General features: G+C 55.6%; 37 protein-coding genes and 2 pseudogenes (1 of these 39 cut by a window edge). 30 read left to right on the top strand and 9 right to left on the bottom strand.

Features of this window, described 5'->3' with window-relative positions:
• From C162_RS03115 to C162_RS03050, 14 genes and pseudogenes are all read left to right on the top strand, one after another.
• Positions 1-255: pseudogene (locus C162_RS03115) on the top strand (amidase family protein); the annotation flags it as partial.
• A gap of 517 nt (positions 256-772) precedes the next feature.
• Positions 773-2347, top strand: coding sequence for a PucR family transcriptional regulator (locus tag C162_RS03110; protein WP_036691139.1), 1575 nt, complete (start codon positions 773-775; stop codon positions 2345-2347).
• A gap of 43 nt (positions 2348-2390) precedes the next feature.
• Positions 2391-3020, top strand: a complete 630-nt coding sequence (locus C162_RS03105; RefSeq protein ID WP_036691137.1) for an NTP transferase domain-containing protein — start codon at positions 2391-2393, stop codon at positions 3018-3020.
• Between the two features lie 213 nt (positions 3021-3233).
• Entirely contained in the window at positions 3234-4409 is a 1176-nt protein-coding gene (locus C162_RS03100; protein ID WP_036691135.1) for a BMP family ABC transporter substrate-binding protein, read from the top strand.
• A gap of 110 nt (positions 4410-4519) precedes the next feature.
• Entirely contained in the window at positions 4520-6052 is a 1533-nt protein-coding gene (locus tag C162_RS03095; protein ID WP_036691133.1) for an ABC transporter ATP-binding protein, read from the top strand.
• Positions 6049-7164: an ABC transporter permease gene (locus C162_RS03090; RefSeq protein ID WP_036691132.1), complete on the top strand. Its 1116-nt coding sequence runs from the start codon at positions 6049-6051 to the stop codon at positions 7162-7164. Before C162_RS03095 ends, C162_RS03090 begins: the two co-directional genes overlap by 4 nt.
• Positions 7165-7194: 30 nt before the next feature.
• Positions 7195-8124: an ABC transporter permease gene (locus C162_RS03085; RefSeq protein ID WP_036691130.1), complete on the top strand. Its 930-nt coding sequence runs from the start codon at positions 7195-7197 to the stop codon at positions 8122-8124.
• 52 nt (positions 8125-8176) lie between these two features.
• Complete coding sequence (gene uraD, locus C162_RS03080) at positions 8177-8695, top strand: 2-oxo-4-hydroxy-4-carboxy-5-ureidoimidazoline decarboxylase (RefSeq protein WP_200869168.1); 519 nt, start codon at positions 8177-8179, stop codon at positions 8693-8695.
• 48 nt (positions 8696-8743) lie between these two features.
• Positions 8744-9130, top strand: coding sequence for a hydroxyisourate hydrolase (gene uraH / locus C162_RS03075; protein WP_200869170.1), 387 nt, complete (start codon positions 8744-8746; stop codon positions 9128-9130).
• A gap of 62 nt (positions 9131-9192) precedes the next feature.
• The gene (gene allB / locus C162_RS03070) at positions 9193-10590 is read left to right on the top strand and encodes an allantoinase AllB (protein WP_036691126.1); all 1398 of its coding nucleotides are present in this window, start codon (positions 9193-9195) and stop codon (positions 10588-10590) included.
• Complete coding sequence (locus tag C162_RS03065) at positions 10554-11933, top strand: Zn-dependent hydrolase (protein ID WP_235218336.1); 1380 nt, start codon at positions 10554-10556, stop codon at positions 11931-11933. Before allB ends, C162_RS03065 begins: the two co-directional genes overlap by 37 nt.
• Before the next feature lie 85 nt (positions 11934-12018).
• Entirely contained in the window at positions 12019-13242 is a 1224-nt protein-coding gene (locus C162_RS03060; RefSeq protein WP_036691124.1) for a pyridoxal-phosphate-dependent aminotransferase family protein, read from the top strand.
• Between the two features lie 106 nt (positions 13243-13348).
• Positions 13349-15157, top strand: a complete 1809-nt coding sequence (locus C162_RS03055) for an adenine deaminase (protein ID WP_036691181.1) — start codon at positions 13349-13351, stop codon at positions 15155-15157.
• Positions 15158-15758: 601 nt separating this feature from the next.
• Positions 15759-16214, top strand: coding sequence for an IDEAL domain-containing protein (locus tag C162_RS03050; protein ID WP_036691179.1), 456 nt, complete (start codon positions 15759-15761; stop codon positions 16212-16214).
• Between the two features lie 70 nt (positions 16215-16284).
• Here C162_RS03050 and hemH read toward each other — a convergent pair whose 3' ends face one another.
• Positions 16285-17310: a ferrochelatase gene (gene hemH, locus C162_RS03045; RefSeq protein ID WP_036691123.1), complete on the bottom strand. Its 1026-nt coding sequence runs from the start codon at positions 17308-17310 to the stop codon at positions 16285-16287.
• Positions 17311-17792: 482 nt separating this feature from the next.
• Here hemH and C162_RS03040 point away from each other — a divergent pair, with 482 nt between their 5' ends.
• Positions 17793-20072: an FMN-binding protein gene (locus tag C162_RS03040; protein ID WP_036691121.1), complete on the top strand. Its 2280-nt coding sequence runs from the start codon at positions 17793-17795 to the stop codon at positions 20070-20072.
• A gap of 195 nt (positions 20073-20267) precedes the next feature.
• Positions 20268-21224, top strand: coding sequence for a 3'-5' exoribonuclease YhaM family protein (locus C162_RS03035; RefSeq protein ID WP_036691120.1), 957 nt, complete (start codon positions 20268-20270; stop codon positions 21222-21224).
• Positions 21225-21296: 72 nt separating this feature from the next.
• Here the strand turns inward: C162_RS03035 and C162_RS36315 are convergent, their stop codons facing one another.
• Positions 21297-22673 (bottom strand): TerD family protein, encoded by a 1377-nt coding sequence (locus C162_RS36315; RefSeq protein WP_162174435.1) that lies wholly within the window; start codon positions 22671-22673, stop codon positions 21297-21299.
• A gap of 143 nt (positions 22674-22816) precedes the next feature.
• On the opposite strand from C162_RS36315, the pseudogene C162_RS36820 reads away from it, so the two are divergent.
• Positions 22817-23338 (top strand): annotated as a pseudogene (locus tag C162_RS36820) (TerD family protein); the annotation flags it as partial.
• Positions 23339-23545: 207 nt separating this feature from the next.
• A complete protein-coding gene (locus C162_RS36815; RefSeq protein WP_036691177.1) occupies positions 23546-24211 on the top strand; it encodes a vWA domain-containing protein in 666 nt (221 codons plus the stop codon).
• A gap of 402 nt (positions 24212-24613) precedes the next feature.
• Here the strand turns inward: C162_RS36815 and C162_RS03020 are convergent, their stop codons facing one another.
• Positions 24614-25180: a GNAT family N-acetyltransferase gene (locus C162_RS03020; RefSeq protein ID WP_051493179.1), complete on the bottom strand. Its 567-nt coding sequence runs from the start codon at positions 25178-25180 to the stop codon at positions 24614-24616.
• Between the two features lie 239 nt (positions 25181-25419).
• On the opposite strand from C162_RS03020, the gene C162_RS03015 reads away from it, so the two are divergent.
• The 10 genes from C162_RS03015 (at position 25420) to C162_RS02970 (ending at position 34891) form a co-directional block, all read left to right on the top strand.
• Entirely contained in the window at positions 25420-26307 is an 888-nt protein-coding gene (locus tag C162_RS03015) for a LysR family transcriptional regulator (RefSeq protein WP_036691118.1), read from the top strand.
• Positions 26308-26429: 122 nt separating this feature from the next.
• Positions 26430-27302 carry a transporter substrate-binding domain-containing protein gene (locus C162_RS03010; protein ID WP_036691117.1) on the top strand — a complete coding sequence of 291 codons (873 nt, stop codon included), beginning with the start codon at positions 26430-26432 and terminating at the stop codon, positions 27300-27302.
• Positions 27303-27339: 37 nt separating this feature from the next.
• Positions 27340-28125, top strand: coding sequence for an amino acid ABC transporter permease (locus C162_RS03005; RefSeq protein ID WP_036691115.1), 786 nt, complete (start codon positions 27340-27342; stop codon positions 28123-28125).
• Positions 28122-28832, top strand: a complete 711-nt coding sequence (locus C162_RS03000; RefSeq protein ID WP_036691113.1) for an amino acid ABC transporter permease — start codon at positions 28122-28124, stop codon at positions 28830-28832. Before C162_RS03005 ends, C162_RS03000 begins: the two co-directional genes overlap by 4 nt.
• Positions 28829-29581, top strand: coding sequence for an amino acid ABC transporter ATP-binding protein (locus C162_RS02995; RefSeq protein ID WP_036691112.1), 753 nt, complete (start codon positions 28829-28831; stop codon positions 29579-29581). Before C162_RS03000 ends, C162_RS02995 begins: the two co-directional genes overlap by 4 nt.
• An 11-nt stretch (positions 29582-29592) precedes the next feature.
• Complete coding sequence (locus tag C162_RS02990; RefSeq protein ID WP_036691110.1) at positions 29593-30615, top strand: LLM class flavin-dependent oxidoreductase; 1023 nt, start codon at positions 29593-29595, stop codon at positions 30613-30615.
• Positions 30612-31820, top strand: a complete 1209-nt coding sequence (locus tag C162_RS02985; protein ID WP_051493178.1) for an amidohydrolase — start codon at positions 30612-30614, stop codon at positions 31818-31820. Before C162_RS02990 ends, C162_RS02985 begins: the two co-directional genes overlap by 4 nt.
• Positions 31804-32982 (top strand): N-methyl-L-tryptophan oxidase, encoded by a 1179-nt coding sequence (gene solA, locus C162_RS02980; RefSeq protein WP_036691173.1) that lies wholly within the window; start codon positions 31804-31806, stop codon positions 32980-32982. Before C162_RS02985 ends, solA begins: the two co-directional genes overlap by 17 nt.
• Complete coding sequence (locus tag C162_RS02975) at positions 32983-33498, top strand: DinB family protein (RefSeq protein WP_051493177.1); 516 nt, start codon at positions 32983-32985, stop codon at positions 33496-33498.
• Positions 33499-33553: 55 nt separating this feature from the next.
• Entirely contained in the window at positions 33554-34891 is a 1338-nt protein-coding gene (locus C162_RS02970; protein WP_036691109.1) for an LLM class flavin-dependent oxidoreductase, read from the top strand.
• Positions 34892-35010: 119 nt separating this feature from the next.
• Here C162_RS02970 and C162_RS02965 read toward each other — a convergent pair whose 3' ends face one another.
• Both C162_RS02965 and C162_RS02960 read right to left on the bottom strand, forming a co-directional pair.
• The gene (locus tag C162_RS02965) at positions 35011-35676 is read right to left on the bottom strand and encodes a PspA/IM30 family protein (protein ID WP_051493176.1); all 666 of its coding nucleotides are present in this window, start codon (positions 35674-35676) and stop codon (positions 35011-35013) included.
• 67 nt (positions 35677-35743) lie between these two features.
• Positions 35744-35965, bottom strand: a complete 222-nt coding sequence (locus C162_RS02960) for a PspC domain-containing protein (RefSeq protein WP_036691106.1) — start codon at positions 35963-35965, stop codon at positions 35744-35746.
• 298 nt (positions 35966-36263) lie between these two features.
• Here C162_RS02960 and C162_RS02955 point away from each other — a divergent pair, with 298 nt between their 5' ends.
• Positions 36264-36893, top strand: coding sequence for a YfbR-like 5'-deoxynucleotidase (locus C162_RS02955; protein WP_036691104.1), 630 nt, complete (start codon positions 36264-36266; stop codon positions 36891-36893).
• Here C162_RS02955 and C162_RS02950 read toward each other — a convergent pair.
• Positions 36868-37512 (bottom strand): CPBP family intramembrane glutamic endopeptidase, encoded by a 645-nt coding sequence (locus C162_RS02950; RefSeq protein WP_051493175.1) that lies wholly within the window; start codon positions 37510-37512, stop codon positions 36868-36870. The genes C162_RS02955 and C162_RS02950 overlap by 26 nt on opposite strands.
• Before the next feature lie 67 nt (positions 37513-37579).
• Between C162_RS02950 and C162_RS02945 the strand changes: the two genes are divergently transcribed.
• Positions 37580-38146: a hypothetical protein gene (locus C162_RS02945; RefSeq protein ID WP_036691102.1), complete on the top strand. Its 567-nt coding sequence runs from the start codon at positions 37580-37582 to the stop codon at positions 38144-38146.
• A gap of 35 nt (positions 38147-38181) precedes the next feature.
• Here C162_RS02945 and C162_RS02940 read toward each other — a convergent pair whose 3' ends face one another.
• The 3 genes from C162_RS02940 to C162_RS02930 all read right to left on the bottom strand — a co-directional run.
• Positions 38182-38874, bottom strand: a complete 693-nt coding sequence (locus tag C162_RS02940) for a response regulator transcription factor (protein ID WP_036691100.1) — start codon at positions 38872-38874, stop codon at positions 38182-38184.
• A gap of 2 nt (positions 38875-38876) precedes the next feature.
• A complete protein-coding gene (locus C162_RS02935; protein WP_036691098.1) occupies positions 38877-40313 on the bottom strand; it encodes a sensor histidine kinase in 1437 nt (478 codons plus the stop codon).
• 70 nt (positions 40314-40383) lie between these two features.
• Positions 40384-40698, bottom strand: the final stretch of a protein-coding gene (locus C162_RS02930) for an ABC transporter permease (protein ID WP_036691096.1). 858 nt of this gene lie beyond the right edge of the window; 315 of the gene's 1173 nt are visible here — the last part of the coding sequence; its start codon lies off the right edge, out of view; its stop codon occupies positions 40384-40386.

Genomic DNA, 40698 nt, shown 5'->3' with positions numbered 1-40698 from the left:
CTGCTCGGGAAGGACGGCTGTCTCGTCCTTCCGACCGTGCCGGGTCCGGCCCCGCTGCGCGGCGCCGGACCCGGGCAGCTGGAGCGGAGCCGCAGCAGCGCCATGATGCTCAGCTGCCTGGCCGGACTGGCCGGGCTGCCGCAGGTTACGCTGCCGGTGCCCGGCCCCGGCGGAATGCCGCTGGGACTGTCCGTCATCGGCGGGCACGGACAAGATCTCCGGCTCCTGTCCTGGATACAGGAGGTATGGAAGTAGGAAGTCATAGCCCTGGTTCTCTGAATGAAGAGAACCAGGGCTTTTTGCTGATTGCCCAATGTATGCGGAAAACAGTATCCAATTGTAATCGGAAAACCGATTACATCGGGCGGTGCGAGGGCTGACGGAGCGATTGTAATCGGAAAACCGATTACTTTGGGTGGCACGAGGGCTACCGGGTTGATTGCAATGGGGCGGTGCGGGGGTGAGTGATCCGGATGTGTGCGAAAAACAGCATACAATGGCAGGTGGCGGGTGAGCGTGCCGAATGAGCGCACCGAATGTATGCGAAAAACAGCATACATTCGGTGCGGAGATGAGCAGGCCGTATGCAGGTTCAAGGGACCGAATGAGGGGCGATGCTGCCATTTGTTACTTATGCGTAATATTATATAACACAAAATAACCCGATTTTAACTTTTCTCTTTCCAACAGCGGTCATTTTATCTATAATGTTACATAAAGTAACATATGAATCGAATTAACCTATTATGAAGGTAGAGAAGGAGGGGTGGCTATGCATCTTACAGTGGAAGAAGCGTTGTCCATTTATCCTTTATCCGAAGCGAAGCTGATTGCCGGGTCCAAGGGGAAGCACAGGATTGTGAAATCGATCAATGTCATGGATGCTCCCGATATCTCGGACTGGATCAAGGAAGGGGAAATGCTGCTGACCACAGCCTATCTGATCAAGGACAGCCCGGAGGAAGCTTCGGCATTGCTGCAGATGCTGAACCGGCGCGGGTCAGCGGGGCTGGGCATTAAGCTGGGCCGGTTCTGGGAGACTGTGCCGCCGCCCTTGATTGCGGAAGCAGAGCAGCTGAATTTCCCGCTGATTGAGCTGCCGTTCCAGTTCACCTTCTCCGACCAGATGAACGGCTTGTTCCGCGCAGAGCTGTCGCGCAGTGTGGGCACCCTGCAGAGCATGATGGAGAAGCAGCGGCTGCTGATGCGTCTTGCCTTGCGTTCCGGTCGCAGCCGTCCGCTGCTGGACACCGTCTCGGAGATCATCGGTTCCCCGCTGGCTGTAATCAGCAACCGGGGAACGGTAGTATTTAACAACTCGGGGTACACCGAAAGTGAGCAACTGGAAGGTTGGCCCTGGCCGCCACGCAATCAGCGCTTCCGTCTCGGCGAAGGCACCGGCTACCGGCTTCCGCTGCTGCAAGCCGGGAAATGCCTAGGTTACCTTCATTATTGCGATATTGATCCCTTGCTGCTGCCCGTGGAGGAAAGTCTGTTCGTCCAGGGGGCGGAGTTGATTTCTTATCATATGCATACCGGGCTGGAGGATTATTTCGAGCAGGCCGGACACCGTGAATTCAGCGGGCTGCTGCGGCGGTTCCTGAATGACGGGCTGAAATACGCTGAGCTGGCACAGGCAGCGCTCCGGCTGGAGATTACGCTGCTTGAGGCCCCGTTTCAACTGCTGCTTACCGATGTGGCTGCTGCGGGAGAAGCCCGGCAGGGAGAGCTGCTGCGGTTGAAGGAGGAGTATTCGGAGCATCCGGTGCTGCATGGCCTGCAGGCGGTCCACTTCCTGGTGGAAGAGGGAGTGGTGTCGCTGTATCCGGCCGGGCCGCATCAGCCCGAGGAGTTCCGGGCACTGATTCAGGAATGCTTCGACAACCTGAAGTTCGATAAAGGTTATTATCCGCAGTCCGCTGTCAGCAGTGTGAAGCAGAAGCCGGAGGGGCTGAAGGAAGCTTTTGCCGAGATTAAGGAATGTATGGGCATGGCCCGGCAATGGGGCGCACACGGAAATGTGGTGCATTACCGCCAGCTGGAGCTTGATCTGCTGCTGAGCAAGATTCCGGCAGAGACCATGGAGCGTTATTACAGCGGAAGCCTGCGGGGGCTACTTAGCCGGGAACCAGAATATGTTAAGGAGATGCTCCATACGCTGGAGGTCTACCTGGAGAATGACGGCCATGTGAACGAGACGGCCAAGAAGCTGTTCATTCACCGCAATACGGCCACTTACCGGATTGAGAAGCTCAGTGAGTTGCTGGATGTCGATTTCAAAAAAATCAATGATCTCATGAAGCTGAAGCTGGTCTTCCTGTTCCGCAGAATGCTGGAGCGCGAATAACAGCCGTCCATGAGCAGATTGCCAAAAAAAGGAGTGGAGAACAATGAAGGTGGCCGGAATCTTTTTGGCGGCAGGCCGCAGGAATGGAGCAGGGGCCTCAGAAGGTTCTCTGAACAGGGCGGGCGCGGGTTCAGCAGGTGCGGCGATGCTCAGTGAGCTGGAGAACTGCGGGCTTGCGCCGCTGGTTGTGGTGGTTCGTGCGGATGATCCTTTGGGCTGGCTGCCTCCTGCCGGGAAGGCGGAGAATATGCGGCGGATTGAGACTTGCCTGACGGCCCATTTGGGCCTGTCCTTCTCACTGCGCTGCGGCTTGAATGCTGTAGCTTCGCTTCAGCCGGATGCAGTGGTCATTGCGGCGGCGGATCAGCCGTTTGTGGCAGCCGCTCAGATCCGCCGGTTCATCCAAGCGTATGAGCAGCACCCGGAGCTTGATTATGTCACGAGTGCACAAGAAGGATTGCTGATGCCGCCTACCCTGTTCTCAAGCGCGCTGTTCCGCGGACTTCAGGAGCTGGACGATGAAGAGGGCATAGCTGCCATTATGCGGACCAAGGAGTATAAGGGGCTCATCCTGCCTCAAGAGTCTGTTCAGGCGTTCGCAGAGCCCGGGCTGCCGGAGAGCTTCGGAGGGTACCGCAGAGAATGGAGCGTGCGGAGCGGCAACAGACAGTAAATTCGATATTTTCTAAATTGATGTAAGCTAATATCACATAATTTAAGTTAAATTTTGAGATGTCTTCGTGCATGAAGCACAAAAGCGACCCCTCTTCTTATCCACCCACACAAAGCTATGTTATATAAATTTACGTAAGTGCTGCTCCTCAGTATAGTAGAGATACATTAATGGCTATAGCCATTAGGAGAGATATCCTGGAGGAGGAGAATTATGAAACAAAGGGGTCAGGCATTCAAATTCAGCATCATCACGATGTTCCTGCTGGCGGTGGTTCTGACGGGGTGCGCGAAGAATAATACGGCGTCTAATACAGATGCAACTGCAACGGCGGCGCCTCCGGCGGCAAGTACACCGGCAGGCGGTGAGGCAGCGGCAACAACAGAGCCGGCAGCGGAGAAGCCGACGGTTGCTTTTGTCTATATCGGGCCTCCGGGTGACGGCGGGTATACGTATCAGCATGATCAGGGCCGGCTATATATGGAGAAGGAGCTTGGGATCAAGGCGGATTTCGTGGAAAATGTACCGGAAAGCGCCGATGCCGAGCGGATCATCACAGAGCTTGCGCAGAACCATGACATCGTGTTCACCACAAGCTTCGGCTATATGGATTTCACCTTGAACGTGGCAGGGAAATTCCCTAACGTGAAGTTCATGCATGCCTCCGGCTACAAGACAGCCGAGAACATGGGAACCTACTTCGGCAAAAACTATCAGGCCAGTTATCTGTCCGGGATCGCGGCAGGTAAAATGACAAAGAAAAATCATCTCGGCTATGTGGGAGCCTTCCCGATCAGCGAGGTGATCTATAATCTGAACGCCTTCACGCTGGGCGCGCAGAGTGTCAACCCGGCGGTGAAGGTGGATGTGGTGTGGACGAATACCTGGTATGACCCTGCGACGGAACGTCAGGCGGCAATCAGCCTGCTCGACAAAGGGGCGGATGTCCTGCTGGCGTATCAGGATTCACCGGCTACCCTTCAGGCTGCGGCGGAACGGGGAGCTTTTGCCGGGGGGAATGACTCGGATATGAGCAAGTATGCACCGGACAACTACTTAACCAACCCTGTATGGAACTGGGGGCCTTATTATGTAAAAGCTGTTCAATCCGTGATGGACGGAACTTGGAAAAGTGAGCAGTATTCCGGCGATATGGCTGACGGCATGGTGGAGCTGGCGCCATTCGGCAACAAGGTTCCCGAGGATGTGAAGAAGCTGGTGGAGGACGCCAAGGCCAAGATCATCAGCGGCGAGCTGGAGGTATTCACCGGACCGATCTCGGACAACAAGGGCAATGTAACTGTTAAGGACGGCCAGAAGCTGACCCTTGAAGAGGTGCTTGGCATGAACTGGCTGGTCAAAGGTGTCGAGGGCACGATTCCGCAGTAACAGCTGCTGCAACACATCTTCATACAGCACAGCCTTACGGGTGGGGCGGGGTCCGGATACCGGAGCCTTCCCCACCTGTACTATAACTACCCGGAAAGGAGCGTAGCACTATGCAGGACCCTTCGGTTGAAATGCGCGGGATAGTGAAGACATTCGGTGCTGTAACGGCCAGCGATCAAGTTGATTTTTCGGCAAATGCGGGAGAGATTCACGCGCTGCTCGGGGAGAACGGGGCGGGGAAAAGCACAGTCATGAGCATGCTGTCAGGGGTGTACCGGGCGGACGCCGGAGAGATTCTCATTCATGGCAAACCGGCCAGAATCCGTTCCCCGAAGGATGCGGCAATGCTTGGTGTAGGCATGGTCTTTCAGAACTTCAGACTGGTGCAAAGCCTTACAGCGGCGGAGAATATCGTGCTTGGCGAAAAGTCGTCTTTCTGGCGCGGCAGCAGATGGATCAAACGTAAGCATGAAGAGATAGAGGGGCTTGGAGAAAGGTTTGGCCTGAAATTTCCCGTCGACCGGCCAATCTGGCAGCTGTCTGTCGGCGAGCAGCAGCGTGTTGAGATTGTCAAAACGCTATACCGCGGGGCAGACATCATCATCCTGGATGAGCCGACTTCGGTGCTGACACCGGGAGAGGCGGAGCAGCTGTTCGGGACCCTTCAGGTGATGAAGCAGGCGGGAAAGACGGTGATCATGACCACGCATAAAATGAAGGAGGTCATGACCTCCTCAGACCGGATCTCCGTGATGCGCAAGGGGAAAATGATTGCTTCGCTGATGACAGGCGAGACGGATGAGCTGGAGCTGGCCCGGCTTATGGTGGGCCGGGAGGTTGCGATCAGCCGTCAGGAGCGCGAGGCAACGGCCGGAGAGCCGCTGCTGATTGTCCGCGATCTGGAGGTCGCAGCAGATCATGGCCGCAAGGCGCTGGATGCCCTGTCGCTTACGGTTCATGAAGGCGAAATTGTGGGCGTGGCCGGCGTTGCGGGCAACGGGCAGAAGGAGCTGGCTGAGGTATTGACGGGACTTAGAGCTTGGAGGAAGGGCGAGATCCGATTTGACGGCAGTCCTGTGAAAACAGCTTCGGTAAGAGGGGCGATCGATTCGGGCATCTCGCATGTGCCGGAGAACCGGATGAAGAGCGGTCTGGCCGGACGGCTGGGGTCAGTTGACAACCTGCTGTTCAAGTCTTACCGCAGCGGGGAGCATTCCCGGTTCGGCTTCCTGAAGGCGGCCAGGAACCGCTCCTGGTCGCAGGAGCTGGTCCGCCGCTTCAATGTGAAGACGCCTGAGCTGGATACTCCTGTGCAGCAATTGTCCGGCGGGAATCAGCAGAAGCTGCTGTTCGCCCGCGAGGTCAGCCACCGTCCGAAGCTGATGGTGGCCGTGCATCCGACGCAAGGGTTGGATGTCGGCGCGGCGGCAGGGGTACATGAGCTGCTGATGGAGCTGCGCAGCTCCGGGAGCGGGGTGCTGCTGATCTCCGAGGATCTGGATGAACTGCTGCAGTTATCCGACCGTATTCTGGTGATCTACGGAGGTTCAATTGTAGGCGAGAGCGACCATGAGCAGGCGGACCGGGAACAAATCGGCCTGATGATGGCCGGTATCCGGAGCAGGGAGGGAAGTGCGGTATGAGTCCGAAGCCTGGAAATGAATCTGCAACGCTTCCGCCGCTGGCGGGGCGCAGCGGGAGGTGGTACTCCCTCAGGCTGGAATATGATTCAAGCCGTACCCGTTCACCGTGGTGGACGCCTATTCTGTCGGTTGTTCTGGCGCTCCTGCTCTGTGCGGTGTTCATCGCCGCTAATGGAATGAGCCCGCTGGTTGTCTACGAGAAAATGTTCCGGGGAGCCTTCGGCACCTCCTACGGCTTCACTGAAACCATGGTCAAGGCTATTCCGCTGCTGCTCTGCGGGCTAGGCATTGCTGTAGCTTACCGGATCTCCGTGTGGAATATCGGGGCGGAGGGACAATTGACGGTAGGTGCTATGGCGGCTACTGCGGTAACGATCTACTTCCCCAGCCTTTCTTCCTTCTGGTCCATTACGCTGATGCTGGTTTTCGGTACAGCGGCCGGAGCCTTGTGGGGTCTGATGACGGCGGTGCCGCGAACCCATTTCGGTGTCAATGAGCTGATTACCTCGCTGATGCTGAACTACGTGGCCTTGCTGGCTCTGGATTATGTAGTATTCGGCCCCTGGAAGGACCCGAAGGGGTTCAACTTCCCGGGTTCGCCGATGTTCACCGCTGCCCAGTCGCTGCCGGTTCTTGGCAGCACCCGGCTGCACATCGGGCTGATCTTCGGCCTCGTGGCCGTGCTGATCTATTATCTGATGATCCGGTTCACCCGCTGGGGCTATGAGCTGCGTCTAATCGGCGCCAATCCAACAGCCGCCCGGTATGCGGGCATCCACATCAAGAAGCATATTATCATCGTCATGCTGATCAGCGGCGGTCTTGCCGGGATTGCCGGCATGGCCGAGGTGTCCGGGGTTACGCATAAGCTGATGCAGGGGATCTCCCCGGGCTATGGCTATACGGCGATCATCGTAGCCTGGCTTGCCAAGCTGAACCCGCTGGGCCTGGTTGTGACTTCGATTCTGTTCGGCGGCCTGATTGTGGGCGGCTATAGTGTTCAGACGATCGGACTGCCTTCGTCCATATCGGAAATGCTGCAGGGCGCGATCCTGTTCTTCCTGATTGCCGGCGACATGATTCACCGGTTCCGCATCCGCCGGAGCGCATAACAGCATTCTCGTACAGGAGGGAGTTCACTCATGGATTTCACTACACAATTATTAATCGCCGCTATCTCCGCCGGAACACCGCTGCTGCTGGCTACGCTGGGAGGCATTCTGACCGAACGGGCCGGCATTATCCAGCTCGGCGCGGAGGGGCTGATGCTGATGGGGGCAGTGACGACTTGTATCGTCTACATCCGCAGCGGGAATCTCATCCTTGCGCTGCTCTCGGCGGTAGCCATTACCGCTCTTCTGGGTATGGTTCATTCGTTCTTATGTGTCACGCTGAGGGCGAATCAGACGATGTCGGGCCTGGCGATGACGCTGTTCGGCAGCGGGCTTAGCGCTTATGTGGGTAAGTCGATCAGCGGCATTCCGCTTCCCGGCAGTTTGCCGAAGCTGGATCTGGCGGCGCTGAAGCCGGTGCCGGTGCTCGGGGAGCTTTTTGGAAGGCTGGATATGCTGACCTGGTTCAGTCTCCTGCTCGTCCTTGTGCTGCATCTGCTGATTCATCATACCTCGTGGGGACTGCATCTTCGGGCAGTCGGCGACAATCCGGCCACTGCGGACGTCATGGGGATTCGTGTGCAGCTGATCCGTTACTGCTATGTTACTGCCGGAGCGGCGCTGATTGGTCTGGCCGGTGCGGATATGGTGCTGGCGTATGCGCCGACCTGGAATGAAGGGCTGACCGCCGGACGGGGCTGGATCGCCGTGGGTCTGGTGATTTTCGCCAGATGGAATCCGCTGCGCGCACTGTTCTGCGCCTACTTCTTCGGAGCGCTCGATTCGCTGGGCTTCCGTATTCAGCTGCTGGGAAGTGCGGTGCCGTCTTATTTTCTGAAAATGATTCCATACGTCGTAACGATTCTCGTATTGATGTATCTGGGATACCGCAACCGCAACAAGCCCTCCGGTACGCCGGAATCGCTGGGAACGCCTTATATCCGCGAACAGCGGTTCTAGGCCGGGAGTGCGCAGGCGGCAATATACAAATTAGAGGGATGGGGGCTGGCTTATGACTATACCGGCGGACCGGTTGACTCTGGAGCAGATTAATTCGATGGCAAAACAGGACTTCGTGGAGCAGCTCGGAGGTATCTTCGAGCATTCCCCTTGGGTATCAGAGGGGGTGTACAGCAGGCGTCCGTTCAATTCGGTGCAGGAGCTGCATGCTGCCATGATGGAGATAGCACGGCAGGCGGAGCCGGACCAAGTGCTGGCGCTGCTGAGAGCTCACCCGGATCTGGCGACAAGACTTGCAGTCAGTCCGCTCTCGGCGGCTGAGCAGCAGGGGGCCGGACTGGACCGGCTGACACCGGAGGAATTCACACAGCTTACCGGACTGAACGCTGCCTATATAGCGAAATTCCGCTTTCCGTTCATCTTCGCTGTACGGGGCAAAACGAAAGAAGACATCCTTAGCGCCATCGGTGAGCGTGTGGACCGTCCGCTTAAGGAGGAGCAGGAGCAGGCGCTGCTGGAGATTGGAACAATCACTCGTTTTCGGCTGGAGGATCTGCTGGGGGCGGAATAGAGGCAGGTCACTGCATATTATAGGAGGAAGGTGACGCAAATGTCTGGAATGAACGGACGGCTGAGCACCCATGTGCTGGATCTTTCACGGGGCAAGCCTGCTGCGGGCCTGTCGCTTCAGCTCTGGCGGCTGGATACCGGAGGCCCTGTGCTGCTGCGTGAGGCGCTAACGAATGAGGACGGCAGGCTGGACGCTCCGCTGCTGGCTGGAGAAGAGATGCTGGCCGGAAGCTATGAGCTGCTATTTATGGCCGGTGATTATTTCCGGGGCACTCAGGCTGGTGCCGGAGAACCGGAGACGGAGGAGGAAGCGGGGGCTGTTGTTCCGTTCCTGGACCAGATTCCGATCCGCTTCAATATGCCGGACCCCTCCGCCCATTACCATGTACCGCTGCTGGTTGCACCTGGAGGATACAGCACTTATCGCGGGAGTTAACACGGCAGTCCAGTGTACCGCTGCATCTAATCTTAAGCCAATAGACCGGAGGTGGGCCTATCATGAAGGAAGAAGGTTATGAGCTTATCATCAGGAACGGACAGGTGGTCCTGCCCGAAGAAGTCCGCAGGCTTGAGATCGGAGTGAAGGATGGCAAAATCGCTGCACTGGGCGAAGACTTACAGGCCTCGTCCGGGACCAGAATTCTGGATGCGGAAGGGCAATACGTGCTGCCCGGTATGATCGACATGCATGTTCACTTCAATGAGCCTGCGCTCGGTCACTGGGAGGGCTTCCGCAGCGGGTCGGCTGCTCTTGCGGCCGGCGGCTGCACCTGTTATGCGGATATGCCGCTGAACGGGAATCCGCCGACGGTGAGTCTGGAAGCGCTCCGGCTGAAGGCGGAGGCCGCAGCCGGGAACTCGGCGGTGGATTATGTGCTGTGGGGCGGCCTTATGCCAGGGAATCTGGAGGAGTTGGAGGGACTGGCGGCAGCGGGCGTTACCGGGTTCAAGGCCTTCATCTCGAATCCCGGCGGTGAAGGCGAAGGGCGGTTCCGTGAGGTGGACGATGATACCCTGTATCAGGGGATGCTTCGGATCGCCGCAACCGGCGGGATTCTCGCCCTGCATGCGGAGAGTGAAGCGATAACCTCGACGCTTGGGGCGGCGGCAATACGCGCCGGGCGCAGCAGCGCGAGGGATTTTGCGGCTTCGCGCCCTCCGCAAGCGGAGCTTGCGGCTGTAGCCAGTGCGCTGCTGTATAGTGAGCGGACCGGCTGTAAGCTGCACTTCGTCCATATCAGCACAGCGGCAGCCCTGGAGCTGATTCATGAGGCCAAGCTGCGCGGCCTGGATGTGACCGCAGAGACCTGTCCCCATTATCTGATTCTGGATGAAGACAGCATGGAGACCCTTGGGCCGCTGGCCAAGTGCGCTCCGCCTCTTCGCAGCAGCGGGGAGCGGGACCGGCTTTGGACGGCGCTGGCTGCGGGGCAGGTGGATCTGGTTGCTTCCGATCATTCCCCCTGTCCGCCCGACTTGAAGCTGGCGCCCGGGCTGTCGTTCATGGAAGCCTGGGGCGGGATCTCAGGAGCCCAGAGCAGTCTGGAATTGATGTTCCATGAAGGCGTTCATGTGCGCGGCTTGCCGGTTACGCAGATCTCGGCGCTGCTCTCCGGGCTTCCTGCCCGGCGGTTCGGGCTGGAGGGGCGCAAGGGCTCCATCGCACCGGGGCTGGATGCAGATCTGGTGCTGCTTGATCCAGATGCAGCCTATACCCTGCGTGCAGAGGATCTGTTGTACCGCCACCGGCATAGCCCCTATGTCGGAATGACGTTATCCTGCAAGGTAACGGCAACGATCTGCCGGGGCAATACAGTCTATACTGCTACGAAAGGCGTTGTTGCTGGCAGTGGAGGAGAATGGCTGCGGATCAGGCACAGCCAGCCCGGGCTATGAAGCCGCCGGTCCCGCATGTCCCGGCCGGGGAGATGCTGAAGCTGTTGGATGAACTCGCAGCCTATAGCGCCCCGGGTCCAGGAGTTACCCGGCTGTTGTATACGCCGGAGTGGCAAGGGGTTCAGCATTTTTTGCAGGAGAGAATGGCTGGACTCGGGCTTGAAGTCCGGATGGATCAGGTGGGGAACATCTATGGCACACTGGCCGGTTCTCAGGTCAGCGATAAGGTTATCCTGACCGGCTCGCATATCGACACGGTAGTCAATGGCGGACGGTATGACGGCGCTTATGGAGTAGCGGCTGCTGTAACTGCGCTGCATTATCTTCTGGAGACCTTCGGTCCGCCGCTGCGGACGCTGGAGGTAGTATCCTTCTGCGAGGAAGAGGGCAGCCGCTTTCCGCTGACGTTTTGGGGCTCGGGGAATGTAACCGGGCTTTATAACGGGAAGGAATGTATAGACTGCGCAGATGCGGATGGAATCACGCTGGCGGCTGCGATGGCGGCCTGCGGCCTTGGGGAGAGTGAAGGGTTGGCTGCTGAAGCTGCGGCGGGTCTGGAGCAGAGTGGCGGAAGCGGGAGTGGGGAACCGGAAGCTGGAGCAACAGCGGGTCTGCAGGAAAGCTTCTGGCACAGTAATAGTCCTGTGCGCAGTGATATTGCCGCGTATGTCGAGCTGCATATTGAACAGGGGATTATTCTGGAACGGACGTCCCGGAGAATTGGGGTTGTGCAGGCTATCGCCGGACAGCGGCGGTATCTTGTCAAGGTAGGCGGGACGGCCAATCATGCAGGGACTACGCCGATGGGGTTAAGGCAGGATGCACTGGCTGGTAGTGCGGAGATGCTGCTGGCCCTGGAGCGGTCCGCCCTGGCGGAGGGTGATCCGCTGGTAGCCACAACGGGGCGGCTCGAGGTCTATCCGGGTACATCCAATGTAATTCCCGGCGAAGTGCAGTTCACGCTGGACATCCGGCATAGCGAAACCGGGGTACTGGAGCGCTTCTGCGCAGCTATCCTGGCAGAGTTCGCAGAGCTTGGCCGCAGGCGCGGCCTGACACTTGAGGTACAGACGCTGCTGGAGACAGCCCCTGCTCCTATGGATCAGGAGCTTCGCACAGCTCTTGAAGAGATCTGTCTCCAGCAGGAGAAGCCTTACCTGAGCATGGTCAGCGGTGCGGGCCATGATGCCCAGTTGTTCGCCCCGCGCTGCCCGTCCGCGATGATCTTCGTGCCCAGCCAAGGCGGGATCAGTCATTCTCCTGTGGAGTACACCTCCCCGGAGGATCTCGCTGCTGGACTGGAAGTGCTGACAGCTATATTATATGGATTAGCTTATGAATAAGAGACGACCAAGCTTAGAGTTGTAATCTTAATTGTGTAATAAACAGCGGGGGCTGATCACTTAGAAGTCTGGAGGGGGGAGAATCATGAAGCGGTACGAAGATTTGTCGCCGTCCTTGCGGTGCATTATGACCCCCGGCCCCGTGGAGGTTGATCCGCGTGTGCTGCGGGCGATGTCTTATCCGGTGCTGGGACAATTCGATCCTGAATTCACAGAGATCATGAATGAGACGATGGAGATGCTGCGTGAGCTATTCGCCACCAAGAATCAGTGGGCGTATCCGGTAGACGGGACTTCGCGTTCCGGCATTGAGGCGGTGATGGTCAGCCTGATTGCGCCGGGGGACCGCGTGCTGATTCCGGTCTTTGGCCGTTTCGGCCACTTGCTCCATGAGATTGCTGAACGCTGCGGCGCTGAAGTACTCACGATTGAACAGACCTGGGGCCGTGTCTTTCCCCCGGAAGAGGTAATTGCAGCTATACGGAGGTTCAAGCCGGATGTGGTGGCAATGGTTCACGGGGAGACCTCTACAGGCCGTGTGCAGCCGCTGGCCGAGATCGGGCGGGCCTGCCGGGAGCAGGATGCGCTGCTGATTGTAGACGCGGTGGCGACGATCGGCGGGGTGCCGGTAGAGACGGATGCCTGGATGCTGGATGCCGTGGTCGGCGGAACGCAGAAATGCCTGTCCATCCCTTCAGGTATGGCCCCGGTGACGTATAATGACCGGGCTGAGGCCAAGCTGCTGAAGCGCAAGCAGGTGGAGCGTGGACTTAGAACTGATGCAGCTGCTGTCAGTGAGTTGCCCGTGGTACGCAGCAATTACCTGGACCTGAGTATGCTGCAGGATTACTGGAGTCCCCGGCGGCTCAATCACCATACGGAGATGACCTCTATGCTCTATGCTCTGCGGGAAGGCCTGCGGCTGGTCCTGGAGGAAGGGCTGGAAGCGCGGCATGCAAGGCACAGATTCCATGAGCAAGCCCTTACTGCCGGACTGTCAGCTATGGGGCTGGAGTTATACGGGGAGGCGGATAGCAAGCTGACGGTGGTCACCTGTGTGCACATTCCGGCGGGCATAGACGGGGAATCCGTCCGTTCCATGCTGCTGCAGCGTTTCGGTATTGAGATTGCAAGCTCCTTCGGGCCGTTACAAGGCCAGATCTGGCGGATCGGTACCATGGGCTTCAGCTGCCGGGAGAATAATGTGCTGCGTCTGCTTGGCGCGCTGGAGGCCGTGCTTATCCGCCACGGGTATGCGGTACCTGCCGGACAGGGTGTTCAGGCGGCACTTGACGTATATGAGTCATAAGTAAGATAATCATACACAATGCGATTTCTTTAAGTGACGGCTTGCGCCCCTGGAGGGGTGTCAGGGCCGTTTTTTCTAAATAGATAACCGGAAGGGAGTGCACATGATGACTTATTCACGACAACCATTGGCTGATTGCGTGCCTGAGCTGGTAGCTACAGCCCGGGGAGATCAGAAGGCTACACTGGTCATTACAGGCGGCAAGCTGGTCAATGTCTGCTCCGGGGAGATTCTGGACGGCATGTCCGTCGCTGTACAAGGCGGGCGCATTGCTTACGTCGGCAAGGACGTCTCCCATACGATTGGGGAGAGAACGCAGGTTATTGATGCGGCGGGCAGATACATTGCTCCCGGCCTGATTGACGGACACTGCCACATCGAGAGCACTCAATTGACGGTGACTGAATTCGCCCGCGCTGTATTGCCGCTGGGGACGACCGGAGGCTTCTTCGATGCCCATGAGATTGCCAACGTGTTCGGGCTTAAGGGAATTAAGCTGATGCTGGACGAGATGCGGGGAACGCCGCTGGCTGCTTATATGCAGGTGGCTTCCTGTGTCCCTTCTGCGGGTGCGGAATTTGAGACAACCGGCGCGTCGATCGGACCGGAGGAAGTAGCGGAGGCTTACACCTGGGGCGAGGATGTGATCGCACTCGGCGAAGTCATGAACTTCCCGGGAGTGGTCTACGGCGATGAGAAGATGATCGGAGAGATCCAGGCCACGCTGCGTGCGGGACGGTATGTTGACGGGCATTTCACCTGGCCGGCGAGTGACTGGAGACTTCCGGTCTATGCCGCAGCAGGGGTGACTGGGGATCATGAGTGTGTGACGGCTGAGGATGTTATAGAACGCGTACGTCTGGGGATGTACGCCAAAATGCGCCGCGGCTCTGCCTGGCATGATGTCGCCAAAACCATCACGGCGCATACCGAGCACGGGTTGGACCCGCGCCGGATGATGCTGGTGACGGATGACCGCAGCTCCGAATCACTGCGCGATGAGGGGCATATGGATTTTGTCGTACGCCATGCGATCTCCCAGGGGGTGAAGCCGGTCACGGCTTTTCAGATGGCAACGATCAACACCGCCGAGCGCTTCGGTGTAGCCCGCGATATCGGCTCTATCACGCCTGGCTCCTGCGCGGATATCATTCTGCTGGACGGTAATCTGGCCGATGTTCATGTGGTCATGACGATTGCAGCTGGCGTTGTTGTGGCTGAGAACGGCAGCATGACGGCTGAGCTGAGCCCGTACACCTACCCGGATGAAGTGCTGGCCTCTGTGCATCTGCAGCAGCCTCCGGTTCCCGCAGACTTTGTGATTCATGCGCCGATTGAGGAAGGTGTTCTGGCCACGCGGGTCATCCAAGTCATTGAGAACCATGTGGAGACCGGCGAGCTGATCATGAGCCTGCCAATAGCTGGATCGGAGCTGGTGGTGCAAGACGGTCTGTGCAAAATCGCTGTTCTGGAGCGGCACAAGGGAACCGGCAACAAATCCGTCGGGGTTGTACAGGGCATCGGCTTCCGCGAGCCTGCGGCCATAGCGATGACTGTAGCTCATGACAGCCATAATGTGCTGGTCATCGGCAATGATGATGGACTGATGGCGCAGGCGGCTGCCGCCGTGGCGGAAGCGCAGGGCGGTGTTGCGGTGATTACCGCTGCCGGAACCACCTTGTTCCCGCTGGCGATTGCCGGACTGATGTCGGCAGAGCCGTTTGAGATTGCCGCCGCGCAATCCGCTGCCATCAGCAAAGCGCTATATGATGCGGGGTGTACGCTGAACTATGCTTTTATGACCCTGTCTCTGCTGGCCCTGGCGGTTATCCCCGCACTGCGGATTTCCGATAAAGGCCTGGTGCGGATCTCCCCCGAAGAGGGTATTCAACTGGTACCGTTGTTCGTTAGCTAAGGGGAAGGCACACTTTTATTCTAATATTGGGCTACTGGGCCATTCAGTCTATTGCAGACTGGGTGGCTTTTTTTGTTGCTTAAATTATATGAAATACCGAATACAATCAGTGCTGCTGCGATGACGTATGGCTCCATGCTCCGCAGCCAGTAGCATTTGTAGGGAGTTCCTGCAAGATGTGCAACAATGCTATGTATTAGGTTTGATACTCCTACTCTTAAACAGCGGAGCGGGCGGAATGATTGTGGAGAAGCGGAGCGGTCGCCTTTGTATCCGGATTTTCACCGATTAGGGGAATGAGAAAAATCTGGATACAAGAGCGATTGGAACAACATTCCGTTTGCGGAGCGTGCTCCGAAGCGTCGCCGTAATTCATACTCCATATCCTGCACCATTATGTCCTCGTCTGTGTGCATAAAAAATATATTAATTAACCGATTTTTCACAGCATGAAACAGAAAATTTTAAGTTTTTAATGAAAAAGCATTAACAATAGGTGCGGAAAAGACGATAATACTTTTAAATTAGTTAAAATTATTGTCGAATCATGAAAATTCAGCATATACAGAGAGTCCAAACCTGAGGAACGGGGTGCATGAGAATGATGAGATTAGAAACGCGCGACATCTTGAATATCACAAGGAAGCAAATTACCAGTATTTTTAAAATGGAGCCGGTTGAACTGAAATTTGTCAATGACTATCAGGGTGAGCAGTATCTGCTGACCAATGATAAGCTGCATCTCAGCAACCAGCATTATTGGGCTAAGGTCATGGAGTGTGTGTTCGAGAACCATGTCAGACCTGTTCTGATGTGCGAGGTGCTCTACTTCCTGCGCAATGAGTTTCTGGAAAGTGACATCAAGCTGATGTTCTCCTATGATTTTGCGGAGGACTCGGAGGGAACAGCTTCGGCTTCGGCTGAGATCAGCTTCAAGGATTCGCCGGATCTGCAGCCTGATGAAATTGCTGAATTGATCGATTTTGCGCTGACTTTGCAGGATAAGCAGTGGTTCGAGGAACTGACTGCCAAATATAAACAGCTCACTCTTCAATAGTCGTACTATTAAAATAAAACGCGCCCGGCTCACAGGATGATAGCATCCCTGAGACCGGGCGTTTTTGTCTTCATTCGGCGGAAGACAGCCAGCCCTGGGCCGAGCAGTCTACCAGCTCTGCGAGAAAGCTGATCCACTCTTCCGTGTCGTTCAGGCAAGGGGCTACCTCCAGCATCTCAGCATTTCCGCCGCCCATGGCGAAGAGCTCCCGGCCTTCTACGGCCAGCTCATGCAGCGTTTCGAGGCAGTCTGTGACTAGTCCAGGAGAGAAAATAAGCGGCCGCCGGATTCCGCGTCCGTGAAGCTCCTTCAGCGTGTCCGCAGTCGACGGCCCTACCCAGGTCTCCGGCCCGAAACGGGACTGGAAGGAGAGCTGCCAGCGTTCCGGGGTCCAGCCCATAGCTTCTGCGAGCAGACGGCCTGTCTCCTGGCATTGCTGCGGATAGGGATCTCCGGTCTCGGCATAACGGCGGGGAATGCCGTGGAAGGACAGGACATAATAGTCCGGGTCTTCACTCATGGCGCGGATTTGCCGCTGTAATAAGGATTGCATCGCTGCGATATAGCCGTGTGCATCATGGTAGGCTTCTACGAACCGCAGCGCAGGTACGAAGCGCTTGGATACCTGCCCGTAGCGGCTATGTCGTCCCAGAGCGGCAAAGCTTGCAGCTTCATAGACGGAAGCGGTCGTTGTCGAGGAATACTGCGGGAATAACGGAAGGACTATGATGCGGGTCACTCCCGAAGCCTCCAGCTTGCGGAAGGCTTCAGCCATGCCGGGTGTGCTGTAAGCAAGCCCCAGCTCGACTTGATAGCTGCTGCCCAGCAGTGCCTGGAGCGCAGCCTGCTGTGCTCTGGAGTGGACGAGCAGAGGCGAACCCTCTTCCATCCAGATCTCCTGATACAGCTTCGCGGACCGGCGCGGACGGGTGCGCAGAATAATGCCGCGCAGCAGCGGCTGCCAGAGCAGCGGATGATAATCAATGATTCTGCGGTCGGACAGAAACCGCTTCAGATAAGGGCGGACCGCCTTGGCGCTCGGGGCGTCAGGGGTCCCGATCTGAGCAAGAATAACGCCTATACACGACTGATTCATGAGCAGCTGTTCCTCCTTTCCATGAACATGACATCGTTTAAAAATATCATATTCAAGCACAACCACACAATATAGTATATCGCACGGATATCATATGAAGGAGGATATGGGAGATTATGAGAGGTGTAAGAAATATATATTTTGTGTTATTGCAAAAAAGTGATGTTTCTTATAGGGTGTGTGATTTTCTACACAGAGAAAAGAGTTTCAATTTTGTTACCATCAAGCCAGAAATATTCACCAGCAGCTTGAAGTCCACTTATGTGAATTAATTCACTCCATTATGTGAATTGTTTCACCTTTTGAAAGATTGTATATATAGATGAATCTTTTCTTACACGGGCTGGGCCGAGCAGGAATGAAGGAAGGAGTGGTGACATTCAGGAAGAGTTGGCTGCTCTTCGTAATCAGAAGGAAATGAATGGACCAAAACGATTTGAAAACGCTACATACTACTGGGGATAATAAAGGAGAATACGCATTTGAAAAAATTAATTTCTTTGACTGTAAGCGCAGCCTTGCTGCTCGCGCCATTAGCCTACACGATTAACGCACCGGCTTTGAACCTGAAGGTGGATGCGGTTTCAGCAGCCTCGGAAGAAGCGCCGGCAGCGACTGCTAAACCAGCTCCGAAGGCAACAGCCAAACCGGCGCCAACTCCGAAGGCAACAGCCAAACCGGCAGCCACTCCGAAGGCAACAGCCAAACCGGCAGCCACTCCGAAGGCGACAGCCAAACCGGCAGCCACTCCGAAGGCGACCACTGCACCCGCAGCAACAGCTAAGCCGGCAGCGACCACTGCACCGGCGGCATCCGCCAAGGCAACTGCAAAGCCAGCAGCAACCGCGAAGCCTGTAGCAACAGCAACACCAGTTACTGTGCACAAGGATGTATATCAGGATGGAGTATATGTAGCCTACGGAGATGCGTATTCCAAAGGTACAGAGGGTGCGAAGGTAACGATTAAAGACGGCAAGATTGCCGATATCGAGCTGCTCAGAACCAGCCCGAAGATCATCGACCGCAATGCCCGTGAGAATTACAGCGGCGTGTGGGCAGCCTACGGTCTGATGAAAGACAGATTGATGGGCAAAACCAGAGACGGCGCAGCTGCGGTTGATGCTGTATCCGGCGCAACCCGCACGAGCAACGGCTGGAAGCTGTCCGTAGACAGAGCTTTTGAGCGATCGCTTGAGCACCAAGCGGCTAATGCCACTTATTTTGACGGAGTTCACATGGGTGTAGACCCTGAGGCCAAATATGCAGTGTTTGCAACCTATGAAGCAAACAAGCTGACTGCGGTTAAATTGTATCCGCTGAGCGCTACCGGAGATTTCGTGGATGAGAAGACATATACGGCTGAACAGACCGCAGCGATTGCCGCAATCACTCCTGCACTGCTCGCCAAAGGTGCCAGTGCGCAGCCGGTAGCCGGCTTCGAGGCAGAGACCAAAGCCGCAGTGAACGCCTTCTGGGATGCCGAACAGAATGCCAGCATCAACAACAAGGCTGCTTATGTTGACGGATTCTACTCTTCCTACGGTACAGCAAGAAGTGTAGGCGTGGAGAGAGCAGATGTTGTGATCCGTAACGGTAAGCTGGTAGATGTGAAGCTGTTCAGACTTGGCAGCAACCTGATCGACAGAGGTGCAACCGCCTATGCAGAGGTTGTGAAGGCGAATGCTCCGATGACTGCCAAACTGCTGGCTAACGGATCTTACATCGCTAACTATAATGAGAAGGTAGATGGAATCTCCGGTGCTACGGAGAGCAGCCATGGCTGGAACCAGGCCGTAGAGCGCGCTTTTGAGAAAGCCTTGAAGACTCCGGATGAAGGTCAAACCTTCGACGGCAAATTTGCCGGTGTGGATAATCAGTCCAAGGTTATGCTGCTGGTGGATATCGATGCTGATCAGGTAACAGGCATCAAGCTGAGCCTGTTCGGCGCAGACGGTAAGCTGATTGCAGATGACAAACGTACGGAAGAACAGAAATCATTGGTCGACAAGCTGACCGCCGGACTGCTCGCAAGCGGCGTGCAGGCTCCAGATATCGCCGGACAGGAAGCCCTGTCGGCTGCAGCGAAGGCAGCACTGACGGATGCTTTGACTAATGCGTCCAAAGTACAAGGCACTTATAAAGACGGCACCTTCACCGCTTATGGTGATGCGTATGACAAAGGCACGAACAAAGCAGATGTTACACTGCGCAACGGCAAGATCGTAAACGTTGCTCTGTCCCGTGTAGGCATGAACATGGTCGATCTGGGCAAAGCCGCTTACGCTGAGGTGCAAAAAGCTATTCCGGTGCTGACCGCCAGCTTCCTGGCCGCAGGTACAAGAGAAGGCGCTCAGGATGTAGATGCGGTATCCGGCGCTACCAGCAGCAGCAATGCGCTGAAGGCAGCCGTTGACAGAGCTTATGGTAAAGCGGAAGTTACGGAAACGGATAAGGCTGCGTATTTCGATGGTATTTTCATCGGCGCAAGTGTGGATAAAACTGTAAATGTCATGGTTACTACTAAGTATAATGTGCCTGTAACTATGGCTGTGTACTACCTGGATGATAAGGGTAAAGTAAGATATAATCTGACGGATGATGAACTGCTTGTGAAATACGAGATCGAGAATACCTCGAACGGCAAGGGACTGCATAAGTACGGGTACCGTGCAGCAGCCTTCGGAGCGAATGATGCCCAGAAAGCCATCTCCGCCAAAGCGGTAGAAGCGATCAAAGCAGCGCTTGAATCTGCCGGCAAATAAAAGAATCTATTTATTAAGGGTTGTCCAAGGTCATGCAAATGGCCGCCGGGACAGCCCTTTTTTCAGGTGTGGACATAAATAGAAATGCCAATCGTATAGTAATTTAAAGGGATTTGGGAAGGGAGTGTCAAACCTCTAATATACACACTAATATACCCAGCAGGCCCAGGCCTGTAAGTCATAGGAGGCTTCACAATGACATTAATCAAACAGCTAGCCCCGCAGGATGAATTCACCGGCTTCTATCTGCTTAGAGAACTGGTGCTGAAACAGACGAACGGGACTCCTCCCAAGGATTACTTCGATATTGTACTAGGTGATGCCAGTGGTCAGATTTCGGCGAAATACTGGGACGTCAGCGTGACGGATAAGGAGACTTTTTTCCCGATGGCGCTGGTGAAGGTCCGGGGAATGGCCCATACGTACCGCGAGAAGCTCCAGGTCAAAATCACCAAGCTCAGACTGGTCAATGAATCCGACGGGGTATCGCTGACCGACTTCATCCGCTCGGCCCCGGTGCGTCCTGTGGACCTGGTCCATACGATCAAGAACGAAATGGCTAGTATTGCTGATCCGGAGATTGCAGCGATTGTGAACTTTTGTGTCGGTAAGGTGGAAGAGAAGCTGATGCATTATCCGGCTGCCAAGACCCACCATCATGCGTATTTCGCCGGGCTTGCTTATCACATGGTACGTATGCTGGAGATTGGGGATTTCTTGTGCAAGCAGCGCCCGTTCCTGAATCCTGATCTGATGAGAGCGGGCATCATCCTCCATGATATTGCCAAGCCTGAAGAGATGATCTCGCAGTACGGCATTGTGTCGGACTACAGCGTGCACGGAAAGCTGATTGGACATATCTCAATGGCTTCAAGCTGGATTACAGAAGCGGCCATCCGCACCGGAATTGATCTGGAATCCGAGAAGGTCATGGCGCTTCAGCATCTTGTATTGTCCCATCATAATCTTGGGGAGTGGGGAAGCCCAGTCCAGCCGCAGACGGCTGAAGCGGTTGCCCTGCATCATATTGATGCGATGGATGCCAAGCTGCAGATGGTGGAGGACGCTCTGGATACTACGCCGGAGACGGAGGAATGGACGCCGTTCATTAGAGGACTGGAGAATAAGGCCGTCTACCGGCTGAAGTTATAACGACTGAGACCCTTGTATCGCTGAAAATAAAGCAATCCCCCCATCCCGTAGTTGCGGTTTGGGGGGATTGCTTTATTTAGGACCTTCAGCCTCCGCTGCGGCGGCGGACTCAGCCGCAGCCTTCTCCGAAGGGCCATCTGCCTCCACCGTAAGACCGTAATGGCTGCATAGGGCACGGAGTCCGCCCGGGAACCCCTCGCCAATTGCAGCGAATCTCCACTTATCCTTATAACGGTAGAACTCGCCGATAACAACGGACATGCCTGGCATAACATTCCGGCTGAAGGGGAACACCGCCAGCCTGACTCCCGTCCGGGAATCAATCAGTGATACGGAAGCGTTCCAGATCGGGCCCGGATGCCTGTTACCGCTGAACTCCGGAACGGTGAAGGCCAGCGCAATCCGTGTAATGGCTGCAGGCAGATTGCTTAACTGAAGATAAAGATGCCCCATATGCGCAGCAGGCTTCGAGGAGAAGACGGAGCCGCTGGGGTCTTCCATATTCCCATAAAAAATAAGCTCCCGCTCCTGCTCACAGCGTCCGCTCTCCCGAAGCAGAAAGGCAGCAGTCTCCGGCTGGCTCACTTCCGTGTGCAAAGCCGATGCATCCCACTCCACAGCCGCAAGGAGTCTGGAAGCGCTGAGCTTGCCGCCGATATCGACGCGCTGCCCCCGAACCAGTGTAGGGACAGCCGCAGCACCGGCGGCTGGAGGTGCTGCGGCCGGAAGCTGGTCAAGTGAAGCTGCTGGCGCTTCACCTTGTGCCTGCCCGGCTACCGTTCCGCTAACTTGCAAGCCCGGGCTTGAAGCAACCGCGGTCTTAGCGGCTGCCTTCTTCCCGGCCGCCGGCTTTTTCGCGGCCTTCTTGGGCGCTGCTTTGAATGGCGTATACCCGCCGTCATACATCATCCCGGCCTTATAGCCCTGGCTGCCGGCTAACAGCAGCGGATCGAACTGCTGCCACTGCTCCATCAATTTCAGGAGAATCAGTGCAGAAGCTCTGGCATCCTCCAGAGCATCATGGTGCTTCAGCCGGATGCCGAAATGCGCCGAGATGACATTCAGCTTATGGGAGGGGAGGTCCTGGAGCATTTTTTTGCCGAGCAGGTAGGTACATAAATATTGAAAGCCGGGATAGCAGAGAGAGTAGTCGTCCAGGCAGTAGCGCAGCACACTCATATCGAAGGCGGCATTATGCGCGATCACAATCTCCCCTTGCAGCAGCGGCTCTACCGTAGGCCACAGCTCCTCGAAGGTAGGCTGGCCTCTGACCATCGAAGGTGTAATGCCATGAATGGCAATATTCATCCCGTCGAACGGTTGCTGCGGGTCTATCAGCCAGTTATGTTCTGCTGTAACGATACCATCGCGGACCTGAACAAGCCCCAGGGCACAGGCGCTGGAGCGGCCGGAATTGGCAGTCTCAAAATCTATCGCAGTGAAATTCATCAGGTAAAGCCCCTATCTATCATCTAATACCTCCATATTATAGGAGCAAAGGCGGAAATACAATCTGTTCAGGTTGTGCAAGGCTGCCACAATGGGGTATACCTTATCTATGAACTTCTGGAATAGACTGCTATGAAGAGGAGATGAAGGATTTGCAGCTTTCAAAAGGTCAAAAGGCCGAACTCACCAAAGGAAGAGATGTAAGCGACATAAAGGTCCAGCTCGGCTGGAATACACACCATAGCGGAATAGGCGTCGATGCGGCAGCCTTTCTGTTGTCGGATCAGAACCGGTGTGAACGGGATGAGGACTTTATATTCTATGGCAATCCGGTCTCCAGGGATGGGGCCATAGTTCATGCTGCAGAGGGGGAGAACGGGGCGAGCCTGTCCATTTCGTTAGCGAAAATACCTCTGCATTATGCCCGCATTGCGCTGACCCTGACGATCTATGAGGGGGAGCAGCGAAACCAGCGGATGAAGGAGCTGTCCGGCTTGCAGCTGACACTGACTGACCGCAGAACTGGGGAAGAACTGCACCGCTTCGAGTATGGAGCGGATCTGTCGGAGGAGACTGCCGTTGTAGCCGGGGAGCTGTACCGCCATCAGGGAGAGTGGAAGTTCAGCGCAATCGGGAGCGGGTATAATGGGGGACTCGCGGCACTGTGCAGCAGCTACGGGCTTGAGGTGGAACAGGAATCCGGGAACGAAGCCGCAGCGGCGGCTGAGGTGGTAGAGCGGGAAACTGAGGTAGTGGAGCAAACATCTGAGGGAATGGGGCAGGCAGCTGAGGTAGTGGAGCGGACAGCTCGGTTAGTGGAGCAGACCCCAGAGGTAATCCTGCAGCCCGAGCCGGAGCTTCCGGTGAATGTGTTGTCTTCGATTAATCTGCGCAAAAAGATCGTGGAGCTCACCCTAGTCAAAAAACAGCTCACCGGTGTCACCGCAAGGGTGGGGATTGTGCTGGACATCACCGGCTCCATGCGTAGTCTCTATGCCAGAGGCGTGGTGCAGGAAGTGGTGGAACGCATCCTCGCGGTAGCCAGCAAGTTCGACGATAACGGCTCGCTGGATGTATGGGTCTACGATACGGAATTCAGCAGACTTCCGCCGGTTACCGAACGGGAGCTTGGCAGCTATGTCTTCACCCATATTACGAATAATGATGCGATTCATAAGTTCGGACGCAATAATGAACCGCCGGTGATGCAGGATGTCATCCAGAAATACACGAAGGAGGAGCCGGACACGACGCCTGTGTTCATTATCTTCATCAATGACGGCGGGGTTGTGAAGCTGACCCGCAAGGTCATTTTGGCAGCCTCTTCTCTTCCAATCTTCTGGCAGTTTGTAGGCATCGGCGACTCTGACTTCGAGGTGCTGAAGCAGCTCGACACGATGAGCGGCAGACTGGTGGATAACGCCAGCTTCATGCACCTGGACCGCATCGAGGACGTATCCGACGAGGAACTGTATGACCAGCTGTTGAATGAATTCCCGCAGTGGCTGAAGGCCGCGAAGGCGAAGGGGATTCTGTAGCAGCATTCGCGGGGAAAATGTACTGTCTCCGCTCTATAGGAGCATTCAAGGTAAACTGTGTTTGCCTCCCTACTGCGGGCGGATTGCACAGCAACGCCAGTAATGTTGTACGTATTGCAGCTTTGATTCGAGGATATTTGGGCGTCTAAGGGGAATGTTGCAACAAATATAAGAATTGTCCCGTTAAGCCGCCCGGAGGAGCAAGAAAGCTGACTTTTATACAACAATTTAGAGTTTTGGTCCAAATGATGAGAAGATTGTTGTCTTGTGGGCAGGATTTTTGGAATTTACCAGCCACAGCGGCACCCCAAGCAAGACCCCAAGCGGAACCCGAAACAAACCAATTCAGCGGAGCCCTAGAGCGCTCCGCTGAATTGGTTATCGCCGTAAGAAAAGGGCAGCTTAGCCTGTTACCCTGGCCTTAGAGGTTGGTTCCACCTGTGGATCGGCGGAGACCGGCAGCTCCAGACGATAGCCCTTGACCAGAGTATCCCCGTTCTTCAGATCCGTCTCATAAGCCCGCTTGAAGCCGAGTCTCTCATACAGCCTAATCGCAGAGGCCATCATATCCGAAGTGTGCAGGTTCAGACTGGCTGCCCCCAGCGCAATGGCCCTTTCTGCGGCTTCTTGGATTAGAAGTCTGGCCACCCCGCGCCCCCGGACCGCCGGAGATACAGCCAGCAGACGGATGATCGGCGTATGGATATCCAGCTCCGGTCTGCCGTAAGCAGCCTCTGAGGAGGTGAACAGCAGTACGCTTCCTACAATTTGTCCGTCCAGCTCCGCTACAATCCGGAGAACCGGTGCATCGCCATGAACTGAGCCGAGAATAGAATCCCGGTACTCCGCCCAGAACGGCTCGGACAGCACGGCTGCATATTCGCTGTAAGCTTCGAGCAAGACCCCGGCAATGGCTCCACGGTCGGAAGCTGCGGCTTCACGGATTACAAGTTCTGTTGAGTGATTCATCTGGTGCCTCCTGTCCGGTAAAGGGATGTGGCGTTATTATAATACACAAATCCGATGAGCATAAGTGGAATTTAATGATTTCGATTAATCCATAGAAAAGTTCTATCTGAAATTGTGATCAATAGGATGGTTTCGGCTATTCCGTCAGTTGACAAAAAAATAGCCTCTGCATAAGATTAATTAAATTCATTGTTAAACGATAGGAATAATGTAATTATTGATGCAGAGGGGGACTATGCTTGAATATCGAGAACATTGAGGCTTTTGTCTACATTAACCACTATGGAAGCTTCAATAAAGCGGCAGAGGTGCTCTATATCTCACAGCCGACAGTGACTGCCCGTATCCAGTCGCTGGAACGGGAACTGGACTGCAAGGTATTCGACCGGCTGGGCAAGCAGATTAACCTGACGGATAAAGGCCGCCAGTTCCTCCCCTATGCGCAGCAAATTCTGCAGGTCTATCAGAACGGCAGGCATCAGATCCAATCCAAAGGCCAAATCCCCGGCGAGCTGAGAATCGGCAGTACGGTATCCGTCTCCAATTATCTGATGCCCCATCTCCTGCTCCATTTGAAGCAGCGGTATCCGCACATCCGAATGAAGCTGACTACCGCTCCCACCGAAGTGTTGATTGAGAAGCTGAAGGCGAAGGAGATCGATCTCGCTTTTATCCGCAAGGTTGTGAATCCGGCCATCCAGTCCTTTCCTTTCTGTGAAGACCCCATCTCGCTGTATGTGTACGCCGGTCATCCGCTGGCCCGCAAGGGCCGTGCTTCGATCCGGGAGATCTCTGAGCAGACCCTCGTATTCTTCGAATGCGGCTCGCTGGACTGGATGCGTCTGCATCGGGTATTCGAGAGTATGGAGCGTCCGCCGGGCATTGTCTATCAGGTGGATAACCTGGAGACTGCCAAGAAGCTGGTGCTGAAGCAAGCAGGAATCTGCTTCCTTCCAGCCTTGAGTGTGCAGGAGGAAGTAGAGGCGGGGACGCTGGTAAGGGTGGATATCACGGAAACCGAAGGCATCTCCCTGCGGACTAGTCTGATCTCGCTGAACGGAGAGAACGCGGAATTCCTGAACACCCTGCTGGAGCTGGGGACGGGGACGCTGAGTAAGCTGAATTGACTTCTTGAATAACCATATTAAGAAACTCTATTAGCGCATGGCAGCGTGCAGTGATAAAGTTAATTGCATATAATCACCACTAAACAGATAGGGATTATCTAAATTGAAAAGGGGTTTGAGACATGAACAAGACAATATCGTTCGCATCCACACTGGTACTAACGCTGCTGATCGCTGGCTGCGGCAATAATAATAGCGTAAGTAGCGGCAAGGCCGCAGAGGCCGCCCCTCAGAATAGTGCGAAGTCCACGGCTGCAGCCGCCGATCCGGCTAAGGTGACCAAGATTATAGTCGGCACCGGGACAGCTTTTCCCAACGTCTGCTTCATTGATGAGAACGGCAAGCTGACCGGGTTCGATGTGGAGCTGCTGAAGGAGATTGACAATCGCCTGCCGGAGTATGAGTTCGAATTCCAGACGATGGATTTCAGCAATCTGCTGCTGAGTCTGGAGACGAAGAAGATTGACCTGGTAGCCCATGTCATGGAGAAGAACCCAGAGCGGGAGCAGAAGTACGCTTTTAACAAGGAAGCTTATGCCCACTGGAGAAACCGCATCGTTGTAGCCAAAGGGAATACCTCAATCCAGACACTGGACGATCTGAAGGGGAAGAAGGTACTGACCGGCGCCACCAGCGCGCAAGCGCAAATTCTTGAGAACTATAACAAGGAGCACGGTGCGGATTCGATCAAAATTGTCTATCAGAACGGTGCCGCCAACGATACGGTCAGCCAGATTGATTCGGGCCGGGTAGATGCTACCCTTGCTGCGGATTTCGTATTGCCGATCATCGACCCGCAGAGCAAGCTGCAGGCGGTGGGTCCCGAGCTGTCCTCTGCTGATATTCTGTATGTGCTGCGCAAGGATGATGCCCCTTCACAGAAGCTGTCGGAGGCCATTGACGGAGTGGTCAAGGAACTGAAGACAGACGGCACGCTTGGCAAAATAAGCACACAGTGGCTGGGGGCGGACGTCACTACCTCATCAGTTCAATAATGCGCGAGGCGCGTACAGCTCTGAAAGGAGGTGCAGGATGGGTGCACCGTTTGATCTAGGTTTTGTCTTCTCGTTCCTGCCCAAGCTGCTGACTACGCTGAGCACCACACTGCTAATCGTAGCCTGCTCGCTGCTCGCAGGGATGATTGTCGGATTTATCATTGCGCTTCCCCGCCTATATAAGGTGCCGGTCCTGAAGACCTGCGCTGAGGTGTACATTTCTTTTTTCAGAGGGACGCCGATTCTGATTCAATTATTCCTGTTCTATTACGGTCTGCCTGAGGTGCTGAAGCTGGTGAATCTGGATATGACGCGGACTCCGGTGCTGGTGTTCGTAATTCTGACCTACGGTCTGCATACCGGGGCCTTCATGTCGGAGATGATCCGCGCTTCAGTTATAGCAGTCGATAAAGGCCAGGTGGAAGCGGCTTACGCTACGGGGATGACCTCTTATCAGGCTTTTACCCGTATTGTGCTGCCGCAGGCGCTGGGCATTGCGATTCCCGTCTTCTCGAACCTGGTCATAGCGCTGCTGAAGGATACTTCGCTGGCGTTCACGCTTGGGGTGATGGAGATGACGGGCAAGGCTCAGACCCTGGGCAGCGCGACCCAGCATTTCATTGAGACTTATATTGCGCTTGCCCTTATCTATCTTGTGATCAGTTTGTGTATTGAGAGGCTGCTGCTGGTTGCGGAGAAACGTCTGCTCAGGCATGAAGCCCAGGACAGCCCGGCCAAGAAGCGGTTCACTCTGCAGCGAAAAGCGTCTTACCGCACAATCGTCGCGGATATGGGAGCGGGTAAAGGAGGCGGTACGTTATGAAGCTGGACCCATCGTTTATCTGGACGGCGTTTCTGCAAATTCTGGGAGCCATTCCTACGACGTTGTATATCACGGTTGTGTCCGTGTTGGCAGGCTTCGTGATTGGTACGGTCGTGGCTCTGATCCGGATTTATAGAGTCCCCGGGCTGTATCCGCTGGCCGTAGGGTATGTCACATTCATCCGCGGCACCCCGATGCTGACGCATCTGCTGCTGATTTATTTCGGGCTGCCGATGATCATCGACGGGCTGGCTGCACAGTTCGGCTGGAGCTTCCGCTCTGCATCGATCCCGATGATCGGCTTTGCCTATATCTCCTTCTCCATTACGGCAGGGGCCTATATGTCCGAGGTGGTGCGTTCCGGTCTGCTGGCGGTGGACCGCGGTCAGCTCGAAGCAGCCCATTCCATCGGAATGAGCACGCCCCAGGCGCTGCGGCGGATTGTGTTCCCCCAGGCGCTGGCGGCGAGCCTGCCCAATCTGTCGAATTCCGTGATCGGGATGCTGCACGGGTCTACGCTGGCTTTTACCGTATCGGTGGTGGACATCAATGCCCAGGCGCAGATTGTCGCTTCAACCAACTGGAAGTTCTTCGAGGCTTACCTGGCGGCGGCGCTGATCTTCTGGGGACTGACGTTCCTGATTGAGCGGGCAACAGCCCTGATCGAGAAACGGATTAATCTATATAACCGGGGGGGAGTCGCATGATTAAGCTATCGCAGCTATCGAAGTCGTTCGGGCGCCATCAGGTGCTGAACCATATTGATCTGGAGGTGTCCAAGGGGGAGGTGGTCGTCATTCTCGGTCCCAGCGGCTCCGGCAAAACAACCCTGCTGCGCTGCGTGAATGTTCTGGAGAAGCCCAGCAGCGGCGAAATCTCCATCGGGGACTTCAAGCTGGACTTCCGGCACGCCCGTAAGAAAGATATCCACCAGCTCCGGCAAAAGACCGCTATGGTCTTCCAGCAGTATAATCTGTTCCGGCACAAAACAGCGCTGGAGAATGTGATGGAAGGCCTGCTGATCGTCAAGAAGCTTCCGAAGGAGGCAGCGAGAGAGAAGAGCGTCGCCCTGCTGGAGAAGGTGGGACTCGGTGCGAAGCTGGATGCCTATCCGAGCCAGCTCTCCGGCGGCCAGCAGCAGCGGGTCGGGATTGCCCGGGCGCTTGCCCTGGAGCCGGAGGTCATTCTCTTCGATGAACCGACCTCAGCACTTGACCCGGAGCTGGTAGGTGAAGTGCTTGCGGTAATCCGCAAGATCGCCAAGGAAGGCATCACGATGATTGTGGTGACCCATGAAATGGGATTCGCCCGCGATGTGGCGAATCATGTGGTGTTCATGGACGGCGGAGTGATCGTCGAGGAGGGCACGCCCACGGAGGTACTCAACCATCCGCGTGAAGAACGAACGAAGCAGTTCCTGAAGCGGATTACGCCGGAGCTGAACTATTCCATCTAGGAGGCATATCTATGGCAATTACAATCAGCGTACTCGACCAAAGCCCGATTTATCCGGGGGAGACACCGGAAGAGGCTTTTGCGCATACGATCAGCCTGGCACAGCTATCGGAACGCCTCGGCTTCCGCCGCTTCTGGGTATCCGAGCATCATGATTCCGAGCAGGTAGCCGGATCTTCTCCTGAAGTGCTGATCTCGCACCTGCTGGCCAAAACGGAGCGTATCCGCATCGGCTCCGGCGGGATTATGCTTCAGCACTACAGCCCCTACAAGGTGGCTGAGAATTTCAACGTGCTGGCTTCGTTGGCCCCGGGACGGGTGGACTTAGGTGTAGGACGCGCTCCCGGCGGCCTGCCGCGTAGCACGCAGGCATTGCAGCAGGGCGGCGGAGAAGCTGCTTCGTTAACGGACAAGATTGTGGAGCTGGAAAAGTATGTGCATAACCGGCTGGAGGCGAAGCATCCTCTGCACGGGCTGAAGGCAGGCCCGCTCCCCGGCATCCCGCCGGAGCTGCATGTGCTTGGCGCCAGTGTCGCGAGCGCCGAGATCGCAGCCAGCCTGGGCCTGCCGTATGTGTTCTCATTATTCATCGGCGGCGATCAGGCTGTTGCTCTAGAGGCGGTGCGGGCTTACCGCAGCGGCTTCAATAGCAGCGGAGGGCAGGAGCCGCAGGTGATTATTGCGCTGGCTGTCATCGTGGCCGATACGGAAGAGGAGGCCGTAGAATTGGCCGGAGCGCATAAGCTGATCCGCATCCGCTTCGCCAGCGGCAAGACCCTGACTCTGGCCAGCCGGGAGCAGGCCGAGGAGTTCACCCGCCAGAGTGAGGAAGCGTACACGCTGGAGGAGCGGGAGCCTGAGATTACCAAAGGGACGAAGGAGACCGTACGTGAGCAGTTGCTGGCGTTAGCTGAAGCTTCCGGTGTAGAGGAGTTCATCGTCACTACGAATATACAACCCTTCGGCAAGCGGCAGCGTTCCTTCGAGCTGCTGAGTGAGGCGCTGGCCGGGGCTATTGCAGGGGCTTCATTATGACCAGTACAGCCGCAGAATCCGCTGCCCAGGCAGTGCATTCACTGGCGTTCAATGAGCGTCTGGTTGAGATCAGGCGTCATCTGCACCGGCACCCGGAGCTGTCCGGGGAAGAGGTTGAGACTACTGCATACATCACATCGCTGCTGAATCAGGCGGGGGTGAAGATTACAGATTACAGGCTGAAGACCGGGGTCATTGCTGAGATCAGCGGTCAACAGGGCGGGCCGGTGATTGCACTGCGGGCAGACATTGACGCCTTGCCGATCCAGGAAGAGACCGGGCTGCCGTATACCTCGCTGTATCCGGGCAGAATGCATGCCTGCGGGCATGACTTCCATACGGCAGCGCTGCTTGGAGCTGTGTATCAGCTCAAGACGCAGGAGAGCAGCCTGAAGGGAACGGTGCGCTTGTTGTTCCAGCCCGCCGAGGAGAAGGCGAAGGGAGCGCAGCAGATCATCGCAGCCGGAGGGCTGGATCAGGTCCGTGCCGTGATCGGCATGCATAATAAGCCGGATCTGCCTGTGGGCACCATTGGCATCAAGGCCGGCCCGCTGATGGCGGCCGCAGACGGCTTCGCGGTCCGTATCCGGGGCTTCGGCTCCCATGCGGCCGTGCCGGAGGCCGGGATCGATCCTATTGTAGCCGCCTCGCATATTGTAACGGCGCTGCAGTCCATCGTCAGCCGGAATGTGGGCAGCCTGGATAGCGCAGTAATCAGCGTTACGCAGATCCACAGCGGCAATTCGTGGAACATCATCCCGGACACGGCAGTGCTGGAGGGGACGATCCGTTCCTTCGATGAAGCGGTGCGCGGCAGGGTGCTGAAGCGGTTCGAGGAGGTGGTCAGAGGTGTGGCTGCTGCACTTGGAGCTGAAGCCAGCGTGCGCTGGATCGGCGGGCCGCCGCCGGTCATCAACGATGCGCTGCTTGCCCGGCTTGGCGAAGAGACGGCAGCGAATCTGGGCTATACCGCCGTGCAGCCGGTGCCGTCTCCGGCCGGGGAGGACTTCGCCTTCTATCAGCAGGCGGTTCCCGGTTTGTTCGTCTTCACCGGCACAGCCGGCAGCCGGGAATGGCATCATCCCGCCTTCGAACTGGATGAAGCGGCGCTGCCGGTAGGCGCAGGGTTCTTCAGCGATCTGGCGGTCCGTGTGCTTGAACATCTGGCGGCGGAGAGGGGTGCAGATCATAGCGGAGCATTCTGATTATGATGTCATTATTGTCGGCGCAGGCTCTATGGGGATGAGCGCAGGTTATCATCTGGCCCGGCGCGGGGTGAAGACACTGTTGATCGATGCCTTCGATCCGCCGCATACGGAAGGAAGCCATCACGGGGATACCCGGCTGATCCGGCATGCCTATAGCGGCGATCCGGCCTATATTGACCTGGCGCTCCGTGCCCAGGTGCTGTGGGAAGAGGCGGAGGCAGAGAGCGGCCTGGAGCTGCTAGCTCCGTCCGGCGTGCTCAATCTGGCAGACAGCAGGTTCTATTCCTTCGCCGGACGCCATAAGGAGGCGCGGAAACGGAAGGTCCGGGCGGAGCAGCTGGATGCGGCGGAGATCCGCCGCCGCTGGCCGACCCTGACCCTTCCGGAAGCATTTGAGGCCATGTATGAGCCCGATGCCGGTTATCTCTACAGTGAGCGGTGCATTACAGCCTACCGGCAGCTTGCGCTTGCTCATGGAGCGGAGCTGCTGACGAATACACCTGTGCTGAAGGTGACGGCCCGTGCAGGGAGTGTCACAGTCCATACGAAGCAGGGAGATTACCATGGAGCCGCTGCTATTCTCAGCGCCGGTGCCTGGTTCAGCTCATTGTCGCCCTTCGTCAGCCTGCCCATTAGAGCCGTACGCAAGGTAGTAGGCTGGTTCGGGAGTACGCCTGACTTCGATGCCGGGAGATTCCCCGGGTTCACACTTGGTTCTGAGGAAGGCGGGTTCTACGGCTTCCCCGCTATCGGCGGGGCAGGGCTGAAGATCGGCCGCCACGACACGGGCGAAGAGTGGAAGCCGGGTGAACCGCTGGCCCCCTTCGGCAGCCGGGAGAGTGATGAAGGCGACCTGCGCCGCGTGCTCGAAGCTTATATGCCCGGCGCTGCCGGGAAGCTGCTTAAGGGTTCTGTCTGCAAATATGAGCATACACCGGATGAGGATTTCATCATTGACCGCCATCCGGCACACAGCCATGTGCTGTTGGCCGGAGGCTTCTCGGGCCATGGCTTCAAATTCTCCAGCGCGGTCGGAGAGATTCTTGCGGAGTTGGCTATGCAGGGACATACCCGGCAGAATATAGCTCCGTTTGCGTTGTCGCGCTTCTCGGCCGGACTTGAACAGCAACCATCAAAACTAACAATGGAGGGACAATAAATGAGCAGTGTGAGTGTGGAGCTAGACAGTTACTTGAATACACATGGGCAATTGGTCCAGGCGGTGGAAGGCTTATCCGAAGAGCAGCTGAGGTGGAAGGCGGAGCCGTCAAGCTGGAGCGTGACCGAGGTGCTGGCCCATTTGGCGGATCACAGTATTGTGGTCTCCTTCCGTATCCGTGATATTCTGGCGGATACGAAGGTTCAGCTCCCGGCATTCCAGCAGGATGCGTGGGTCAGTGGACAGCATAGTAATCAGGGGAAGGCCGCAGACAGCCTGGAGCTGTTCAGCAGCCTGTTGCATTACAACAGGCTGCTGCTGGGAAGGCTGAGCCCCGCAGAATGGGAGAAAAGCGGGATTAACTTCAAAGGCGAGCCGGTGCGGATTACCGATATTGTCCGCAGCTTCACCGCTCATGTGCAGAATCATCTGGCCCAGATTGAACGGGTGAAGCGGGGAGCTCAGGCTGGTCAAGCGAATCTAGCGAATCAAGTATCGCAGCAAGCGGCTCTGTAGGAATATTATCATGAGGAACCAAGCGGACTGAATACCAATTCGAGGAGGAATGAACATGACGAAATCAAGACAGTTGAAGCTGGGGGCTTTATTGCACGGAGTGGGAGGAAGCACCTCCATGTGGCGCCATCCTGATGCGAAGCCCGATGCCAGTGTGAACTTTGAGCTATACAAGGAGTGGGTCCGCAAGGCGGAGGAAGGCAAGCTGGACCTGATCTTCATTGCCGACGGTCTGTTCATCAATGAGAAGTCTATCCCTCATTTCCTGAACCGCTTCGAGCCGCTGACCATTCTTAGTGCATTGGCGGCAGTCAGCAGCCGGATTGGTCTGGTCGGGACCCTGTCCACCTCTTACAGTGAACCGTTCACGGTAGCCCGGCAATTCGGCTCGCTCGATGTGATTAGCGGAGGACGGGCCGGCTGGAATGTGGTGACTTCACCGCTCGAAGGCTCTGCACTGAATTACAGCAAGAAGGAGCATCCCGATCATGGCAAGCGCTACCGCATTGCCGCCGAATATCTGGAGGTGGCACGCGGGCTGTGGGATTCCTGGGAGGATGATGCTTTTGTACGGAACAAGGAGACAGGCGTCTTCTTCGATAAAGATAAGCTGCACACGCTCGGTCACCAGGGGGAATTCTTCTCGGTAAAGGGACCGCTCAATATCGCCCGCTCGAAGCAGGGACAGCCGGTGATTTTCCAGGCAGGCTCCTCGGAGGTCGGCAAGGATTATGCCTCAAGCGTGGCAGATGCCATCTTCACCGGACATGATACCCTGGAATCGGCGCAGGAATTCTATAAGGATGTGAAAAGCCGGGTAGCCTCGTTCGGACGCAACCCCGATGAAGTGTTAATCTTCCCGGGGATAGCACCGATTCTCGGGGCCACCCCGGAGGAGGCGGAGCGCAAATACCAGGAGGTTGCCGGACTGGTAACGGTCGAGAATGCGCTGAACTATCTGGGCCGGTTCTTCGAGCATCATGACTTCTCGCAGTATCCGCTGGATGAGCCGTTCCCGGATCTGGGCGATCTGGGCCGGAACAGCTTCCAGAGCGGAACGGACAAAATCAAGAAGGATGCCAAAGAGCAGGGCTTAACCCTGCGGCAGGTTGCCTTGCAGTCGGCTACGCCCCGCAGCAGCTTCATCGGTACACCCGAGCAGGTGGCCGATCAGCTGCAGGCCTGGTTTGAGGGCGGGGCCGCCGACGGCTTCATGCTGGCCGCAGCCGTACCGCACGGCTTGGAGGAATTTGTTGATCAGGTGGTTCCGATTCTGCAAGAGCGCGGGCTGTTCCGCACCGAATACGAAAGCGATACCCTGCGGGGGAATCTCGGCTTGCCTATTCCGCAGAACCGCTACACCAAGGCCACTGAACCGGCCGGGCAGGTGTGAATCAGATGCATTCCAGCAGACGTTGATGGCGTACAGGATGATTCAACAGCACTAGAAAAAGGATGCTATCCCTATGACCAGGGAGGCATCCTTCTTGTATTACGGACGATACCGTCAGCTTACTTCCGGTTACGGAGGCGTTCCAGCTCGGCTTCCACCGCGCTGTTCATGGAAGAGTCATGAGCGGCTGCGGCCAGTCCGGCTTGCTCGGCCATTGCTTCCTGCATAGCGATTTTGTCCTCCATCCGTTCGAATCCGCGTGAGGCTGTGCCGTTGTTCAGCACCTGGCCTGGATAGCCTGCCGGAGAAGCGGTGCTGTAAGCCTGGGCTGCTTGCTTGATCTCTGCGGCCTTGCGGGCACGTTCGGCCAGTTCGGCTCTTTTGGCTTTGAGGCGTGTATGTTCTTCCTTAACGCTGTTAAGCTGTACTTCAAGGGAGGCCAGTGTAGCCTGAGTTTCTTTTAGCCCGGCGGTGCATTCCTGTTCGCTCTCCGTGTAGCGGAGCTTAGCCATTACCGCCAAGCGGGCAGCAGGTTCATTGCCCTCGCTCATGAACTGGACTGCTTCCCCTTCACTGCGCTCTGCGAGCACTTTGTATTCATAGATCCGGCGCTCCAGCACACTGGCTGCTGCCTTGAGTTCACGCTGTTTGCCTTCGGCATTAGCAATCTTGTCCTCCAGGTCCCGCAGGTATTGACCGGTTAGTAGGATCGGATCTTCCAGTTTGTTCAGTCCTTCATGAATAGCAGCCTTGGTTAGTGTAGTGATTCTTTGGAATATGCTCATTATAATAATCTCCTTTATATGTGGGTTTAATTGGTTTGGTTATTTTGGCAAGGGGTATCGCAAGTAATTAGTAGTTGTTGAAGCTGTCATCGAATCCGCCGTAAGATTCTTGTGGGATAATGAGACTGCCGATGATGTAGAGCAGGATGGCTGTACCGAAGCTGAAAAAGGCGGCAGCAGCAACAATCAATCTTACCAGGGTCGCATCAACATTGAAATAGCGTGCCAATCCTCCGCATAAGCCGGTGAGTTTCTTGTCCGTTAAGGAGCGGGTTAATTTTTTTGTCATATTGAATCTTCCTCTCATATTAGATGACCGCCGGTAGCCGGCGTGTTCATTTCCGTTGTCTATGTATGTATTGTACGTAATTATTCTTCCTGGCAAAACGGCCTGCAGACTGTTCTTGAATCCCGACTTTAGTCGGGGATGGGGACCGCAATAGGACGGGGAGAGGCCCGGGAAAAACGTTAGATACGCGCAGCCGTGCGGATTTTACACAATGGGTTGCTCAGGTTCATCCGGGGTTAACACTGGAGGATTAGACTTAACTCTAGCGTAGCCTAACTAACATACGGGAGGACTAGCCATGGGAATTCACAAGTATTTTCGCTCACTGAATGAGCTGGAGCGCATTATCCGCTGCCCGGGCAAATTCAAATTCGAGGAGCATAGCGTTGCGGCCCATTCCTGGAAGGTCGTGCAATACGCGAAGACGCTGGCGGATATTGAAGAGAAGCATGGCGCGGTGATCGACTGGAAGAAGCTGTACGAGATCACGAGCAGCCATGATTACGGGGAGATTTTTATCGGGGATATCAAAACGCCGGTGAAGCACTCCTCGCTCCAGCTCAGGTCACTGATCCAGCAGGTGGAGGAGGGCATGATCGACAACTTCATCAAGGAGCATATTCCGGACGAATTCAAAAGCATCTTCTACCAGCAGCTGCGCGAGGGCAAGGATGAGTCGCTGGAGGGACTGATTCTGGAGGTTGCGGATAAGATGGATCAGGTGTATGAGGCCTTCGCCGAGCTGCAAAGAGGGAACACGGAGAAGGAATTTGTGGTGATGTACCGCAATGCACTGATCAAGATCAAGCATATTGACCTCAAGTGTGTAGATTACTTCCTGGCAGAGATTCTGCCGGACATGGTGAACGAGGAGACGCTGTCTCCGATTGATATCAGGCAGATTACGGAAGAGGCGCTGGCTCTGTAGAGGAGCTGTGGCTCTTTTTTTGATACCATACAGCCGATCCGTTAAAAGCAATATGCAGCAGAATCGTCAGCACCAGTGACTCCGTAACCTGCGCAATTAACCCGAAGGAGATCCCTGCGCTCAGAGCGAATAGCATAAAGCGGATACTCTCGCGGTTCAGCCGGTAATACTGCAAATGGGACACGGCGAATAGGAACGCAGTAAGGAGAATAGCGCCGCTGACATCAATGATTCCCGTGGCATGGAGCTGTCCAAGACCCGGATGCTCCGCGAGAATGGGCAGAACTAGCCCCCGGAAGGCAATCTCTTCAAAGATCGGGAAGCACAGCACGAAGTTGACCGTATTATATGTTCCCACTGGATTATAGCCGGAGGATCGGGAGATGATCAGGTTCACAAGCAGTATGATAAGGAACAGCGGAAGTACTCTCATCACCTGATGCGGCAAGCCAAACGTATAACTGTCACTCCAGAGAACGCTTCCAGCAATCATTCCGGCCCCCCAATAATAGATCGTATACCGAACCTGTGCCCTGGCAACCAGCCCAAGAACCCTCTCGATGATCCGGTAGGAAAAAGACAGCAGTACAGCAATAGCGCATAACTTCAGTAATAGCATGAATGTTAATCCTCCTGAGACGATGATAGTGTTATACTAAAGGAAAAATAAGGATGGTGCATTCCTGTTGCAGTATTTCAATCTTATACCCATTTCCACTACGTTAGTCTGGTTCAGCGTTCTGTTCCTGATCGTATGGGCTGTCGACTTCTTACAGGGCGGTTCCCAGGTACAGCTTCAAGCGGTTAGCCTCCGGGAGCGGACCAAGTCTATTCTTGCAGATATTCTGATCTTTGCCGCCTTGAACGGTTTGCTTATGTACGTCCTTCATCCCATGGATAATCTGTTGCTGATTTCGCTGGCTGCCGCAGGACTGCTTGTTACATACTACTTGTCTTCAAAAGCGGACGGGAAGCGCCTACGCTTCAAGCCCTGGATTGTGCTGATCCATGTTCTGCTCGGCGCAGGCTTCTACCTGCTGTTCGGTATGCTGCTGATGAGCAGGCTGGTCGTCACCTATAACCTTAACATGACAAAACAGTTTGATATACTCTTTTTTGTCTATGGCCAGGACCGGCCGGTGGTGTATGGTATATTGCTGATTATGGCTGTGCTCTATTTCGTGATCGGGAAGCTGCTGATGCAGCCTCTGTATAGCTGGTACAGAGCGCTTTATTTCGGAGGATCAAAATAGCCCCCGGACCATACGAATGGCCGGAGGCTGCTTAGCTACACCTGAAAACGATATCCCGCTCCCCACACGGTCTGAATATACTTCGGGTTGCCGGGGTCCGGCTCGATCTTATCGCGCAGCCTGTTGATATGGACAGCTACGGTAGCGTTATCGCCCATGGCATCGAAGCCCCAGATCCGTTCATACAGGGAATCCCGGCTGAAAACGATGTCCGCATTGACAATCAGGAAGTGCAGCAGGTCGAATTCCTTCTTCTTCAGCTCCAGCTCCCGGCCATGCAGATAGGCTCTGTGCGATAAGGTATGAATGACGAACGGACCACTCTCGATCCGGCTCTCTGTGTTGCTGCCGCTCATGCCCTTAAGACGAGCATACTGAGCTAGATTGGATTTGACCCGGGCCACTAGTTCACCTGGTGAAAAAGGCTTGACGATATAATCATCGGCCCCAAGCCCTAGTCCCCGGATCTTGTCGATGTCCTCCTGCTTGGCCGTGACCATAAGGATAGGAATGTCGAGCTGGCTCCGCAGCTTACGGCACACCGAGAATCCGTCTTCCCCAGGCAGCATCAGATCGAGCAGAATAAGCTGGAATTCCTCTGATAGCGCCAGCTCCAGCCCGGTGATGCCATCCTCGGCAACCTCCACCGTGAAATCATTGATTTCCAGATAATCCCGCTCAATCGCTGCAATCGCACTGTCATCTTCAATGATTAATACTCTGGTCATGCTCAGGCCCCTTTGTTCGTAACTGGCAATTTGATAATGATGCGCAGCCCCCCTGCGGGGGAGAGTTCTGCGTGAATGCTTCCGCCCATCCGGCTGACGGCTTTGGCTGTGATTGCCAGCCCCAATCCGCTGCCCTTAGTCGGGTTATTGCGTGAAGGATCGCTGCGGTAGAATACATCGAACAGCTTATCCAGCGCTTCCTCGGGTACTCCGGGTCCGTTATCCTCTAAGCAGATCAGCATATGGGTACCCATTACCTTGGTACGGATCGTGACCTGGACGCGTTCTTTATCTTTGTATTTCCAGCTATTCTCCAGAATGTTGAAGACCATGCTGCTGAACTGCGCGGGATCGGCGTAGATATACACTTCCGCAGCCAGTGCGGCAATGACTACGTCCAGGCCCTTCTCTCTGTATTCTTCGGCAGTGACCTTGATTAAGGAGAAGAGCTCCTGATTAACCTCCAGCACCTCTGGTTCATAGGGATAATCGCCCAGATCCATTTTGGAGAAAAGAAAGATTTTGCCGACCATCCGGTCAATATCCTCCGCCTTGTTCTTGATCATGGTGATATATTTCTTCTGCGATTCAGGTGTTGAGGCCACTCCATCCAGCAGTCCTTCCGAATATGCGCGGACAGAGGTCAGCGGGGAACGGAGGTCATGCGATATCCCGGCCAGCAGCTCCTTGCGGCTCTCCTCCTGCCTCTGGATCAGGCGCTGGGATTCCTTGAGGCGGATAGCCATATCATTGAAATCCTCACAGACAGAAGCGAATTCATCCTTGTTCCCGTACTCGATTCTGACATCCAGATTGCCGTCCCGGATCTGATGCACCCCGTCTACCAGTGTATCCAGAGGCTGCTTAATCCGCTTGAATACAAATCGGGTAAGAAATTGATTCGTTACAAAAACCGCAGAGATGATGCCCAGGGTCACCAGAATAAGGAAGGTTGCCATAGCCGGAGTCACTTGTCCGTCTGTATCATCAGTGGCCGTACCGATAATGCTCACCGTATATGCCCGGCCCTCAGCCTGTATCTGCTCCGTATAGACCTCTTTATTGGCCAAGGAAGCGAATCCTTGTCCATCCATGGCGCTGACGATCTGCAGCAGCTTCTCTGTCTCCGGGGTCTCGTGAAGATTGAAGCGGATCAGATTCTTCTCTGAATCGTAGATAACCAGACTCATATCCGCCGGCTTCAATATGGCTTGGATCTGGCGGCGGATCTCTTCCTGCTTCGGTTCTCCTTTGCCCTCCAGCAGCTTGGCGGATAGCTGGACCAGATCATCATATCCGTTATAGAACGGACCTTGCTTATCATGCTTCGATACCATGAACTGAAGCGAGATTCCCACATAAGCGATAATTAGGGAAATACATACGGGGATTACAATCATCAGGATATTAGAGATGAATAGGCGCCGCTTAATGGTCATACCCGGTTCCTTCCTGCAGACAATTTATCGTACCGTTTCTTCCATCATAACATTCGTTGCAGCAGCACGGCTAATCGGTGCGCAGGGCGTAGATCGGCCGGAGTCTGGCTGCTTTATTGGCGGGCAGGAGGCCGAAGAATACGCCGATAAAGAGTGAGAACAGGAAGGAGATTGTAACCATATTCCAGGCATAGCCCACCTTCAGTACGGTCGATTGGCCGACCAGCCAGGTCAGACCTAAGCCTGCTCCAATCCCGATGATTCCGCCCAGGGTGCTGAGTACAACCGACTCAATGATGAATTGCAGCAGGATATCGATTCTTTTGGCGCCAATCGCCTTGCGTATGCCGATCTCCCGGGTGCGTTCGTTCACCGAGATAATCAT

This window comes from Paenibacillus sp. FSL R7-269 (assembly GCF_000517865.1).
Lineage (GTDB): Bacteria > Bacillota > Bacilli > Paenibacillales > Paenibacillaceae > Paenibacillus_AQ.
This window is presented reverse-complemented; position numbering and strand designations above follow the sequence as displayed.

Excerpts from the sequence above, each read along its gene's own strand:
- C162_RS03110 (WP_036691139.1), top strand. The coding sequence starts at position 773 with ATGCATCTTACAGTGGAAGAAGCGTTGTCCATTTATCCTTTATCCGAA.
- C162_RS03105 (WP_036691137.1), top strand. The coding sequence starts at position 2,391 with ATGAAGGTGGCCGGAATCTTTTTGGCGGCAGGCCGCAGGAATGGAGCA.
- C162_RS03100 (WP_036691135.1), top strand. The coding sequence starts at position 3,234 with ATGAAACAAAGGGGTCAGGCATTCAAATTCAGCATCATCACGATGTTC.
- C162_RS03095 (WP_036691133.1), top strand. The coding sequence starts at position 4,520 with ATGCAGGACCCTTCGGTTGAAATGCGCGGGATAGTGAAGACATTCGGT.
- C162_RS03090 (WP_036691132.1), top strand. The coding sequence starts at position 6,049 with ATGAGTCCGAAGCCTGGAAATGAATCTGCAACGCTTCCGCCGCTGGCG.
- C162_RS03085 (WP_036691130.1), top strand. The coding sequence starts at position 7,195 with ATGGATTTCACTACACAATTATTAATCGCCGCTATCTCCGCCGGAACA.
- uraD (WP_200869168.1), top strand. The coding sequence starts at position 8,177 with ATGACTATACCGGCGGACCGGTTGACTCTGGAGCAGATTAATTCGATG.
- uraH (WP_200869170.1), top strand. The coding sequence starts at position 8,744 with ATGAACGGACGGCTGAGCACCCATGTGCTGGATCTTTCACGGGGCAAG.
- allB (WP_036691126.1), top strand. The coding sequence starts at position 9,193 with ATGAAGGAAGAAGGTTATGAGCTTATCATCAGGAACGGACAGGTGGTC.
- C162_RS03065 (WP_235218336.1), top strand. The coding sequence starts at position 10,554 with ATGGCTGCGGATCAGGCACAGCCAGCCCGGGCTATGAAGCCGCCGGTC.
- C162_RS03060 (WP_036691124.1), top strand. The coding sequence starts at position 12,019 with ATGAAGCGGTACGAAGATTTGTCGCCGTCCTTGCGGTGCATTATGACC.
- C162_RS03055 (WP_036691181.1), top strand. The coding sequence starts at position 13,349 with ATGACTTATTCACGACAACCATTGGCTGATTGCGTGCCTGAGCTGGTA.
- C162_RS03050 (WP_036691179.1), top strand. The coding sequence starts at position 15,759 with ATGATGAGATTAGAAACGCGCGACATCTTGAATATCACAAGGAAGCAA.
- hemH (WP_036691123.1), bottom strand. The coding sequence starts at position 17,310 with ATGAATCAGTCGTGTATAGGCGTTATTCTTGCTCAGATCGGGACCCCT.
- C162_RS03035 (WP_036691120.1), top strand. The coding sequence starts at position 20,268 with ATGACATTAATCAAACAGCTAGCCCCGCAGGATGAATTCACCGGCTTC.
- C162_RS36315 (WP_162174435.1), bottom strand. The coding sequence starts at position 22,673 with ATGAATTTCACTGCGATAGATTTTGAGACTGCCAATTCCGGCCGCTCC.
- C162_RS03020 (WP_051493179.1), bottom strand. The coding sequence starts at position 25,180 with ATGAATCACTCAACAGAACTTGTAATCCGTGAAGCCGCAGCTTCCGAC.
- C162_RS03010 (WP_036691117.1), top strand. The coding sequence starts at position 26,430 with ATGAACAAGACAATATCGTTCGCATCCACACTGGTACTAACGCTGCTG.
- C162_RS03005 (WP_036691115.1), top strand. The coding sequence starts at position 27,340 with ATGGGTGCACCGTTTGATCTAGGTTTTGTCTTCTCGTTCCTGCCCAAG.
- C162_RS03000 (WP_036691113.1), top strand. The coding sequence starts at position 28,122 with ATGAAGCTGGACCCATCGTTTATCTGGACGGCGTTTCTGCAAATTCTG.
- C162_RS02995 (WP_036691112.1), top strand. The coding sequence starts at position 28,829 with ATGATTAAGCTATCGCAGCTATCGAAGTCGTTCGGGCGCCATCAGGTG.
- C162_RS02990 (WP_036691110.1), top strand. The coding sequence starts at position 29,593 with ATGGCAATTACAATCAGCGTACTCGACCAAAGCCCGATTTATCCGGGG.
- C162_RS02985 (WP_051493178.1), top strand. The coding sequence starts at position 30,612 with ATGACCAGTACAGCCGCAGAATCCGCTGCCCAGGCAGTGCATTCACTG.
- C162_RS02975 (WP_051493177.1), top strand. The coding sequence starts at position 32,983 with ATGAGCAGTGTGAGTGTGGAGCTAGACAGTTACTTGAATACACATGGG.
- C162_RS02970 (WP_036691109.1), top strand. The coding sequence starts at position 33,554 with ATGACGAAATCAAGACAGTTGAAGCTGGGGGCTTTATTGCACGGAGTG.
- C162_RS02965 (WP_051493176.1), bottom strand. The coding sequence starts at position 35,676 with ATGAGCATATTCCAAAGAATCACTACACTAACCAAGGCTGCTATTCAT.
- C162_RS02960 (WP_036691106.1), bottom strand. The coding sequence starts at position 35,965 with ATGACAAAAAAATTAACCCGCTCCTTAACGGACAAGAAACTCACCGGC.
- C162_RS02955 (WP_036691104.1), top strand. The coding sequence starts at position 36,264 with ATGGGAATTCACAAGTATTTTCGCTCACTGAATGAGCTGGAGCGCATT.
- C162_RS02950 (WP_051493175.1), bottom strand. The coding sequence starts at position 37,512 with ATGCTATTACTGAAGTTATGCGCTATTGCTGTACTGCTGTCTTTTTCC.
- C162_RS02940 (WP_036691100.1), bottom strand. The coding sequence starts at position 38,874 with ATGACCAGAGTATTAATCATTGAAGATGACAGTGCGATTGCAGCGATT.
- C162_RS02935 (WP_036691098.1), bottom strand. The coding sequence starts at position 40,313 with ATGACCATTAAGCGGCGCCTATTCATCTCTAATATCCTGATGATTGTA.